Origin of the sequence: Paenibacillus kobensis NBRC 15729, assembly GCF_004000825.1 — a bacterium.
Taxonomy (GTDB): Bacteria; Bacillota; Bacilli; order Paenibacillales; family Paenibacillaceae; genus Paenibacillus_T; species Paenibacillus_T kobensis.
Genome location: NZ_BILZ01000033.1, coordinates 1 through 57,671, shown reverse-complemented (window position 1 = coordinate 57,671; position 57,671 = coordinate 1). Strand labels below are relative to the sequence as shown.

General features: G+C 52.7%; 57 protein-coding genes and 1 other annotated feature (1 of these 58 running past the window's edge). Of the genes, 27 read left to right on the top strand and 30 right to left on the bottom strand.

Features of this window, described 5'->3' with window-relative positions:
* On the bottom strand, positions 1-181 hold the beginning of the coding sequence (locus tag PKO01S_RS18450) for a YhgE/Pip domain-containing protein (RefSeq protein ID WP_127532910.1). It extends 1,007 nt beyond the left edge of the window; 181 of the gene's 1,188 nt are visible here — the first part of the coding sequence; it begins with the start codon at positions 179-181; the stop codon falls past the left edge of the window.
* 179 nt (positions 182-360) lie between these two features.
* Here PKO01S_RS18450 and PKO01S_RS18445 point away from each other — a divergent pair, with 179 nt between their 5' ends.
* Positions 361-993 (top strand): TetR/AcrR family transcriptional regulator, encoded by a 633-nt coding sequence (locus tag PKO01S_RS18445; protein WP_127532909.1) that lies wholly within the window; start codon positions 361-363, stop codon positions 991-993.
* A gap of 98 nt (positions 994-1,091) precedes the next feature.
* Here the strand turns inward: PKO01S_RS18445 and PKO01S_RS29415 are convergent, their stop codons facing one another.
* Both PKO01S_RS29415 and PKO01S_RS29410 read right to left on the bottom strand, forming a co-directional pair.
* On the bottom strand, positions 1,092-1,274 hold the full coding sequence (locus PKO01S_RS29415) for a hypothetical protein (RefSeq protein WP_127532908.1): 183 nt from the start codon (positions 1,272-1,274) through the stop codon (positions 1,092-1,094).
* Positions 1,275-1,307: 33 nt separating this feature from the next.
* Positions 1,308-1,499, bottom strand: a complete 192-nt coding sequence (locus PKO01S_RS29410; RefSeq protein WP_246070630.1) for a hypothetical protein — start codon at positions 1,497-1,499, stop codon at positions 1,308-1,310.
* Positions 1,500-1,730: 231 nt separating this feature from the next.
* On the opposite strand from PKO01S_RS29410, the gene PKO01S_RS18430 reads away from it, so the two are divergent.
* From PKO01S_RS18430 to PKO01S_RS18420, 3 genes are all read left to right on the top strand, one after another.
* Positions 1,731-2,789 carry an LLM class flavin-dependent oxidoreductase gene (locus tag PKO01S_RS18430; protein WP_246070629.1) on the top strand — a complete coding sequence of 353 codons (1,059 nt, stop codon included), beginning with the start codon at positions 1,731-1,733 and terminating at the stop codon, positions 2,787-2,789.
* A gap of 370 nt (positions 2,790-3,159) precedes the next feature.
* Positions 3,160-3,406 (bottom strand) — a binding site (T-box leader).
* A gap of 169 nt (positions 3,407-3,575) precedes the next feature.
* Positions 3,576-4,826, top strand: coding sequence for a sugar efflux transporter (locus PKO01S_RS18425; protein ID WP_164779665.1), 1,251 nt, complete (start codon positions 3,576-3,578; stop codon positions 4,824-4,826).
* A gap of 209 nt (positions 4,827-5,035) precedes the next feature.
* Positions 5,036-6,505, top strand: a complete 1,470-nt coding sequence (locus PKO01S_RS18420) for a methyl-accepting chemotaxis protein (RefSeq protein WP_127532906.1) — start codon at positions 5,036-5,038, stop codon at positions 6,503-6,505.
* A 144-nt stretch (positions 6,506-6,649) separates the two neighbouring features.
* On the opposite strand, the gene PKO01S_RS18415 is transcribed toward PKO01S_RS18420, so the two are convergent.
* The 3 genes from PKO01S_RS18415 to PKO01S_RS18405 all read right to left on the bottom strand — a co-directional run bounded on the left by PKO01S_RS18415 (position 6,650) and on the right by PKO01S_RS18405 (position 9,832).
* Positions 6,650-6,952: a RyR domain-containing protein gene (locus PKO01S_RS18415; RefSeq protein WP_127532905.1), complete on the bottom strand. Its 303-nt coding sequence runs from the start codon at positions 6,950-6,952 to the stop codon at positions 6,650-6,652.
* Between the two features lie 23 nt (positions 6,953-6,975).
* On the bottom strand, positions 6,976-8,853 hold the full coding sequence (locus PKO01S_RS18410) for an NAD-binding protein (RefSeq protein ID WP_127532904.1): 1,878 nt from the start codon (positions 8,851-8,853) through the stop codon (positions 6,976-6,978).
* A 232-nt stretch (positions 8,854-9,085) separates the two neighbouring features.
* Positions 9,086-9,832: a uracil-DNA glycosylase family protein gene (locus tag PKO01S_RS18405; RefSeq protein WP_127532903.1), complete on the bottom strand. Its 747-nt coding sequence runs from the start codon at positions 9,830-9,832 to the stop codon at positions 9,086-9,088.
* Between the two features lie 224 nt (positions 9,833-10,056).
* Here PKO01S_RS18405 and PKO01S_RS18400 point away from each other — a divergent pair, with 224 nt between their 5' ends.
* The 4 genes from PKO01S_RS18400 to fabI all read left to right on the top strand — a co-directional run bounded on the left by PKO01S_RS18400 (position 10,057) and on the right by fabI (position 12,716).
* Complete coding sequence (locus PKO01S_RS18400; RefSeq protein WP_127532902.1) at positions 10,057-10,635, top strand: Hcp family type VI secretion system effector; 579 nt, start codon at positions 10,057-10,059, stop codon at positions 10,633-10,635.
* Between the two features lie 13 nt (positions 10,636-10,648).
* Entirely contained in the window at positions 10,649-10,819 is a 171-nt protein-coding gene (locus PKO01S_RS28880; RefSeq protein ID WP_164779664.1) for a hypothetical protein, read from the top strand.
* A gap of 16 nt (positions 10,820-10,835) precedes the next feature.
* Entirely contained in the window at positions 10,836-11,690 is an 855-nt protein-coding gene (locus PKO01S_RS18395; RefSeq protein ID WP_164779663.1) for a type VI secretion system tube protein Hcp, read from the top strand.
* Positions 11,691-11,936: 246 nt separating this feature from the next.
* Entirely contained in the window at positions 11,937-12,716 is a 780-nt protein-coding gene (fabI, locus tag PKO01S_RS18390; RefSeq protein WP_127532900.1) for an enoyl-ACP reductase FabI, read from the top strand.
* 88 nt (positions 12,717-12,804) lie between these two features.
* Here fabI and PKO01S_RS18385 read toward each other — a convergent pair whose 3' ends face one another.
* Positions 12,805-13,161 carry a GIY-YIG nuclease family protein gene (locus PKO01S_RS18385; protein ID WP_174818591.1) on the bottom strand — a complete coding sequence of 119 codons (357 nt, stop codon included), beginning with the start codon at positions 13,159-13,161 and terminating at the stop codon, positions 12,805-12,807.
* 307 nt (positions 13,162-13,468) lie between these two features.
* The gene (locus tag PKO01S_RS18380; protein WP_127532899.1) at positions 13,469-18,538 is read right to left on the bottom strand and encodes an S-layer homology domain-containing protein; all 5,070 of its coding nucleotides are present in this window, start codon (positions 18,536-18,538) and stop codon (positions 13,469-13,471) included.
* A gap of 216 nt (positions 18,539-18,754) precedes the next feature.
* On the opposite strand from PKO01S_RS18380, the gene PKO01S_RS18375 reads away from it, so the two are divergent.
* The gene (locus tag PKO01S_RS18375; RefSeq protein WP_127532898.1) at positions 18,755-19,594 is read left to right on the top strand and encodes an aminoglycoside phosphotransferase family protein; all 840 of its coding nucleotides are present in this window, start codon (positions 18,755-18,757) and stop codon (positions 19,592-19,594) included.
* 89 nt (positions 19,595-19,683) lie between these two features.
* Here PKO01S_RS18375 and PKO01S_RS18370 read toward each other — a convergent pair whose 3' ends face one another.
* Both PKO01S_RS18370 and PKO01S_RS18365 read right to left on the bottom strand, forming a co-directional pair.
* Positions 19,684-20,541 carry a class II fructose-bisphosphate aldolase gene (locus PKO01S_RS18370; protein ID WP_127532897.1) on the bottom strand — a complete coding sequence of 286 codons (858 nt, stop codon included), beginning with the start codon at positions 20,539-20,541 and terminating at the stop codon, positions 19,684-19,686.
* Between the two features lie 311 nt (positions 20,542-20,852).
* The gene (locus PKO01S_RS18365) at positions 20,853-21,392 is read right to left on the bottom strand and encodes an NADPH-dependent FMN reductase (protein ID WP_127532896.1); all 540 of its coding nucleotides are present in this window, start codon (positions 21,390-21,392) and stop codon (positions 20,853-20,855) included.
* 308 nt (positions 21,393-21,700) lie between these two features.
* On the opposite strand from PKO01S_RS18365, the gene PKO01S_RS18360 reads away from it, so the two are divergent.
* On the top strand, positions 21,701-22,489 hold the full coding sequence (locus tag PKO01S_RS18360) for a class I SAM-dependent methyltransferase (protein WP_127532895.1): 789 nt from the start codon (positions 21,701-21,703) through the stop codon (positions 22,487-22,489).
* A 66-nt stretch (positions 22,490-22,555) separates the two neighbouring features.
* Here PKO01S_RS18360 and PKO01S_RS18355 read toward each other — a convergent pair whose 3' ends face one another.
* Complete coding sequence (locus PKO01S_RS18355; protein WP_127532894.1) at positions 22,556-23,341, bottom strand: inositol monophosphatase family protein; 786 nt, start codon at positions 23,339-23,341, stop codon at positions 22,556-22,558.
* Positions 23,342-23,461: 120 nt separating this feature from the next.
* The gene (locus PKO01S_RS18350) at positions 23,462-23,677 is read right to left on the bottom strand and encodes a YwbE family protein (protein ID WP_127532918.1); all 216 of its coding nucleotides are present in this window, start codon (positions 23,675-23,677) and stop codon (positions 23,462-23,464) included.
* Between the two features lie 238 nt (positions 23,678-23,915).
* Between PKO01S_RS18350 and PKO01S_RS29805 the strand changes: the two genes are divergently transcribed.
* Positions 23,916-24,269, top strand: a complete 354-nt coding sequence (locus PKO01S_RS29805) for an XdhC family protein (protein WP_127532893.1) — start codon at positions 23,916-23,918, stop codon at positions 24,267-24,269.
* 45 nt (positions 24,270-24,314) lie between these two features.
* Here PKO01S_RS29805 and PKO01S_RS18340 read toward each other — a convergent pair whose 3' ends face one another.
* Positions 24,315-25,628 (bottom strand): ABC transporter substrate-binding protein, encoded by a 1,314-nt coding sequence (locus tag PKO01S_RS18340; RefSeq protein ID WP_127532892.1) that lies wholly within the window; start codon positions 25,626-25,628, stop codon positions 24,315-24,317.
* Positions 25,594-26,847: an ABC transporter substrate-binding protein gene (locus PKO01S_RS18335; protein ID WP_127532891.1), complete on the bottom strand. Its 1,254-nt coding sequence runs from the start codon at positions 26,845-26,847 to the stop codon at positions 25,594-25,596. The genes PKO01S_RS18340 and PKO01S_RS18335 overlap by 35 nt, the downstream gene beginning before the upstream one ends.
* A 109-nt stretch (positions 26,848-26,956) precedes the next feature.
* On the opposite strand from PKO01S_RS18335, the gene PKO01S_RS18330 reads away from it, so the two are divergent.
* Together PKO01S_RS18330 and PKO01S_RS18325 are read left to right on the top strand one after the other, a co-directional pair.
* Entirely contained in the window at positions 26,957-27,352 is a 396-nt protein-coding gene (locus PKO01S_RS18330; protein ID WP_127532890.1) for a hypothetical protein, read from the top strand.
* Between the two features lie 81 nt (positions 27,353-27,433).
* Positions 27,434-28,459, top strand: coding sequence for a hypothetical protein (locus PKO01S_RS18325; RefSeq protein ID WP_127532889.1), 1,026 nt, complete (start codon positions 27,434-27,436; stop codon positions 28,457-28,459).
* Between the two features lie 361 nt (positions 28,460-28,820).
* On the opposite strand, the gene PKO01S_RS18320 is transcribed toward PKO01S_RS18325, so the two are convergent.
* Positions 28,821-29,732: a LysR family transcriptional regulator gene (locus tag PKO01S_RS18320; protein ID WP_127532888.1), complete on the bottom strand. Its 912-nt coding sequence runs from the start codon at positions 29,730-29,732 to the stop codon at positions 28,821-28,823.
* 133 nt (positions 29,733-29,865) lie between these two features.
* Here PKO01S_RS18320 and PKO01S_RS18315 point away from each other — a divergent pair, with 133 nt between their 5' ends.
* Positions 29,866-30,912, top strand: coding sequence for a zinc-dependent alcohol dehydrogenase family protein (locus PKO01S_RS18315; protein ID WP_127532887.1), 1,047 nt, complete (start codon positions 29,866-29,868; stop codon positions 30,910-30,912).
* A gap of 25 nt (positions 30,913-30,937) precedes the next feature.
* Positions 30,938-32,392 (top strand): aldehyde dehydrogenase family protein, encoded by a 1,455-nt coding sequence (locus PKO01S_RS18310; RefSeq protein ID WP_127532886.1) that lies wholly within the window; start codon positions 30,938-30,940, stop codon positions 32,390-32,392.
* A 73-nt stretch (positions 32,393-32,465) separates the two neighbouring features.
* Here the strand turns inward: PKO01S_RS18310 and PKO01S_RS18305 are convergent, their stop codons facing one another.
* The 4 genes from PKO01S_RS18305 to PKO01S_RS18290 form a co-directional block, all read right to left on the bottom strand.
* The gene (locus PKO01S_RS18305; protein WP_127532885.1) at positions 32,466-32,705 is read right to left on the bottom strand and encodes a hypothetical protein; all 240 of its coding nucleotides are present in this window, start codon (positions 32,703-32,705) and stop codon (positions 32,466-32,468) included.
* Between the two features lie 5 nt (positions 32,706-32,710).
* On the bottom strand, positions 32,711-33,031 hold the full coding sequence (locus PKO01S_RS18300; RefSeq protein WP_127532884.1) for a heavy metal-binding domain-containing protein: 321 nt from the start codon (positions 33,029-33,031) through the stop codon (positions 32,711-32,713).
* A gap of 72 nt (positions 33,032-33,103) precedes the next feature.
* The gene (locus tag PKO01S_RS18295; RefSeq protein WP_127532883.1) at positions 33,104-33,472 is read right to left on the bottom strand and encodes a DUF4180 domain-containing protein; all 369 of its coding nucleotides are present in this window, start codon (positions 33,470-33,472) and stop codon (positions 33,104-33,106) included.
* Positions 33,473-33,484: 12 nt separating this feature from the next.
* On the bottom strand, positions 33,485-33,940 hold the full coding sequence (locus tag PKO01S_RS18290; protein ID WP_127532917.1) for an SRPBCC family protein: 456 nt from the start codon (positions 33,938-33,940) through the stop codon (positions 33,485-33,487).
* Positions 33,941-34,191: 251 nt separating this feature from the next.
* On the opposite strand from PKO01S_RS18290, the gene PKO01S_RS18285 reads away from it, so the two are divergent.
* From PKO01S_RS18285 to PKO01S_RS18265, 5 genes are all read left to right on the top strand, one after another.
* The gene (locus PKO01S_RS18285) at positions 34,192-34,650 is read left to right on the top strand and encodes a RidA family protein (RefSeq protein ID WP_127532882.1); all 459 of its coding nucleotides are present in this window, start codon (positions 34,192-34,194) and stop codon (positions 34,648-34,650) included.
* 18 nt (positions 34,651-34,668) lie between these two features.
* Positions 34,669-35,289 carry a DJ-1/PfpI family protein gene (locus tag PKO01S_RS18280; RefSeq protein ID WP_127532881.1) on the top strand — a complete coding sequence of 207 codons (621 nt, stop codon included), beginning with the start codon at positions 34,669-34,671 and terminating at the stop codon, positions 35,287-35,289.
* Complete coding sequence (locus PKO01S_RS18275; RefSeq protein ID WP_407669669.1) at positions 35,255-35,935, top strand: Dph6-related ATP pyrophosphatase; 681 nt, start codon at positions 35,255-35,257, stop codon at positions 35,933-35,935. Before PKO01S_RS18280 ends, PKO01S_RS18275 begins: the two co-directional genes overlap by 35 nt.
* 420 nt (positions 35,936-36,355) lie before the next feature.
* On the top strand, positions 36,356-37,369 hold the full coding sequence (locus PKO01S_RS18270) for a LacI family DNA-binding transcriptional regulator (RefSeq protein ID WP_164779662.1): 1,014 nt from the start codon (positions 36,356-36,358) through the stop codon (positions 37,367-37,369).
* Positions 37,370-37,391: 22 nt separating this feature from the next.
* On the top strand, positions 37,392-38,549 hold the full coding sequence (locus PKO01S_RS18265; RefSeq protein WP_127532879.1) for an amidohydrolase family protein: 1,158 nt from the start codon (positions 37,392-37,394) through the stop codon (positions 38,547-38,549).
* Here the strand turns inward: PKO01S_RS18265 and PKO01S_RS18260 are convergent.
* Both PKO01S_RS18260 and PKO01S_RS18255 read right to left on the bottom strand, forming a co-directional pair.
* Positions 38,535-39,089, bottom strand: a complete 555-nt coding sequence (locus PKO01S_RS18260) for an NUDIX hydrolase (protein ID WP_164779661.1) — start codon at positions 39,087-39,089, stop codon at positions 38,535-38,537. The genes PKO01S_RS18265 and PKO01S_RS18260 overlap by 15 nt on opposite strands.
* An 88-nt stretch (positions 39,090-39,177) precedes the next feature.
* A complete protein-coding gene (locus PKO01S_RS18255; protein ID WP_127532877.1) occupies positions 39,178-39,534 on the bottom strand; it encodes a MerR family transcriptional regulator in 357 nt (118 codons plus the stop codon).
* Between the two features lie 235 nt (positions 39,535-39,769).
* Here PKO01S_RS18255 and PKO01S_RS18250 point away from each other — a divergent pair, with 235 nt between their 5' ends.
* The gene (locus PKO01S_RS18250; protein WP_127532876.1) at positions 39,770-40,663 is read left to right on the top strand and encodes an ATP-binding cassette domain-containing protein; all 894 of its coding nucleotides are present in this window, start codon (positions 39,770-39,772) and stop codon (positions 40,661-40,663) included.
* Positions 40,660-41,448, top strand: a complete 789-nt coding sequence (locus tag PKO01S_RS18245; RefSeq protein WP_127532875.1) for an ABC transporter permease — start codon at positions 40,660-40,662, stop codon at positions 41,446-41,448. Before PKO01S_RS18250 ends, PKO01S_RS18245 begins: the two co-directional genes overlap by 4 nt.
* 83 nt (positions 41,449-41,531) lie before the next feature.
* On the opposite strand, the gene PKO01S_RS18240 is transcribed toward PKO01S_RS18245, so the two are convergent.
* From PKO01S_RS18240 to PKO01S_RS18220, 5 genes are all read right to left on the bottom strand, one after another.
* Positions 41,532-42,311 carry a TetR/AcrR family transcriptional regulator gene (locus tag PKO01S_RS18240; RefSeq protein WP_127532874.1) on the bottom strand — a complete coding sequence of 260 codons (780 nt, stop codon included), beginning with the start codon at positions 42,309-42,311 and terminating at the stop codon, positions 41,532-41,534.
* Positions 42,312-42,423: 112 nt separating this feature from the next.
* Positions 42,424-44,235: a LamG domain-containing protein gene (locus tag PKO01S_RS18235; protein WP_127532873.1), complete on the bottom strand. Its 1,812-nt coding sequence runs from the start codon at positions 44,233-44,235 to the stop codon at positions 42,424-42,426.
* 182 nt (positions 44,236-44,417) lie between these two features.
* Positions 44,418-44,864, bottom strand: coding sequence for a GNAT family N-acetyltransferase (locus PKO01S_RS18230; RefSeq protein ID WP_127532872.1), 447 nt, complete (start codon positions 44,862-44,864; stop codon positions 44,418-44,420).
* A gap of 200 nt (positions 44,865-45,064) precedes the next feature.
* Positions 45,065-45,298 carry a hypothetical protein gene (locus PKO01S_RS18225; RefSeq protein WP_127532871.1) on the bottom strand — a complete coding sequence of 78 codons (234 nt, stop codon included), beginning with the start codon at positions 45,296-45,298 and terminating at the stop codon, positions 45,065-45,067.
* Positions 45,299-45,485: 187 nt separating this feature from the next.
* Complete coding sequence (locus PKO01S_RS18220) at positions 45,486-46,088, bottom strand: TetR/AcrR family transcriptional regulator (protein WP_127532870.1); 603 nt, start codon at positions 46,086-46,088, stop codon at positions 45,486-45,488.
* 175 nt (positions 46,089-46,263) lie between these two features.
* Here PKO01S_RS18220 and PKO01S_RS18215 point away from each other — a divergent pair, with 175 nt between their 5' ends.
* The 4 genes from PKO01S_RS18215 (at position 46,264) to PKO01S_RS29395 (ending at position 48,784) form a co-directional block, all read left to right on the top strand.
* Positions 46,264-46,914, top strand: coding sequence for a peroxiredoxin-like family protein (locus tag PKO01S_RS18215; protein WP_127532869.1), 651 nt, complete (start codon positions 46,264-46,266; stop codon positions 46,912-46,914).
* 197 nt (positions 46,915-47,111) lie between these two features.
* Complete coding sequence (locus PKO01S_RS18210) at positions 47,112-47,783, top strand: response regulator transcription factor (protein ID WP_127532868.1); 672 nt, start codon at positions 47,112-47,114, stop codon at positions 47,781-47,783.
* Positions 47,780-48,220: a hypothetical protein gene (locus PKO01S_RS29400; RefSeq protein WP_246070628.1), complete on the top strand. Its 441-nt coding sequence runs from the start codon at positions 47,780-47,782 to the stop codon at positions 48,218-48,220. Before PKO01S_RS18210 ends, PKO01S_RS29400 begins: the two co-directional genes overlap by 4 nt.
* Positions 48,221-48,244: 24 nt before the next feature.
* Positions 48,245-48,784 (top strand): ATP-binding protein, encoded by a 540-nt coding sequence (locus tag PKO01S_RS29395; protein WP_246070627.1) that lies wholly within the window; start codon positions 48,245-48,247, stop codon positions 48,782-48,784.
* A 459-nt stretch (positions 48,785-49,243) separates the two neighbouring features.
* On the opposite strand, the gene PKO01S_RS18200 is transcribed toward PKO01S_RS29395, so the two are convergent.
* The 4 genes from PKO01S_RS18200 to PKO01S_RS18185 all read right to left on the bottom strand — a co-directional run bounded on the left by PKO01S_RS18200 (position 49,244) and on the right by PKO01S_RS18185 (position 53,823).
* Positions 49,244-51,232, bottom strand: a complete 1,989-nt coding sequence (locus PKO01S_RS18200) for an ABC transporter permease (RefSeq protein ID WP_127532867.1) — start codon at positions 51,230-51,232, stop codon at positions 49,244-49,246.
* Positions 51,229-51,990, bottom strand: a complete 762-nt coding sequence (locus PKO01S_RS18195) for an ABC transporter ATP-binding protein (protein WP_407669668.1) — start codon at positions 51,988-51,990, stop codon at positions 51,229-51,231. The genes PKO01S_RS18200 and PKO01S_RS18195 overlap by 4 nt, the downstream gene beginning before the upstream one ends.
* Before the next feature lie 120 nt (positions 51,991-52,110).
* Entirely contained in the window at positions 52,111-53,343 is a 1,233-nt protein-coding gene (locus PKO01S_RS18190; protein ID WP_127532866.1) for an MFS transporter, read from the bottom strand.
* Positions 53,344-53,382: 39 nt separating this feature from the next.
* Positions 53,383-53,823, bottom strand: a complete 441-nt coding sequence (locus tag PKO01S_RS18185) for a MarR family winged helix-turn-helix transcriptional regulator (protein ID WP_127532865.1) — start codon at positions 53,821-53,823, stop codon at positions 53,383-53,385.
* Positions 53,824-54,027: 204 nt separating this feature from the next.
* Between PKO01S_RS18185 and PKO01S_RS29390 the strand changes: the two genes are divergently transcribed.
* Positions 54,028-57,378 (top strand): DUF6359 domain-containing protein, encoded by a 3,351-nt coding sequence (locus tag PKO01S_RS29390; protein WP_407669667.1) that lies wholly within the window; start codon positions 54,028-54,030, stop codon positions 57,376-57,378.
* The last annotated feature ends 293 nt before the right edge of the window (positions 57,379-57,671 follow it).

The window sequence follows — 57,671 nt, the reverse complement described above, 5'->3', positions numbered from 1 at the left end:
CGACCGCGAGCGTGCCGCCCGAAGGCAGCTGCGCCGGCTGGTCCAGTACGACAAGCGCCACCGGCACATCCTTCGGCTTCGTTCCAAGAACCGAGCCCATCATAGCTGCGCCGAACACAACCAGCACGACGAGTACAATTAGCGTGCTGAGCCATACTATTTTTTGCTTAAAGAATATCATCTCTATCCCTCTCCCTCACTATCCATAATAAACACGATGTTGATTAATGATCACAACGTTAATTATAATGGGGAACAGATCAAGTACAATCGTCAGTCCTGGCTCCAGTGTTCATTACTGATCACCGGAGGTGCAGTCTGTTCATTATCGTGATCAATAAAATCATGGGAGCGAGCATCATGTCCGAAAAAATCGACCGCCGGCGGGCGCGCACGAAGCAGCTGCTCTACCAGGCGCTTATGAGTCTCCTCACGGAACAAGGAGTCGAGCATCTTACGGTGACCGACATTACGAACCGCGCGGATGTGAACCGGGGGACGTTTTATTTGCACTACAAGGACGTGCCCGACATGCTGGAGCAGATCAAAGACGAAGTGTTCGAGAGCATCCGCAGCGAAGTCATTCAACTCGACTTCAAGCAGGCGATGGCTTGTGCCGACCGCAATGAGCCGTACCCGATCAGCGTTGCCATTTTCGAGCAGTTTGCCCTTCATGCCGATTTCCTGAAAGCGATGTTCGGAACGAAAGGCGATTTGTCTTATGCGCACCGATTCAGGGCGCTGATGGCGGCGAACATTTATGAGAAAATGCGCTATAACCCGCCGAGCGACCTCGCGGTGCCGTTCGACTATCTGATTGCCTATATGACTTCCGCCAACTTCGGCATGCTGATGCATTGGATCGAATCCGGCATGAAACAGACGCCTGCCCAGATGGGTGCCTTCATGACGAAAATCATTAATTTCGGGCCGCTTGTCGCATTCGGGCTTCGAGAACTGCCGAGCGTCAGCAGCAGCAGTAAACCGCATTAAAGTCCTCTAACAACTTACAGCGGCTGCAAGTCGGTTATGCAGCCTATATAACGAAAAACCCCTTGTCTCGAAATCATCGAAACAAGAGGTCTTTGTGTTCAGCGGGACTGCCTGTTGCGCCCTGCGGCGGTCGATGTTGACGGTTTCTGTGCGGTGGAGAATTGAATTGACGTCCGGCTGATCCGGTTGCGCAGCACTTCACGGAACACGAATGCGGCGACGTTATTATAATTGCCGTACAGATCGGACAGGTTATCGTCGAAAAATTGGACGATCCGCATCTTGTATCGTACCGATTCGTTTCAACGGCACGATCAGATTCGCAAGCGCCTGCGCTTTCTGCTGCCCTTCACATGGAGAGCGACCAAGAATGCGCCGCTTGGCAGCTCGCGCAGCGGATCGACGCGAACGAGCGGGTCGTCGCCAACCGAAAACTTGATTAAGTTGAAATACGTAACCTCCGGCCGAGACAAACTAACCCGGACTTGATTCGGTGCCGCCGCCATTACGTTACCCCTCTCCCGAAAGCCAGACTCACGCACCATACAGCCGAATTCGCCTGCTCCCGCCATGACGAAAGCGTATCCCGCTGCTTGTGCATACTATTGTACGACTCCGCCTGACCGTTTGGTTACGTACATGCACCTATACCATGAGCCTTGCAATTTACTTAATTTAATTGAGAAACTCTAAAAAAATTAGTACACTGGTACTAATCCCAAAGGAGGCGAATCATAATGTTCAATCCGGCAACGGATATGGAGATAGGTATCAGCACTTTTCTAGAGACGGCGACCGACCCGTCGACCGGCAAGGCTATGAGCCATGCGGAGCGTATACGCAACGCGGTTGAGGAAATTCAAATCGCCGACCAGGTCGGCCTGGACGTCTATGCGATCGGAGAGCACCACCGTGCCGATTACGCCGCTTCGGCGCCTGCCGTCATTCTTGCGGCAGCAGCAGCCGTCACGAAGAACATCCGGTTGTCGAGCGCCGTAACGGTGTTGTCGTCGGACGACCCCGTGCGCGTGTACCAGCAGTTCTCTACGCTCGACGGCATCTCGAACGGACGGGCGGAAGTGATGGCAGGCCGCGGCTCATTCATCGAATCGTTCCCGCTGTTCGGCTACAGTCTGGAAGATTACGACGCGCTGTTCGACGAGAAACTGGAGCTGCTGCTCAAAATCCGCCAGTCCGAGAAAGTGTCATGGCAAGGCGGCCACCGTCCGGCCATCAACAACCTCGGCGTCTATCCGCGTCCGGTACAGGAGCCGCTGCCAGTCTGGATAGCGAGCGGAGGCAACCCGGAGTCTGCAGTTCGCGCCGGAATGCTCGGCCTGCCGATCGTGTTCGCTATTATCGGCGGCATGCCGGAGCGGTTCGCTCCGCTCGTCTCGCTCTATAAACAAGCAGCCGAACGGGCCGGCCATGATCCGAGCAAGCTGCAGATTGCGACGCATTCGCACGGCTTCGTCGGCGATACGACCGAAGGAGCGGCTGATCGCTTCTTCCCGGCGCACGAGATCCAAATGAACGCTATCGGACGCGAGCGCGGCTGGCCGCCTTATGACCGAGCAGCTTTCGACGCTGCCCGCAGTCTGCGCGGAGCGTTGTACGTCGGCGATCCCGAATACGTCGCGGAGAAAATCGTCCTGCTGCGCCGCAACCTCGGCTTGACGCGCTTCTTCCTGCACATCGACATCAGCATGCTGCCGCACCGCGAGGTGCTGCACGCCATCGAACTGCTCGGCACGAAGGTGGCGCCGCTCGTCCGCAAAGAGCTGGCGCGCGGGTAGCCTGCGCCTGCCGCCGGCAGTGGCAATCCAAGCCTTAGCTTTCAAGACAGAAGGCCATGAAGCACGCCAGCCCTCGAACAGGGCAAGGCGGTCTTCATGGCCTTTTTGCCATAACAGCATCATGATTGAAAGACGATCTCCGCAATTTCCCCATGTTCAACAAAACCGACGTTCCGGTACACCTTATTGGAATCTCCTCCGATTTGAAGCAGTGCGCACTCGGCACCCCGGTCAAGAGATGAATCAGATTGTACGGTACTTCATCTTGTCTGAATCTCGCTTCACTCAATATCTGATTGTCTTGGTTCCATGGATACAGCATACCACCCCTCCTAAGAATATTTGTGAAACGACAAATAGACTCCGCCCCTATAGGGACGGAGTTGCTCCGCGTTACCACCCTGATTGGCGCACCGTGCTGTACGCCCTCTCTGCCATCATCCAACAATGATGCTCCAGGGTAACGGTTGGATGCCGGGCCCGCCTACTGCTGATTGCTTCATTCGGGAGCCTGCTCGGAGGTGATGTTCGATTCTGGTCACCGACTGCTTCGCACCTAATCAGCAGTTCTCTGTGCGGCTTCCGCAGAATGTACTTGCCCTCGTCTTCGCATGTCTGATCTCATGAACTTCAATATTGTTTATTAATATAGCTAGATTGTTGAGGTCATGCAATACATTTACAATTTTCCAGCCGGGTTTGCCCATATTTTATCGACAGCCCCCTACCTCCGTGCTATAATTCTGGTCTTAAATGGGAATTAGATACCGTACTGGAGTGGTTCTTATGGCACAAATTTGGTTTGATTTAAAAACCCGGTCCGTCAAGCTGTTTCAAGTGGAAGGACTGCCCGCGCTCATCCTGATGAACATGATTCTTGGCATTTCTTACTCTTTCGTCCTGCCGTTCACATCGCTCTTCGGCATCGATGAGGTCGGCATGAGCAATACGGAATTCGGCGTATTTATGACGGTCTCAGCGATTGCGAACGTCGTGATCTCCACCTATATGGGCAAAATGTCCGACGGCCGCTTAAGCCGCCGAACGTCGCTTCTCATCTGCGCAGTCGCCGCGATCGCCGGCTATACCTTCTACGCGTTCTCCCGTGACTTCTACGTCCTCCTGATCGTATCGTCCCTGCTCCTGGGCGTCGCTTCATCGGCCTTCCCGCTGCTGTTCGCGCTCGCCCGGGAAACGTTGTCCCAATCCGACCTGCCGGCACAGGAAACTCCGTTCTACATGAATCTGTTCCGTACTTTTTTCGCCCTGTCATGGACGGTCGGTCCGGCCCTTGCTTCCTACATTCTGATCGGGTTGGGCTTCAAGGGACTGTACCTGCTCGTAGCAGCCAGCTATGCCATCGTCATTATGATGCTGTTCTTTCTGAAAAGCCCGCCTGCTGCGGCCAATCAGACGAAGACAGCTGCGACCGAGCCTCCCGTTGCATTGAACCAGATCATCATGCGTCCGTTCATTCTAGGCAACTTGATCGCCTTCACGCTCGTATCCGCAGCGGGAACGATCGGCTCGATGAACCTCTCTCTGTTTCTAACGAAGGTGCTGCATACCGGACAAGAGCAGGTCGGCGTCGCCTTCAGCATTCCGCCGATCTTTGAAATTCCGTTCATGCTGTTCTTTGGCATATTAGCAATGAGAATCGACAACAAAATTTTGATTCGGCTCGGAGTGCTGTTCGTTCTCCTTTACTGCTCGCTGCTATGGTTCGCGACAAGCGCATGGGAAGTTTATGCGATTCAAATATTGAGCGCGGCAGCCGTATCGATTACGAGCGGCATCGCGATTACGTACTTTCAAGATTTTATTCCGAACATGCCGGGCGTCGCGACTTCGCTCTATATGAACACGTCCCGGATCGGCTCGCTGATCGCGTACCTCGTATTCGGCTTCGCCTCCGAACAATACGGATACCGCGCCGTATTTCTCATCTGCGTGGCGTTCGCTGCCGTCTCGCTGCTGCTCTTGTTCATCGTAGGCAAGCACCAGAAGCAAGAAGCGGCCGCATCCGTTACGACTTAATGCCCGAAGCTATAGGCTCTGCACATCCCATACTGAAGCTCCGAAACCGCGCCATGCAAGTTGCTAAGCGCGATAACGGAGCTTTTTTTCATATTATGGTATACCCGAATTATTGATATATGATGGAGTTTTACAAAAATTATGTAGAATTCTGTCGCTTTGTGTTATTATAATTCCAACAAATTCAAATAAAACAGGGGGCTTTGGTTATGAATTACATCGAGACACTGCACAAGCGGAACAAATTGCTCGTTAATATTATTTGGGGCATGCTCGTGCTTGGCGTAGTTGTCGACCTTCTAACTGGAGCCGGCACCGATTCCATCATCGTGCTGGCTATCGTCGGCACGGTAACTTGTGGCTTAGCAACCGTACTCACGTACAAGCGTTGGCTGACGACCTACATCATGTACCTCATCTCGACTATCGTTACTGCGTTGACATTGCTGCTGCTCCTTACCGGGCCTATTATTTCGACTTATTTGCTTGTGTATGTCAATCTTGCCATTATGACGCTATACTCCAGCTCGCGTGCAATTGCGTATTCCACGCTGGCGGGCACCGTTCTGACAGCCTATCTGATGATTGATCCTGATCTTAAGCAGGACGTATTCACGAACAACAGTCCGATGACGATCTGGCTATTCCTCGCGATGGTCGCCGTGCCGCTGTACGTATCGGCCAAGTTCAGCGAACGGCTGCAGAGGGACGTTAGTCTCCAGCATGATCAAGTGGTCGAAGAGAAGAACAAGTCGATAGAGATGGTAACGCAAATCTCGACGTCGCTGACGTCGCTGAATGAATTCAGCTCGAAGCTGAAACAAAATATTACGTCGACGGGCGCGATCTCCAAAGAAGTCACGACGGCATTCAACGAAATTACATCCAGCATCGAGACGCAAACGTCCAGCATTACCGACATCAGCGACTCCATCGTTCAGATCGAGCAAGCGGTTACATCCTTGGCAGACCGTTCGACCGAGATGAGATCGCTCTCCGCAAGCTCCGCGCAGTTGACGCGAGTCGGCAGAGAAGAGGCCGGAACGCTCGAGACGGAGATGAAGCAAATCAACGACAACATCGACGAATCGGTCCGGCTGATGAACGAGCTGGGCGAGCAGAACAAGCTGATCGGCGATATCGTATCGACGATCAAGCACATTTCGACGCAGACGAATCTGCTTGCCTTGAATGCAGCGATCGAAGCGGCGCGCGCCGGCGAGCACGGGCGAGGCTTCGGCGTCGTCTCGCATGAGATCCGCAAGCTGGCGGAGACGTCGCAGCAATCGACCGAGCAGATCGAGCATATTCTCGAGAGCATCCGGACGAAGACCGAGCTGGCAGCGGAGCAGATCATGCAAGGACAGCAATCAGTCGTCAGCGGAAGCTCCGCCGCTCAGAAGGTCGTACAAGTAATGCGGTCGCTGGCCGAAGACTCGGGACGGCTGGACGGCCATTCCGAGCAGGTCGACCACTCGGCAGAACAGCTGCAACAGCAATATTCGCGCATCACGGATCAGATCGTTACGATCGCCGGCATTACCGAAGAGAACATGGCAGCCACGCAGGAGATGTCGGCCAGCATGTCGACGCAGGACAGCCGGATTCTCGACATTGTCGAAAGCTTCTTGCAGCTCGACAAGCTGACCAACGACTTGCAACGTATGACCGAGAAATAATCGAACAGCGGCTCCGGGGAACCCCGGAGCCGCTGTTTTTTGTTCCATATACACGATGGCCGACTAATTAGTTAACCGGTCTCTTCCAGAAATATCCCCGTCTTCCTTCGCCGTCTTACAGAAAGCCGATCTGCTTCCTGCCGCTCATCGCCCGGTCTCCTTCTCCGGAGCCGTAATCCGGTAGCCCAGCTGCAGAATGACCTTAAGGGTCTCCACCGCCGTCGTTCGGTCATAATCCTTCTCCTGTTCACTCAGTTCGCCGTAAGCGACTAAGCCAGGGTGCTGCTTAAGCTCGTTATTGCGCTGGTCCCCGTACGTCCAGCCTTCCATAAGGCGTCGCGCCGCCCACTGTTCATGCACATTCTCGGCTAACAGCTCGACAAGCTGCTGCAAGTCTTCTCCAAGCTGAATATCCTTCGTCTGAATCGGCCTCGGTGAATAGGTCACGTTACGCTCTCCTTCTCATACGTCTAGCTGCTCGATGATGCTGTGTCCTGCATGCGAACGATGCTGCAGCCCGCCTGCTTCAGAACCTTATGAATATTCCGGATGGTGTCCCGGTCGTATTCTTTGTAATTAATCTTGTCGCCTGCAAGCTGCGATTGCACCTCCGACACTTCATCCAAGCGGTCCCAATCAACCAGCGCGGGATGCTCCTTGCTGCTCTTATTCTTCTTCTGGTTCTTAGCTCCGGCCTTCCAGCTGTGAACGTAATGGAAGGCGTTCCAACGCAGGTGCTCCGAGATGGCCAACTGCTCCAGCAGGGCCTCAGGTACGGCTGCCGTATACTGCTCTTCAGTCAGCGCTGCTTCATCCGTATTCGCCGAGACCTCCAGACCGAGCGCGTACAGCTTCGTTGCAATATGGTCCGCCTGTCTCCGGTTGGAAGACTTCGTGAACATATCGAGATCTTCCCACTTATAATTGTTGTTCGTGAGCTTATTGTACGTTTCGTTCACGGCTCTGGCCATCACGTCCAGCGTCTCATTGATGACGACCGCTTCATCCGCGACCTCCTTGATTCGGCCGAAGCGGCGAAGACGCTCGTACTTGCCCGCCTGCTGATCGATGCGCAATGCCAGGTAAGCGTCGTCGCTCATCTTCACGTGGATCGGCGCATTCGGACAGTATGCCATGAGGCTCATGCCGATCGACAGATTATGGGTGTCGGATGAGGCGCATACGACAATGTAGTGGGGTGCCATCCGTTCGACAAATTGATGAAAATGAATGCCGTTCGCATTATAACGATGAAGCTGATAATCGACGGCTTGCGCTAGATTCGGGTACCTTTGTTTAAAATGGTCGCCCGAGTCATCGGTCTCCGTATCGATGATCGTCACCTTGAGCCTGCGCAAATGCGGGAAATGGGCAACCTGCGCAGCCTGCAGAAGAACGTGCTCGCCCGTCTCGCCGAATCCAATAATCATCAAGTGAGGGACGTCATCGGCATTCTCGGGTTGGAACATGCCGCGGCACTCATACAGGGGATACTTCTGAAAAAGCAGCTTTGCTGTATTGGCGTGGATATTGAAGGCACGAATGTCGAGATGCTTCTCTTGCTTGGCATCGGCGGTATCGGCGGCTTCGGCCGCATCAGCGCTCTGAGCAGTACGGGACTCCGCCCGCTGTCTCAGCCTGTGCTTGATCTCGGCGGTCAACTCATCGACGAAGTCGGCATAACGGCCGTTCGACAGATGGATATGTATACTCATAGCAGGCTCATCATCGTACATTTCGCATAGTTTCAAGAGACTCTCGATATTGGCTGTGTCATCAAGCGAGAACAAGACGAGATGCTTGCACTGGCCAATGCGCGCGATCTTCGCCACCCGGCGGTCGGTGCTCTCCCCAATCAGTACGATCGCCCCAATCTGCTGCACCTTGCTCAGATAAGGGTTATCCGTATCCGGCTCAATGACGACGACTCGCTTGTTCTTCACCAGCAGGTCGGAGACAAGCTCGTACGAGTACTTATTGAGGCCGCATACGACATAGTGGCTGCGGCTCCACGCTAGACTATACACACGAAGCGTCTGCTGAAGAGAAATAAAAATAGCGAATAGTACTGATAGCAGCAAGGTAATCGGAGCCGTCCATCTCGCTATATCGAGAAGCATCGGATAGTGATGGTCTTCCGGCGGCAAATCAAAATCGAAGGAAAACAGGCGGAATGCGGAGTACCAAGCCTGCTTCGCCGTGAAGCCTTCTACGTGAAGATAGCCGATAGCCCCAATTACAGCTGAGAATGTAATACAGATTGCGGTCGCTATCAGCCATATCATAAATAATCGCGACCGGGACAGATGATGCAGGTGACGCGGCTGCTGCTGTTCAAATATAGACATTCGAGTGCCAGTCTCCTTCCCGCCTAATTAATAATTAGGTATATTTTTCTATATATTTGATTCCCGAGTTCTATTGTACAGGAAGTAGAGTCGGGTTTGAACATGGGATTATCAATATTTAAATAAACTGAACATAACGTACGGCCCATACGGTTGAGGTTCGATCCATCCCCCCTGACAGAGCGATACGTAGATACATAAAAAGCCCAAGCAAAGCTGCCTGGGCCTTTCATTATAGAGATATAAAGTAAGCATTTAGCCGTTCTTTCATCGTCTCATAGTGTTCGGCGAATTGACGGTGCCGATGACCGTTCGCTCCGGAAGGATGCGGGAATCCCCACAAACAACGCTCCTCTTCCAGCTTCTCCTCCTGCGCGAACTGCCGCAGCACATTCTCCACGCTTACGCCGAGCGGTATGATCAGCGCTTCTCTCATATAGTCCAGCTGTTCCTCCACCGTCAAGCGGGCCTCCCGCTTCAGGAGCGGATGAGCCAACAGCGATGGCTGCGTTCCGTTATAGTTCCGTTGATTGACGAACACCGGATACCTCAGCACCGACGTCGTATGAAGCAGTGTCTGCCCGGAGTCGAACAGCTCGCCGCATGAAGCCAGCTGCAGCTTGCGGTTCAACCCCAGCTCGTCTAGCATGCCGGTCAAATGGCTTCGCATCGGGCCAGCGAACCTTGCCGCCTCCTTCGCCCGCCGGCACACCTCCTCATCGCCCAGTCCCTCCGCAAGACATGTGCGCGCTTCTCCAATCGCGATCTCCATCTGCGACCAGCCGGGCGTCAGACCGACGATCACGACCTTCGCGCCGGGATTCGCATATTCATTGTGCGGGGCATAGTACATCTCCACCTTCCCGCTGCGCTCCATCAACAGCGGTTCAACCAGCAGCTCTTCCTTCGTCAGCGGACGATGAAGAGGAAGCGCAAGAATCGCCTCTCTGAACCGGTCCAAGTTATTCGTAATGAGCATGTCCGCTCCTCCGATGCTATGGCATACTTTTGTTCAATCCGCCTCAAGCGCTCCATTATAAACGATGATAGCGATACGCCGTACCGTTTGCAAACCTGCAGTCATCAATTGCACGCCATGCCCTTTGGATCAATATTTCGTACGGCACTACTAGCGGATCCAACTTAAATATGATAGATTTGATACGAAATGTATCATAACCATTATCCAAGGAGCTGATTTTCTTGTTCAATCGCAGCAAGATGAAGTTCATGTTCGTCATGGTTTCCCTCTTCACTCTTCTTTGTGCATGGCCGTTAGCCGCGTCTGCAGCTTCTGGAGCAAGTCACCCTCCGATTCTATTGAAACTCGATGGGATCAAAGGCGAATCACAGGACGCTCAATATCGGGATGCAATTGAAATTAACAGCTTTTCATTCGGTGTCACCAACCCGGCGCAGATTACGAAAGGCGGCGGCAGCAGCAGCGGCAAGGCGACGTATTCCGATATCCAGCTGACGAAATTTTTGGACAGCGCATCTCTTGATTTATTAAAGAATGCCGCAACAGGAAAGTCTATCAAGAACGGTACGCTCTACTTCTTCAAGAACGGCCAAGACAAGCCTTATCTGACGATTCAACTGAGTGGTATCCTTGTCACTTCCCAGCAGCAATCCGTCGCCGCAGATGGAGAACGGATGCAAGAGTCGGTCAGTTTGACGGCTTCCAAAATGACATTGATCTATACGCTAATCGGACCAGATGGAAAAGAAACGTCGCAGACGATTGAAATCGACCTCGTCAAAAATACGGTTACCGGATAAAGGAGGAGCCTTCATGAAAGATGGGGCAATGAAGCTCCGATTGAAGACTGCTGGCAAGAAGACATGGACAGCGCCGCACCTCGCCATGCTCGAGATTAGAGCTACAGCAGCGGACGAGCCGCTCTGGGAATTTGCTTCCGAGGGAGAGTTCTGGAAGAGGCAGCTGCTGCTGGCAGAAAGCTGAGAAGGAGTCGATCGGATTGTCGAGATTTGGTTACCGGAACCTGCTGGCAGCCTTGGTTGCAGCCTTGCTGCTGCTAATTATTCAGCCCGTTTCCTCCCATGCCGCTCCCAGCGGCGAAGCCGCAACGTTCCTGAAATTATCCGGAATAACGGGAAGTTATTCGGACGAGCCATATAAAGGCGCCATCGAGGTGTTATCTTACTCGTTCAGCTCCGTGAGCAGTTCTAGCGTTATCAAAGGCGGGTATAGTCCATCCAAGCCCGACTACTCCGACATCACGATAACGAAGCAAGTGGACAATGCTTCCCTTGCCCTGCTGTCAGCCGCCGCGAAGGGCAAGGTTATACCGCACGGCTATCTCTATTTCGTTAGTCCGAATAACGACCGTAACGAGCCGTATATGATCGTTCACTTCACCAATTTACTCGTTACTGGCTATCAGGTCAGTACAGATCAACACGATGCTGCGGAAGTCGTCACCCTTCACGCCGATACCATTTTGTTCAAGTACATGCTGTACGACTCGAAGGGTAATCCGAAGACCGATTCATTCGCCATCGGCCATTCAGCCGACACGAATGTCACAACCCAATACCATTTTGATCCTCTGTACGCCACAACAGTGAAAGGCGACCGTTATATCGAAGGATTTCGCGTATCCCTTCAATCAGCCGCAACGGGCAGCTCGATCGATTCGACCCGGTACCGGATTAATGGCGGCAACTGGACGACTTACAGCGGTCCCTTCGACATCTATGCCGCAACAACGCACAAGGTCGAATATTACAGCACCGATAAGAATGGCAACATCGAAACCGTGAATGTCATGAACTTCGACAAAGGGACATTCATTGGCAACGGCAATTACTGACTGCCGAATCTCCGCCTACTCTCCTCCTTACGCCAAAACCATAATAAGCGTCCTGCAGGACGCTTATTTCTCATTCTCCCCTTTCGCGTCTCTCACGTATGTATACCGTCAGCTTCAAGTTGTCATCCTATCTCTCATAGAAGGCGGACTCGCATAGGATCTGATTTTAAATTAGTACCTGGTATTAAGATCTTGTGCTATACTTACCCCATGAACTTGAATTGAACGACTGGAGGTCAACACGCTATGACCGGATTATTAGCTGGACAGAACATGGTCGTCATGGGCGTCGCGAATGAACGAAGCATTGCCTGGGGAATCGCGAAGTCGCTGCACAAGGCGGGCGCCAACCTCATTTTCACTTACCGCAAAGAACGTTCCTATCAGAAGCTGACGCAGCTGCTTGCTGCTAACGAGATCAAGCCGCTGTTGTGCGTATCATGCGACGTGGCCGACGATGCGAGCATTGAAGCGGCTTTCGCGGAAATCAAGTCCCATGTGCCTGTGATTCACGGACTGGCGCACTCGGTTGCTTTCGCCGAGAAAGACGATCTGCAAGGCGATTACGTCGATACAACCCGCGAAGGCTTCCGTCTCGCACACGATATTAGCGCCTATTCGCTCGTGTCCGTAGCAAGAGCATGCAAACCGCTGATGACAGATGGCGGAAGCATTGTTACGCAGTCCTATCTCGGCGCAGAGCGCGTCGTGAACAACTACAACGTGATGGGGGTCGCCAAGGCGGCGCTGGAAGCGAGCGTCCGGTACCTGGCCGACGATCTCGGGCCGCACCGGATCCGGGTCAACGCGATCTCGTCCGGACCGATCCGCACGCTGTCGGCCAAAGGCGGCGTGTCCGGCTTCACCGACCTGTTCTCTACGATTCAGAACAAAGCTCCGCTCCGCAAAAATGTCGATCAAGATGAGGTCGGCGATGCAACGATGTTCCTGCTGAGTCCGCTATCTCGCGGTATTACCGGCGAAGTGCTGCACGTCGACTCCGGCTATCACATTTTGGGGTACTAAGCTGCCTCGGATCTGGTCCGCTAAGCACAAAAAGGCTGTCCCGCCGCCATACGGCGCGGAACAGCCTTTTCAAGTTTCGAAGGTGGGGTTATTTGAAGAACGCCTTGTCCACGTTGTACTTCGCCCTATACTTGTTCACGATATAGGTTTCGTAGATGTCGCGCTCTACTGCATCCTCGTTAATATAAATCTCGATTGTCGCCACTTCTTCGCGGTGGTTCTTCATTTCCGATACGTTGTCCTCAAAATGCTTCTTAATCCGCGGCCGCAGCTTTCTAGCCTTACCGACGAACAGCAGCTCGTTCCGGTCGTTGTAGAACATGAAGAAACCGCCCTTATCCCGTGCAATCAAATGAAAATCGGTAAAACCATAAATATGGCTCATCTGCGGGTTATCCTGTTTCGTAATGGTTACGTCCGGAGACGGCATCGTGATCTGAATCACGAGCGTTCACTTCCTTTATCGTTGAATGGTTGTCATTCTCTATATCCTAACATAACATGCCGGCCACGAATATCATTCTTCCTGTTCAAGTCGATATTCATTCCATTAAAAGGGATTTATATTCAAGCAACCGGAACCAAATCAAACAGGACCAGCATACGCCGGCCCTGTTCATCGTAACTATAACTGTTGTTCTATAAAGTCGTGTATATACGGTAGATCAGTGCGGCAGCCTCCGCTTTGGTCGTTTACTGCTTGGGCTTGAAGGTGCCGTCTGCATACCCGTTAATTAGGGTTTGCTGCTTCATCAGAGCGACGCCATCCTGTGCCATGCGGCAATATCGGTACCGTCCTTGAAGATGCTGATCAACTGCTTGCTGTCGCCCGCCGGATGCAATCCGTTGAAGGCGAGCAGCGTACGCGACAGAATCGTTGCGATCTCTTGCCGCGTAATCGGCGCCTTAGGCGCGAACGAGTCCGCGGACTTGCCCTGAATAATGCCGTATTGGTAGGCTGCCGCAATCTCGTCATAGTACGGGTTATCGGCCGCCACGTCCTTGAAGTCGGCCTTCAGTCCTGTACCGTCCAGTCCGTAAGCGCGAACGATCCATGCGGCGAACTGCTCACGGGTTACCTTCGCACTCGGGTTGAATGAGCTTTCCGCATCCAGGATACCCTTGTTCAGCAGCCTATTCACGGGTCCCGCCGCCCAGTTGTTCGCAGGAATATCTGTGAACTGGAGACTCGGCTTCATCACCGTATATTTGCTGAAGTGACCCCGGTTCACTCGAATGGTCTTGGATACGGGATCGTAAACACCGCCGACAGGCTCCCATGACACCGTCTTCTCATTCAGGATGTACACCGTTAAGTTCGCCAGGTCCTCTTCTGTATATTTCGAAGTATCGATCGACGAGACATCGAAGGTGACCTGAATCGGTTGGCTGAATGATTCGATCTTCTTGCCGCCGATGCTTGCGCTCAAATCCATAACCGGAACCTTAGCCAACTTCTCTGCCGATGCAGGAGCAGCGGCCGTCATCTGGTCCGCCATCTCTGCTGCGAGATGGATCGTCTGTCCGCCGGCTGCTTGGCCGAACGTGTTCGGCCCGATCGTGAAGCCGACATCGTTGAACGACAGCTTCAGTCCGGACAACCCGCTGTCTTGAATCGCCTTAATAATGTCCGAAGGCATATCGACAGACAGCTTCGCCGCTTGATTGTCCTTCTTCGGAATATGGATCGTGACGACGGTATTGATAGATGCTGCCTTATCCTCCCCGACAACCGCTGTTATCTCCTTCACTATGCCGTCCAATGCCGTTCTCGCCAAACCTAGTTGCCTTTCTACAAAGGAAGCATCGAGTACCGCTGCTAACACGTTGCCCTCAACCTTCACGCCGGCCGCATCCAATGTAATTGTTGCTGCTTTCTCTGCCGCTTTCTTGCCGAGGCCGACGAGTGCATCCTGCAAGCTGCCGATGAGAGTTGGATCAGCGCCTTTCAGTTGCTGGAGCACCAAGCCCGTATCCTTCATAATTGACTTGATGAGCGCTGCCGCTGTGATACTGCTTGCCATATGCTCAAACGCATATTGCGTATCGTTTACGAGTTGGACGAGCGCCTTAGCAACTTTCTCCTTCTCCCGCTCATCCTTCATTGATCCTAATAGCTTGGCCGTCATTCCAATTGATGCGGACACGTCTTCGATGGACTGTTCTGCCGCTTCGCTATCCTTCGTATCCTTCAATGCAGAGCTTGCCGTGCCGAGCAGCTTGGCCGCTTTATCGGCGGATTCGTTGTCGAGCACATTGCCTGATAAGAGATCGTTCAACCCCTTGGTCACATCGCTTATCGATGGGGAACCCTTCTGGCCTGCCGGGACTATCCCGCCAATCGGCATCGCCGGCGGATTAGGGTTAATTGGCGCACTGCCGCCTTCCCCGCTGCCCGGGTCAGTTGTTCCTGGCGTTTCTTCGCTCTTCACAACCGTAAAAGTCCGATTCAGCGTATACGTCTTGCCGTCAAACGTTAAGCTTGCCTCAACGGTATACTCTCCGGCTTCAGCATAAAGGAAGCCTGACATCCCTCCATAGAAACTGCCGCTTTGAATCTCTTCGCCTTTGCTGTTCTTCAAGACGTAGCTTCCTGCCGAATTGGAGTCAAGTATCTCGCCAGCAACGATATTGAATACATACTTCCGAAACCGGTAGATGCTCACTTCGTCTCCTTCGCTATTGATCATTCCCCATCTGACCGTTGAATTCGACGGGGACACCGTCACTTCCCCGCTCTCGTTCATACCGATAATGCCGAGCCCCTGTGCAGGCGACGGATTAATCATCGTAACCTGGCCTGCTGAGAGCTCGTCCTTGCCTAAGCTCACTTGATATTGATACACCATGTTGCCGTCTCGCCCTGTCACCGATACAATAATGTTGCCCGGGGTAACATAAGCCCGTTGTCTGTCTCCGTCGTTATAAATACCGAAATCGGCATTATGGCCGGTATAATAATTAATATAATTAATGACATTATTCCCGTTCGTTTTCAGCTCGGCGAGCGTGCCGGTACCGCTTGGGATATTCAACGTATAAGTATCCGCGTCAATGTTAACATCCTCTAGATAGTAGGCCCCTCCCCCATTCGGACGGATAACCATCATATCGTAACGGCCCGAAGCCGCGTAAAAGCGGTTCGTGCCATCCGGATTATAGCTCATCAAATTCGGCATGTAGTACGGAGATTCCAGACCTGCACGCTGAGCATAAATCTGAGAAATTTCCCCGGGAGCCTCCACGCTCGAAACATGCTGTCTGGCATCGAGCGTAACGCTATAATCACCTCCTGCTTCTGTCGTCACAGAACCCACCAAATAATAACCGAGCCCATATCTGGAATCGCTGCCGTAATAGCCCGGAGGGCGTAAATAATCGAGGTCGACGACCGACGGAGCCGGTACGACCATATAATCGACTGTCTCGGAAGCAATTAAGTTATCCGACTGAATCGACACCGTCCCGTCGGCACTCTTAACCGTTGCATGGATAGAAGCGTTCTGCATCGGCGCACCGCCTGGCCACTGCAGGCCGGGTTTGTCTTCCGCCCGGTCAAGTCCGGAGATGCGAATTACAGCTTGGCGAGCAGGATCGATAATGGGCAGCCGCATCGTTTGACTGCTATATCCCTCTTTCGTAAACGATAATTCGGTATTCCATTCCAAAGGCGATTCAAATGCGGCTACACCGCTGGCATCGGACACTACCGAGCCAATCATCGAACCATTCACCGTTGATACTTGCACTCCCTCTATCGGGTTGCCGATCTGCCCGGCGCCATGCTCGCGAACCGTGAACGAAAGCTGTTTCGCCTGCTCGATCGTCAAGTAAGGCTTATTCGCCAAGTCTACCCGTTGTCCCGATGCGTCTCGAATTTCGATGTCCATCTGATGCTGAGGCAGTACCGTAAACGAAGTAGCAGCGACGGTTACAGGTTGATTTTTGCTCGGATCTTGTTTGAACGTAATCGTATATGCACCTGGCTCATCCGGCGAATAATCGAAGCTAAACATCTGTTTCAGTTTGCCTGTCAGTTCAGCTAAATCCGAATACACATACAGGTTGTCCATCACGACCTGGCCATCCTTCTCTACAGTTGCCAATACTGGCGAGCCCATATCGACTGAATTGGACAATCCGTCTGTGAAGTCCAAAGAAACCTTAAGGGTATCACCCAGCGTGAACGAAGACTGCGGTGTCGTAACACCGCTGTACTTCGATGAGCGAGACATCACCGTAACCTCCGCATCAACAGCCCGTCCAGAATGGAACGTGTAGCGGTCCTCACTCGGCGTAAGCTGGTCTGCGATAATCGCCTCATTATCAGCGTTGTCAATAATCGCGTTCACCTTATAGACCGGCTTGTTCTTCTCTACGAACAGCTGCTGGCCTGAATCCAATTGAGCGCTCGACTCGAAATAATTATTATTCCGTTCATCCATATAGCCAACCTTGACTACAGATTGATAATTACGATGATAATCGGTCGTTATGTCTAGTGCAGAGAATGCACCGTCTTCCAAAGCCCCGCCAAATGTCCGGCTGTCGTCTGCTGCTGTTAAAGTTTGATGAACAATCGCTTTATCGCCTGTCGGCAGCGCCAGCGTCACTATAACATCGCAGCTTTGGCCTGCGGGCATATAAATGGTTTGAACCCCATCGAGCATCCAATCCATTGTAGTGTTCGATCGAATCGTATGGTTCGAGACTGCTGCGTCTGCCGCGAACGCGCGAACAACGCTGACCGGCTGGCCGTTCCAAGTATACTCCGGTTTCAACTGGCTATAATTCGACGCATTCAGCATGACGGTCGAATGCTTCAGTCCTGCGGCAGCCGTCAATTCCTCCGCGGAGGCACTGTACATGTACAAATCTCCGGTTCCGCTTGCCCGCAGCGTCTTGCGCAAGTTGCCCCAACCATAATTCGTAGTCCAAATGTCTACGCCGCTTACGCTATAGACCTCCGAAATGCCAATGCCATCATACTCGATCTGCGAATAGCTTCCTGCAGACAGCACCCTTCCGTTCTTGTCCAAGTACCGCATCTCCGCATAATGTGCTCCAGGAGCAATCAGATCCTCATAATAAATCGTCCCCACCGCGTAAGTCGGCGAATCCTCATCAACCGACAAGATCACAACTTCATCATGAGAATACCCAAGCGGATTGCTGCTGTTGCTGTTCAGCTCAAGCTGACCGTTAGAGTCCGTTACGGCATGCCCTTCATCCCCCCGCCGATTCCATCGAATTCGGATGTCCTTATTCTTCACGGGCATGTTATATTCGTTAAGGACCGTTACTTTAATGGATGCATCGTCCGAACGAACCGTACCGTCCATAGCGACAACGGCTGTCGTCTCGTCTTTCTTGATATGCTCTACTTTGAACGTGTAGCTTGGCGCCACGATTTGAACGGGCTGCACCTGCTCGCGCAGACTGCCGTCCGCTCCCTGGTAAGCCGCCTTCAGGGTATACGCTGCCCCGGGCACCAAATGACCGAAGCTAAGGGCATCCACCGCAACCGCATACACCGAATCGGTTACCGTGTGGCCGGCGGCAGCCACATTACGAACGATCGGTTGCCCCACTGCTTGTTGAGCGGCATCTGCCAGCGTAAATGTAATCCCGCTGCCGATCATCGAATCGAAGTCATTCTGAGCGACATCGATCACCGCATTCAATTCTACGTTCATCGTCGTACCGTCATCCGAGACCGACACGATGCTGACGGAGCTTGCCGTCGCTGTGAAAGCGCTTCCCGAAGCAAGCAACAACGTGAACAGCCAAACGATACTGCGTTTCATTAGTCGATTACGCAAATTTTGCACACTCCATTATGGACAGAATAGTCACAACGGGATTATTATACATTAATATCCAAATATATTCCCCTAAATTTCACGTAAAATCCATTTAAGTTTATCCCTCATTGCCGCTCGGCTGAGTACCGCTATTTCAAGTGAATTCAATCCAGTACAATATAGTCGATCAATGATAGGTTTACAGAGCATAGAACGCGGGGGGATAAAAATAACATGAACTCGTTATCGATTCTCGATCTCGTCAACCGGCAGCAGCATGCACACTATCGAATGATATCCAAGTTTGAGAATGGCGTACAAGGCGCCTTCACGATACAAGACGATACGGGGAAGGAGTTCGTGCTCAAGTGGGCAGACAAGCCAGAGCTAACAGCAAGAATCGGCGAGGCGCTTCGATATACGGAACTTCTTCACTCCCAAGGATACCCGCTGCCCCGCTACGTCCATATCGGCAGCGCACTGAACGGCAGGTACTCGGTGCAGGAGAAGCTGCCAGGTTCGCTATGCGACCCCAAGGAACTTCCGAAGCTGCTGCCGCGCATATTGGAGCTTAATGAATTGCAGAGAGGAAAGGCTGTGCCCGGCGGCAGTTGGCCAGAGCCGATCGTGCAGGCGGTGCTGCAGGGCGGGACGGAATTTTGCCGGCATGAGCCCCTCCTTCAGCATTCCTCTGCCACGGCCGAGTTGCTAGACCTGCTGAAGCGGACCGCTTCTGCTTACGAGCAATACGAGTACGCGGCGAATGACATCGTCCATTTCGACTTTCATCACCAGAACCTGCTCGTTCAGGAGGGAGAACTAAGCGGAGTCGTCGACTGGCAGTTCCCCCTCGCGGGCGACCGCACATTCGATCTGCTGACGCTGATGCTGTACACCGAGCCCGATTCAGAAGTATGGAACCGGTTATGGGAGGTGTCGCGGCAGCGGATTGGGCGAGGGACCGCCTCGATCTATCTCAGCTACCTGCTGCTTCGGCAAGCGAACTGGTGCATCGACCATTGGCCGGCTTGGCTGGATCATTGGTATAAGGTGGCGAAGAAGGTACTGACGTAACCCCTCCTCCCATTCGCGGTTCCAACATAAAAAGGGTTAGACCCTGCTGCCGGAAGCAGCGTGGTCTAACCCTTCTCTATAGAAGCTTATTAAGCTTTGTTCGACGAACCGAACTCGCGCATTTTGCCAGCAACCGTAGCTTTGATTGCGTCGCGGCCTGGAGCCAGGAATTTACGCGGATCGTAAACTTCCAGGTCTTTCGTCAGGATTTCGCGAGCGATTTTCGTGAATGCGATTTGGTTCTCCGTGTTTACGTTGATTTTAGCCGTGCCACGAGCAATCGCCTTCTGGATGTGCTCCGTAGGGATACCCGTGCCGCCGTGCAATACGAGTGGAAGGCTGATCGTCTGGCAGATCTCTTCCATTTCTTTGAAGCCCAGTTTAGGCTCGCCTTTGTAAGGACCGTGAACCGAACCGAGTGCTGGTGCGAGGCAGTCGATACCCGTACGATCTACGAGTTCTTTGCACTCTTTAGGGTCAGCATAGATAACGCCGTCAGCAACAACGTCGTCCTCTTGGCCGCCAACCGTGCCGAGCTCTGCTTCTACCGAAATGCCGCGAGCGTGAGCGTATTCAACGACTTTCTTCGTCGTCTCAACGTTCTCTTCGAACGGGTGGTGCGAAGCGTCGATCATTACGGACGTGAAGCCAGCGTCGATCGCAGCTTTACATTTCTCGAAGCTCGAACCGTGATCGAGGTGGATTGCAACTGGAACCGTGATTTTCATTTCTTCGATCAGCGATTTAACGATAGACGTTACGACCGTGAAGCCGCCCATATAACGAGCTGCGCCTTCAGAAACGCCCAGGATAACCGGCGATTTCTCTTCTTCAGCTGCAGCAAGAATTGCTTGCGTCCATTCCAGGTTGTTGATGTTGAATTGACCAACAGCGTAACCTTCTTTGAGACCTTTGTTAAGCATGTCCTTCATTGATTCCAATGCCATTGTTGTAAATCCTCCTTCAAAATAATTACGGTTTAATGACTAGACTTTTCTAATCATACCCAATTCGGCCGCAGTTTAAAATTGCGTTCTTAAATGCAGCATCCTTGGCACGAACGGAATGGGGATTGCCTCGACCTCGTTCACGTTCTTCTTATATTTCTACATGTTATCACAATTTGTGTGATAAAACTACCAATAGACAAAGTCGCAGCGCTTACATTTGCGCTGTTTCAGCAGACATTTTCAGACAAGAAGAAAAGACGCCTATTCGGCGTCCTTCCTCATTTCCTCTATCCTTGCCAGACTATTGTCTATTGTCTCAGCGTCTTCAAAGCGCCGCTCCAAGCGATCACTTGGTCGAGCATGCCGTTCACGTTCGTCAGATGCAGATCAGCCGGCTTGAACACGCCGTTGTCGAAATCAGTGAACAGAGACAGCGCCGGATGTACGCGAACGTCCGCAACGGACAGCTCGCCGAGAATGCCGCGCAGATGCTCAGCCGCACGCGCGCCGCCAACGGAGCCGTAGCTGACGATGCCCGCTGCTTTATCGTTCCAAGCTTCGCGAGCGAAGTCGAGCGCATTCTTCAGTGCTGCCGTGATGCTGTGGTTGTACTCTTGCACGATGAAGACGAAGCCGTCGAGGCCCGCCAGCTTCGTGTTCCAAGCCGTTGCCTGAGCCGTTGCATCCTCTTCGCCGAACATTGGGAGCTTATATTCCGCAATATCCACGATCTCATAGTTTGCGTCGCCGCGTTGGTCAGCTACACTTTTAACCCACTCGCCTACTTGAGGGCTTACGCGGCCTTGACGAGTGCTTCCGAGAATAATACCGATGTTCAATTTGGACATGACTGTCCCTCCTTATGGGATTGAGTTTATAATAATTATCTTACCTGTCTGTCTGCCAAAATATTCATGCCGTGCTTCTCTATCGTATCGGCTTCTTTCACTAAAATCAATAGCTACTTACAAAATGTTATTAATTTTTGATTAAATGCATCTGCCCTCCCAGTCTCGCCTCTTCTGCTATTGCGCAATTGGAAATATTTTGATATGTTCTAAGAGCTGAATCTAGTACTTTAGTACTAAAGTCACAGAAATTCCGTCATCAAGGAGGGACGATTTATGTTCTCAACGAAGGTCCGGAGCATCCGCTTATGCTGAATTCGATGATCCGATCGGCGAAGGAATCTTTGAAAGCCCGTCAGGCTTCCGGAGGCCCAATCGTCAAGCTTGCCGTCACCGCCTTAGTTCTGCCCTGGAAAACGGCTCTTGCCGTGAAAAATATCATCTTCAACTCCAACTATCGTTCGATTGTGCGCCTCCTGTTGTTCAGCTCCCGCAAGGTGCACCAGACGTCGTCCTTCACTTCCATGGACCGTTACCCGGTCATCTTCTCAGCTAGCCGCGACTACTTCCAAGACAAGCAAGAGCTCAACATTCTGTCCTACGGATGCTCAACTGGCGAAGAGGTTCTGACGCTTCGACAATATTTCCCTAATGCGCGAATCATAGGGACCGACATTAATAAACACAGCTTAGCCCAGTGCCGCAGGCTTCCGGTCGACGGCCGCATGGACTTCATCTACTCTTCTCCCGACGAAATACGCAAGCATGGTCCGTTCGACGCCATATTCTGCATGGCTGTCCTCCAGCGCAGACCTCACCGCGTCGCCGCCAACAAGACAGCAAGCCTCGCCGCCATTTATCCATTCGAACGGTTCGAGGAGACGGTCGCCATGCTCGATTCGCTGATGAATCCGAATGGCCTGCTCATCATTCACTTTACGCAGTATTCCCTGATGGACACGAAGGTCGCTTCCGGGTACGACATTTTGGGCGACTACGACCAGTACGATTATCTGTCTCCGACATTCGATGTGAACAGCCAGGTCATACCGGGCCGCAAACCGTTGAACTCCATTTTCATCAAAAAATCGCCCTGACAAAAGGGAGCAGCAGGCAGTCGATAGCATGCCCGTTGCTCCCTTTTTTCATCCTTAGAAAATGCGCTATTCGCTGTACGGAATAACAGGAATCTCGGCGGATACGATTGCCTTGAGATAGTCGTAGTTTTCCTTCGTATTGGTGCAAATAATCGGAATCGGCCGATGGAATACGGTCCGTTCATACTCGATCGTACCCACGAAACCGCCAGCTTCGCGGATAATGATCTCTGCTCCTGCGAAGTCCCATGCGAACAGGCGCATTTCGAAATAAAGCTCGGCTCTGCCGCAAGCAAGATAGACAAGCTCCAGCGCTGCCGTACCGAGACGGCGAATATCATCGCAGCGCTCGTACACTTTCTCGATAATATTCAAGCAAGGCTTCGCAAAGTCTTTGTTATACAAGCTTAACGCCGTGCAGAAGACGGAGTGCTCCACATCGCGGTCCGATACCCGAATCGGTTCGCCGTTTAGGAACGCCCCCTTGCCCTTCTCCGCATAGAACATTTCGTCGCGGTATGGATTATAGACGACGCCAAGAATGGCTTCGCCGCCATGAACGAGCCCGACCGAGATGGCGCTAAGGCCCATATCGCGGATAAAATTCGCCGTGCCGTCGACCGGATCGACGATCCACAAGTAAGGACGCTCGTAATCGCTGTCCTCGCTCTCTTCCCCGATGAAGCCGCAGCCGTCGATAAGCGGAATAAGCCTCTGCTTCAAGAACGCTTCCACCGCCAGATCGACGGACGTCACGTTGTTCGACGCCGTTCCTTTGTTCTGCACCTCGAAATTTTTATCCCCGAATAATCGGCCCGCTTCACGTACGATGTCAATAACTTGATTAATCATCGCCTGCCCCGCCCTCTTTATCGATATACGATTCCCGACCTCATTATAGGTCAAGTCGGCCCGATTCGTCTGTTTTTATTTTCCAAATGCGGTGCCATACCGTTAAGCGCGGCCAGCAGTTCAGTCGTCTTCGCCCGTGCCGATAATCCGGCTTACCCGGCCGACCTGACCGTCCTGCAGCCGCACTTTAATGCCATGCGGATGCTGCGGCGAATTCGTCAGCAAATCCTTCACGATGCCCCGCGTCGTTTTGCCCGTCCGCTGATCCTGCTTCAGTATGATGTCGACCTCAAGACCCGGCTTGACGTCGCTTCTTAATTTCCCGTTGCCTGCCATACCCATCCGCTCCTGTTCTGTTACATGGACTTGCAAGTCGATTGCCATCCCTATCCTTCACGTATTCTAAATCATCCGGTCTGATAAATCCAAACGTGCGGCACTCATTGGACAAGTGCGTTCCCGATGCGATGGTTTAGAATATATACCTTCTGTATAAAGCGGTCCGCCAGAGCCCAGACGTTTTATGCCGCGTATGCGATACATGCCATTCTGTCCGAAAGGAAGTGGGCAGCGATTGGATACTGTCGGAAAAGCCGCGGACCGCCTGGAGATGGTGCATCACGCATCCTGCCTGTACACCAACGCATTTCCTTCGGGCGCGAACGTGTTCGTCATGACGCACCGGTTCCGGCTTCTTCAGCCCGATCCGGTCCCCGCCCGAATCCATTCTCCTGTCGGGCTCGGTATTGGTGCTGAAGGCCCGGACGAAATCAGCGTCAGCATCGTGTCGGAGCTCATCCGGGTCCGAAGCAGCAAGCAATGGCCGCCAACTGTATGCAATTCGCCTCCCTATCGAATAAGCCGGTACGATTCAGGCAGCAATCACTGCTTTATCGCACCGGCTTATTTTGCCGCAACCGAGATTTAAGTTTCCATTCTGAAGCCGCCATTCACATGCAGCATTGAACAGGTATTATTTCGCCTTTAGCGCTTGTAGAAGTGTATTGCCGTAACTCTCAACCTCCATCAATCCGCTTCGAGAGTCAATCTCCCCCCTTATGATATCCCCCATTCTGCTGGTTAGTTCGGGGAAGAAACTTTGAATAAAATCTTCCGGCATACTTTGCAGACGATCATGCTGCTCATTAATATTTATATTCGCACTAAGCGTATACATGAAATTTAGCGGGTTCGAAGACTCTCTGTAGTCAGTTGATGTTGCTACGGCTGTTGGGAGAAGTGAGGTTGATGCTCTGCTATTCGCTGCGATCGCAGGATCACTCATTATAAATTCAATGATGCTGGCTGCTGCTTCTCCGTTAACGCTATTCTTGTTAACCGCAATTAACTTGGCCAAGTCGATCGGTATTTTCGAGTGGTCACTCGCCGGCAACGGCACCACCCCCCATTCGAATGGAACCTTCATACTTACCAACTGTTCATACAGACCCACTTGAGCAATTGTCATCGCTGCCGATCCGCTAATAAAATCGTTGTCAGAGGCTGAAGCAGCCTTATTAACGACTCCATCCATATACATAGATTTAACCGTCTCGGCTAGCTTAGTCCAACCGTCGGTATTCATTGTAAGGTGAGTCTTGTCTTTATTTAAATAGGATAGTCCATCGGATAACCCCATTTTGACAAACAACACAGAAGGGTCCATGCTTGCCGTATATAATCCCAACACATCCGTATTGGTAAAACGCCGCGCAGTATTAGAAAAATCCGCCCAACTCATAGAACCGTCAGGTACCGGGATACTAAATTGCTCAAATAGCTTTTTATTGTAAAACAACGCCTCTGAACTAAATACTTCCGCAACGCTGTTAAAATCCCCATCCCCATAATAGCCTAATAAGTCCCGGACACCCTGCGGCATATTCTCAAGGACAGAAGAGTCAAGAAGAGCCTTGAGCGGCATAAGAGCGTTAGTTTCTTGCAAGATCTGTTGTTGATATTGCGTTAGAAACAATAGGTCCGGCTGCTCTTTCTCGACTAAATCCGTTAACGATTCTTTTACGGGTCGGTCGCTGTTGTATATTGGATCGGAAGAGATAACTTTGAACTTAATATTGGGATACTGCATGTTGATATAATTTCCATAATCCTGATAAAAGCTCCGCGAATCATCGTATAATACAGAAAGGCTGATTGTATCATCCTCGATTTTTGGGTCTTTCCGTGCAAAGCTGCATCCTGACAGCCATATACCCGATACGAATAAAATCAGAATGACTCCCAATATCCTTTTATTTATTAGTCTGATTATTGCCGAACTCCTCAATTAATTGCAGCCCCTCTCTCAATCCGACCTCATCCAGCACCATCCTCTTCATCGTTTCTGCCATGTATTTCTGAAAGTCCCCCGACATAGAGAAAATACGTTCTTCATTCTCTGTTATAAATGTATCTGCATCTCGGGTATACAAGAAGTGCAGCGGATGATTGGCATCCGTATTGTAAGAAAAAGACAACGCCGAAGGCAGTAAGTTGGTTGTATGGTTAATAATATCCGCCATCTGATCACTTAACAAAAACCGAATAAATCTCACCGCTTCTGCTTCGTGCTGACTCTTGGAATTGATGGCGACCAAACCTTCCGGTTGAATTTCAATTTTAGTCTGATCCGCGCCTGGAAGAGGAAGCACTCCCCATTCGAATGGTAAGTTAGCCGCTTCCAATTGTGTATAATATGAACTATCGCCAACCATTATCGCGGCTTTCCCTTGTAAGAATAAATCTGAGGAATCAGCGGAGTCCCAGTCATTGATGACTCCCTCTCTATATAATTCTTTAACCATGCCCGCAATGTTCGCCCAACTGTCCGTATTAAGCGTAACCTTATGGCTTTGTGGACTTATATACGCAAGACCTTCAGACTGCCCAATCTGAGTTAATAGTGCGCTTGGATCCGAATAACTCAAATAAAGCCCTAAGGAATCAGTATTGACAAACCGACGAATTAGTTGTAAGAACTCCTGCCAGTTTGTCGATTCAATAGGCAATGTGATCCCCTGCTCGGCAAACACCCTTTTATTGTAAAACAACACCTGTGAGATGAAGGATGTTGGAATACTATATATCTCCCCCTCTCCCAAATGCTCCATTAGCTGCTTGACGCCTGGATGTATCTCGGAAAGCGTATCTTTCCCAATCACATTGCTAAGAGAGACAAGCCCATTGCTATCCTGCAGCATTCGAATCATAAAAAACGGCATACCTACAAACACATCAGGCTGCTCCGCGGCAACAAGCTGCAAGAGGCTCTCTTGCAAATCCTCATCCCCAAAAATCTGATTGATAGGAATAACCTGAAATTCTACATTAGGAAACCTCGCTTTCACATAATTTCCGTAGTTCGTCATAAATGATTGCTCATCAGCAGCCATAACTTTTAACTTATAACTCTTATCTTTCTCAAAGTCGTCCCCTCCGTCTCTACTGCTGCAGCTAATCAGTATGAGGCAAACTATCAGAGCAAGCATCACCAACTTCAACTTCAATTTTACCACCCCTTAACTTTTATAGTAATTTCTTTACAATTTAATCTTCTTTTGTATATAATACGTTATGGCAGGCTCAATTGTAAATAATATAGAGATGAGGGAAATAATGAAAATTAAATCTTTGATTTCGGCTGGCTTAATTTTAACTCTTTTTGCTGCACCTGCATTCGCGTTGCCAACCAATGGTGGATGGACCACTAGCGGTCAGAGTCAATACTGGGTCAGCGGTAATATAACGACAACGAATGGCGACAAAGATAAGGTCACAGCATCTACGCACTCCGATGTATCTGGATACATTACACTGAACACCGTTCTCCACTATACGTTAGCAGTCGGTGGCTCAGATACGATAAGCGAATACAAATACCTTAATATGTCAAAAGACATATCAGGTACCTTGACTGCGCCTAACGCTTATGGTAGCTCCGCCAATGGCGGCCACGGGTTTACGAGTTCGGTCTATGGCTCTTGGTTCGGTGGAACTGACGCAAGCTTCTAAACTTTGAGCATAAGTCGGTAGTTTACCGAAGCTTCAACATACAACTTGAGCCTGCTCCCTCTTTAAGGAGCGAATTATCCCATGCCACTTTATCTGAGAAAGGTTATTAGTTATTCAATTGTGATCTTATTTATCGTTCTTATCTATGTGCTGTATAACGAGTTCTTTGCCCCGAAACCTGTAGATGAAAAAAAAGATCACAAAGTCATACACTTATCCAACGATAGCGATTACAGCAAAAAAATAAAAACACCTTCCGATATCAAATTACCTTCAAATACTAGCAGCGTGAGTTATGGCTTACAGATTTACGACTCCAAAGGAGACTTTATTAATAGAGATTATATTAATATTGAAAAAGACAACCCGCTTCACCTATTTGCCTCTATAATTAATGTTTCTTCACAAGATGATCATGTGGGTCTATTAGTTGCACTAGATGGAGAATTTCAGAAATTTAAAGTTGATGGTCAGAAGAATCAATACATATATCATACGGAATTAAAGAAGTTGTCTAATAAAAATATACCAATTACTTTGGATGCGAATGGATTATCGCGATACAAAAGACTGGATATCGTAATGATATTCTACTTTAATGAGCTTCCCGGAATTAAGAAAGAATATATTGATTTTTATACCAACTCTATATTCTTTCATATCAATCCCGACCGTACCGCCGACCAGCAATTGCGCGCAAGTGAATTGCAATCAGGCTCGTCAAATATTATAAGTCTTCCTGATCGATTCTCCGGCAAGATTAGAGGTCAAGGGGTTAGAGCTTTAATTGATGCAGAAGATATCCAACAAACCAACTTATCGCAACAAAACAACGTTAACTTCACAGATGGTCACCCATTATTTTTTTATAGTGCAGGCGGTAAAGGAAAATATGCTTCGACTATATTCTTAAACAATGAGCCAATAGCTATAGACGGTAAAATGACTGCATATTACGAGTTAAAAGACAAAGAATTGTATGCCCAAAAATTTAATTTAAGCAGTCAACTGTCAAAGGGCTCCTATCCCTTGTACTGTATAACCGTTCCACTTGATGATTCGCCATTTGTATTCAGTTCACAAAAATCAGTGCTTGTAATCCAATGAATAATACTCACATAAATTACAGTTAACGCTAAAAGTACAGTATCAATTCATATTTTACATTTATCAAACTTCAAAAACGATATGCCAGAAGGCCAGATGTAGAAATTGAAAGACAAATAGAAATAAGCCGGTAAGACCCAATCAGCCCTGCTGTATGGATCAACCGGCTTATTTATTGTATGGTTTCCATCATGACGCCGCCATTTACATGCAGTACCTAACCTATTAGGAACAAGGAATTGTCGGGAGCCAAATAGATACGTCAGCGCAAGCCCGAGCAGTTGTCCAGACCGCTTCATCGGCGTCTCCAGACCGATCGTCTTCACGTAATCGCTCCCGTCTCAAGCTCGATGAACTCCCTTCAATATTCCATCACCGTGGCTGTCTCAGCCCTATCTCTCTTATAGAACTCAATAATAAACTGTCGGAACCGCTGCGCGGCGATCGATAAGTAATGCTTCTTGGACCAGACCAAGCCCGTCGAAACCTTGAATCCGGGGTGATCCGTAACCCGCAGCCGATTCGGCATGAGATACGCTCTCTTCTGCCAAGCCGTCTCCGGGCAGAACATGATGCCTAAGTTGCGGCGGAGCAGCAGCACGAGCGCATCCGACTCGTTCACCTCGATCATCGTATTGGGCGTAAACCCGGCCTGCTGGCACAGACCGTCCGACAACGTGCGGAACCAGTAGCCCTGTTGCAGCCCGAGGAACGGTTCGTCCTTGATTTCCTCCAGCGTGACCGCGTCCCTTCCGGCCAGCGGATGTTTATCGTGCACAATGACATAGATCGGCTCCGTCCGAAGAGGAAGCCACTCCATATCCGGTCCTTCGAATGGCGCAGCCTGAATGCACAAATCGATCTCTCCGTCCTCCAGCATGCGCTTGATGACAGCCGCCGGCTCCATCACTTGGCGGAAATGGACATTCGGATACAAGGTCAGAAACTCTCCAATCAAATCCGGCAGCGTGCTGACGATCGAAGCGGACAGCGTAATGCTGCCCCGGTTCAGCCCGGCCATATCCCTCACTTCCTGCATGCCTTCCGCAAGCTCTAGGAACATGCGGTCCACCCGCTCCAAAAATACTTTGCCGAACGGATTGAGCCGAATGTTGCGGCCCTGCCGGTCAAACAGCGGGGCACCGATATGCGACTCCAGCCGCGATATCGTCTTGCTGAGAGACGGCTGCGCGATCTGAAGCTCCTCGGCTGCCTTAGTAATATGCTCCAGCCTTGCGACGGTCTGGAAATATTTCAACTGCAGAAGCTCCATAACGGCCGATTCCCCTTTTATATAGACTGGTAGCTATCGTTTCATAGTTTATTATGTATTATACATCAATAATGGGCGTCCCTATAATTGAAAGCGAGTTCACAAACTTTTCACAGGGAGATGACCCTTTACGATGAAAGCAGCTGTATTGGAACAATTCAACCAACCGTTGGTCGTAAGAGAAGTCGCCGATCCGACGCTTACGCCTGATGGCATTATTCTTAAACTCGAAGCGACCGGCGTCTGCCGCAGCGACTGGCACGGCTGGGCCGGCCATATGAAGAGCTCGATCCCGGCGCTGCCTCACATTCTCGGCCACGAGATGAGCGGCGTCATCGAAGAAGTCGGCTCGAACATCCGCAACTTCAAGAAAGGCGACCGTGTTATCGTGCCTTTCAGCCAAGGCGACGGCACGTGCCCGCACTGCCAGGCTGGCCATCACAACGTATGCGATAACATGAAAATGGTCGGCTTCAACTTCGAAGGCGGCTTCGCGCAATACGTTCATATTCCGAATGCCGATCTGAACCTGCTCCATCTGGCTGACGAGATCGACTTCCTGACGGCAAGCGCGATGGGCTGCCGCTTCATGACGGCATTCCACGGCGTTATCTCGCGCGGCGGCGTTCGTCCTGGCGAATGGGTTGCCGTATATGGTTCGGGCGGCGTCGGTCTGTCCGCGATCCAGATCGCATCTGCTGCAGGCGCGAACGTTATTGCGGTCGATATCGCGGATGACAAGCTCGATTTTGCGAAGAAATTCGGTGCAGTCGCGACCGTGAACAGCAAGAACGAGAACGCTCCGCAAGCGATCAAAGAGCTGACGAAGGGCGGCGCTAACATCTCCATCGATGCGCTCGGCATTCAAGATACCGTTCTCAGCTCGATCATGAGCTTGAACAAACGCGGACGCCATGTCCAAATCGGCATTAGCCCGAACCCGAACGGCGGCATGACGCCAGTACCGGTCAACCTCATTATGATGAACGAAATTTCCGTGCTCGGCTCCGTATCGATGCCGATTCCGGAATACCGCAACATGCTGAACATGGTCGGTACCGGCAAGCTGAAGCCAGGCGCGCTCGTGACGAAGCAAATCGCGCTGGACGACATCAACACAGCATTCGACGACATGACGAACTTCGCTGGCTTCGGCTTGACGGTCGTCACGAAATTCTAAGCTAACCGATTGGAGGCCTTCCCCCGTGTCTGACAAATACAACAAGCAATACATTAACGGCGTATGGCGCGACGGTTCCAGCGTGCAAGTATACGATAACGTCAATCCGTTCAATGGCGAAGTGCTATGCTGCATCAAACTGGCCAATCGAGCCGATATCGACGAAGCTTATACAGCGGCGAAGATTGCACAGAAAGAATGGGCGAGATCTTCCGCCGAAGATCGCAAGCAGGTGCTGCAGCGTGCTGCGCAGCTGCTCATGGGCCGCAAAGATGAAATCGTCAGCCTGATGATACAAGAAACCGGCGCATCCTACGTGAAGACGGTGTCCGAGTTTATGGCGGCTGCCGGCTCGATCATGGCCGCGGTTGAATACGTCGATGCAATGTTCTCGCCACACGTATTCCCAGGTCAAATTCCGGGCAAAGAAAACCATGTGTACCGCTGCCCGCTCGGCGTCATCGGCGTCATCAACGCCTTCAACTTCCCGCTGTACATGGCCATGCGCGTCGTCGCTCCGGCCATCGCCGCAGGCGACGCGATCGTTATTAAACCGGATACGCAGACGTTCATGTCCGGCGGACCGATCGTTGCAGAGATTTTCGAGCAGGCAGGTCTGCCCAAAGGCGTCGTAAACGTCGTCGGTTACGACATCTCCGAAGTTGGCGATTACATGATCGAGCATCCGGTGCCGCGCATTATCTCGTTCACCGGCTCGACCGGCGTCGGCCGCCATATCGCAGAGCTGTGCGGCAAGAACTTGAAGCGCACCTCGCTGGAGCTTGGCGGCAACAACCCGTTCGTCGTGCTGGAAGACGCGGATCTGGACCAAGCCGTTAACGCAGCCGTATTCAGCAAATATATGAATTCAGGCCAAGTGTGCATCTGTACGAACCGGTTCCTCGTACACCGCAAGCATTACGACGCATTCGTCGAGCGGTTCGCGGAGCGTTCGAAGCAGGTCGCTTACGGCGACCCGTCGAATCCGCAAGTTGTGATCGGACCGCTCATTAACGAGCGCCAGATTCAGAAGGTGCTTGGCATTGCGGAAGCGGCGAAGCAGGAAGGCGCCCGCCTCGTGCTCGAAGGGCAGCGCATCGGCAACGTCGTGACGCCGTTCATCTTCGCCGATGTCGATCCGAAGTCGAAGCTGGCCGGCACCGAAATTTTCGGACCGATCGCAACGATCATTCCATTCGACTCCGACGAAGAGGCTCTTGCGATTGCGAACGATACCGAATATGGCCTGTCCAGCGCCGTGTTCTCAACCGATCTTGACAAAGCGATGGCATTCGCATCCGCGATTGAGAGCGGCATGACGCACGTGAACGATACGACGATCAACATGGACATGAACGCGCCGTTCGGCGGCGAGAAAATGTCCGGCATCGGCCGCTATCACGGCGAGATCGGCTTCGAGGAATTTACGACGACCAAATGGATTTCCGTTCAGAAGGAAGAGCGCAAATTCCCGTTCTAATACGGTTAGTCCCAAGCCCGATATAAAAAATAAGCTAGATCCGTGCGGCCCCGACTGGCTGCGCGGATCTAGCTTATTTGCGGTTCAGCGGCACGGTCTCGTACAACCGTTCCCCGCTTTGTTCGTTATACCAGACCTGCTGAATGACGCCTGTCGTCGGATCGACGAATATTTCATCCGTTCGGTGAAAGCCCGGCGGAGCCTGGAACTTCCGGGAACGGCGGCGTCTGCGGCGGTATATCATCGTACCGGCAACCGAAATGCCGATAATTAGAAACTGGCTAATAAGATAAACAATGAATATCGTTGACATCGCCCTTACGACTTCTCGATAACGACAGCCGTTCCGTACGCTACAATCTCCGACATCGTCTGGCCGATCTCACCGGAGTCGAACCGCATCATAATGATCGCATTAGCTCCCATCCCATGGGCATTCTGAACCATCCGGTCGATCGCCGTCTTGCGCGCGTCCTCGATCATCTCAGTATATTCCTTGATCTCTCCGCCGAACAAGCTTCGCACGCCCGCCGTAATATTGCCGCCAAGCCCGCGGCTTCTGACAACAACGCCGAACGTATGGCCGACGACACGGTCGATACGGTAGCCGGGAATGTTCTCTGTCGTCACAACGATCATGTCGATTCCTCCCATATTATGTTACATACCGAAATGAACATAGCACGCTTGTGTAACCATCGTCAAATAGCGTTATCCAACCTGATGAAGTTTATCCAGCGCCTCTGCTTCGTCCCCAAGGAAGAACACCTGCGTACCATGATTGCTTTCATAGATAAAATCCCGAAGGCTCTTGCTCGCGTAGCCGTCGTAGCTGCCGACGATCGCCAGCTTCACTTGGTAGTTCGTATATTTCTGCAAAATATCGCCGGCAATCCGCGTGCTCAGATCAAAAAACGCCTCGGTGACGTTCGATTTGCGGATCAGCATTTTGTCACAGTCGTGGCTGTACCTGATCGATGCCATTAAGTCGAGCGCATCCTGCACATCATGGATGAGCACCTCACTGCTGTCGATCACAGCGACTTTCGAGTTCCCTCTCGTATCAACTGTTACGTTCATTCTTAAACCCTCCTACTCTGCTTTAATATGGGCATGCGGCGCTTTGTCCGCGACAAGATTCAGCTCGATGCCATGCTCCAGATATGCCTTCAATCCGCACAGCACGATCGTGAACCCTTCCTTCGCATCGATGGCCTGGTTGACGATCTCATCCTCACCGCCCTGGAACCCCGAGTTCGTAATCGTCACGAAGGTCATGCTCTCAGACTGGGGAGTAAACGTCCACTCGACTTTCGTTCCCCAATCGATAACGATTCGTTCGTTCGGCACCGCATCGACCACTTCGACTTCGGCTGCCGCACCGTACATATCCCAGTGCCACTCTACGGTCCGCCCCTTCTCCAGCTTGCCGCTGCCTCTTGTGAACCAGAACTTCGATGTAACCGCCGGATCGATAAAAGCGTCGTATACCTGCTGCACCGGCTTTCGAATCAGCATCTCCGCCCGTATGATCAGCTCGTCTCGCATCATGCTCACTCCCTTGTCCATAGTGAGAGCCCTGCGCTGCCGCTTTCAGGTCATCCCATCAGATCATCTTGTCCCTATTATAGCGGAGGCCAGCTGCATTATCCTGCGTATTTGGTCAGGGAATTCCATAAGACCATCTGACCCTCTATTTCTGGCCGCATCTGAGTCTTCTAATCGCGGCCGTTCCCCTATAGCCTATGGATAGAGTCATTAGGGTTTATTACTCCATAAACGATTCAGGGGGTATCAACATGTCAACGATTGAAGACAGACTGGCCCAGCTGGGCATCATACTTCCGGCGGAGAGCGCTCCGGCTGCGAACTATGCGAACTTCGTGCTCGCAGGCAGCTTATTATTCATTTCGGGCAAAGGTCCTGCAGGGGACTCACGCGGCAAGCTTGGCGCGGACTATACGACCGAGGAAGGCTATCAGTTCGCGAGGGCGGCAGGCATCGAAGTGCTTGCCGTCGTCAAGGCCGCAGCCGGAAGCCTCGATAACGTGAAACGGGTTGTCAAAGCGCAAGGCTTCATCAACTCGAGTCCCAGCTTCGCCGAACATCATCTCGTATTGAACGGTTTCTCCGATCTGATGGCCGAAGTATTCGGGGAGAAAGGCCTTCATGCGCGGTCAGTATTCGGAGCGAATTCGCTGCGCAATCAATTGCCGGTTATCATTGACAGCATCTTCGAAATTCATTCTGCCGATTAGAAGGAGGAATATATACCGATGCACATGGCGTTTATTCTATTCGACGATATGACGACGCTTGATTTGGCCGGATTCCATAACGCGGTCACTTGGCTTAACAAACGAGGATACCGGGACGACTTAACGTGGCACTATTGTGCGGATAAGCCGGAAATAACCGATGACCGAGGGATGACCATAAAGGCCGACTGCGTACTTCCCGACCTGGCTGCATACGATCTCGTGTTCATTCCCGGCGGCATCGGCACGAGACGTTGGATTCACGACAAGCCATTCATGCAATGGATACAAAGCGCAATGGCGGTACCGTACAAAGTATCCGTTTGCACAGGCGCTCTAATTTACGGGGCCGCGGGATTCTTGAGGGACCGCACGGTGACAACCAATCCGCTCGCTCTCGAACTGCTGAAGCCTTACTGCCGGGAGGTCGTACGGAGCCGCGCCGTACAAGACGGCGGCATCTTCACGGGCGGCGGCATTACTGCCTCGGTCGATCTTGGACTGTACTTCATCGAATCAACGATGAACGGGGAAATCGCTAGCGACATTGCCATGCTAATGGATTATCCTTATTACAGTCCAAGCAATAGGAGTGATAGTAATCATGGCGGATTGGAAAACAGGCGCACAGGGGCGTAAGTTCGTCGCCTCTTACAGCGGCGGCAAGGACAGCACCTTGGCGCTCTATACCGCAATGCAGACGGGAGAAGCGTTAGGACTCATCGTCATGCTCGAGGAGGAAGGAAAGCGGTCCCGGTCGCACGGCTTGCCCCCGGAGATCATTCGCGCGCAAGCGGATTCGATTGGGCTTCCCGTCTATACGGCAGCGGCAAGCTGGGACGATTACGAGGCCGCCTTCACCGGTCTGCTCATCGAAGCGCGCAGCCAAGGAGCAGAGGTGCTTGTAACAGGAGATCTGGACATGCCCGCACATGGCTGCTGGCATGACAAGGTGACCGCTGGCGTCGGGCTGCAGCTCGGCATGCCGCTCTGGGAAATGGACCATCGCAAGGTGATCGAACAGTTCATCGACCTTGGATTCATCACGGTGGTCGTTACGGTCAATCTATCGTTAGGAATGCGGGAGGACGATCTCGGGCGGACGATTACACATGATTATGTGCGCGAGCTGATCGAGCGCGGCATCGATCCATGCGGCGAAGGCGGCGAGTTCCATACGACCGTAGTCGACGGTCCGCTTTTCAAACACCCGATAAGCGTCCGCAAGTGTGCCATCGTTAGGCATGGCGAATATGCTTTTCTGCCGTTGGAGCTTGCCGTTTAACAGGCAGATTCCCTCGTTGGATCAATGCAGCTTGGCCAGTCGCTATCCCCGTTCGAGCAGTCGAACGGGGGCGTCTCCCTTCCCTGCACTTTGTGCAGTAACCTCAGCCCGCAACGCCATTCTCGCGTATCAAGGCTGCACTTTATGCAGGCTTTGCCGCCGCTATCCTCTCTCATGCGCTCGAATAGGGGCATTTCCCTGCACTTAATGCAGTAGCATCAGTCTACAAAGCCACGTTCGCGCATTAAGCCTGCACTTTATGCAGGCTTGATGCGCTCGAACGGGGGCGTTTCCCTGCATTTTGTGCAGGCGCCCCTCCTATTTCGGGAACGTTCCCAAAAATATATTGATTATTTTCCATTTTTATTTTATATTCTCTTTATAAATTGGGAACGTTCCCGAAACGGAGGTGCCCGCATCATGAAAATATCCATCAAAGATATAGCCAAGCATTGTGGAATGTCAGTCAGCACCGTATCCCGGGCGCTCAATGACGATTATGGCGTGAAGCCGAAGACGAGGACGCTCGTGTTGGATGCAGCCAAAGAGCTTGGCTACGTGCCGAACCTAGCGGCCAAAGAGCTCGTAAGTCAGAAGAGCAAACTGGTCGGCATTCTTATTACCGACAACGTTTATGAAGCTAGGCCCGCATTCTTCGAACTGCTTCAACACATCAACAAAGCATTGGCGCTCCATCATTACCGGTCGATTATTTGTACGGTGAACGACGTCAACTACGTCAAGGGCGAGCTGTCTGAGACCATTGCCTCGCGCAACCTGAATGGATGCATCATCATGAACCCATTCCCGTCCCATCACCCGATCTACGAAGAAATTGAGGGAATGGACAGCCCCACTGTCGTACTCGAACAATCGATTGTTACCCGTACCTGCTCTAATCTGAACACTGACGAGGTATTAGGTGCGTATATGGCGACCCGATGGTTGATCGAGCATGGACACCGGAGAATTGCGCTGGTGAACGGAACGGAAGCCTACGAGATTAGCCGGCAACGGCTAGAAGGCTTCCTGCAAGCGGCCGATGAGGCCGGTCTGCCGCCGGATGACCGGCCCGTCGTGTGGAGCGATTACACAGGCAGCGGCGGCCAAGAAGCTGTTCATCGCCTGCTCCGTCTTCATCCGGAAACGACGGCCGTCTTCTTCGCGAACGATCTGATGGCGATGGGCGCCATCTCGAGTCTCGCCGAAGCCGGCATCCATGTGCCCGGCCAGCTCTCGGTCATTGGCTATGACGGCTTATATGTCGGTAAGTACTATAATCCGCCGCTGGCATCCATCGTCATCGACAACCCGGCTATCGGGACGAAAGCAGCCGAGCTGCTGCTAGAGCTCATTCATGGAGGTACCGGACGATCGGTCCGGATCAAACCGCACTTGTTCCAAGGCAAGAGCACCGCCGCACGAACATACTGACACCAGAAGAGGAGAAATGATGATGCCCCACCAATTTCTACGCATTACCGTAAGTGCACTGTCGGCTGCTTCCTTAGTGCTGGCAGGCTGCAGCGCATCCTCCAGTACCGGCTCCAAGACCGAAACAGTAGCCGCAATTACCGAAACCGCTGGACGAGAAGTCATCGTCGAGCCGATGACCGACTATGCGCCGGATCAGGATGCAGCCACGCAAGTCGAAGCGATGAGGGCGAACAAGAAGCCCGGCCAGGAGCTCTATGAGGCGTATCGCGATCTTACCGTCATCGACATCCATAATCATGCCGCGGCTAACCCGAACGCGTTGTCCGAATGGGGTGCTTACGGCATCGACCGCATCGTTCTGTTCGGCGATATTTCCGAGCCTAGCGCTCAGACGACCGATCGAATGGCATGGGAGCAATATCAAAAGGAGCCGTCCCATGTCTACCCTTCCTTCGCCGGCTTCCCGCTCTATGAAGACGAAGGCATTGCCGTGGTCGAGAAAAACTTAGAGAAAGGCTATTTAAACATCGGAGAAGTGGCCGCCGCTTCGACCTACTCGCCGATCGTATCCAAGGTGAAATGGAAGTCGAAGCATCCGAACGACGGCAACTGGCCGGCCATCTACGATCTTGCCGCCAAATACAAGGTGCCGGTGCTGCTTCATATCGATCCGCCGAACGGCGAGCCGATCGTCCATTTGGAGGAAGCGCTGGATGAGCATCCGGACACCGTTATTATTTTCGGACATGCCAATGCCTATAATCCTCCCTCGAATATCGAAGCGCTGCTGGAGAAGCATCCGAATCTGTACATCGACTTCTTCGCAGGCTTCACGGCCTACAGCAACGACAGTACCAATAAGCTGGAAGATTTCGTGCCGCTCATCGAGAAATATCCGGACCGGTTCATGCTGTCCACCGATTCGGGCTACGGCCTGACGACGGATACGGCGGCGAAAGGATTGTATGACATCATCGATCTGCTCAAGCCGGAGACGGCGGCGAAGGTCGCTTATCAGAACTATGAGAGACTAGTCGAGCTTCAGCCGCCCACCGGCACCCAGATTCAGACGATCAAGACTTTATCCGCGCAAGCCGGCAAATACGAGACGTACCGGTTGAACAAAAGGATGGCGAACGAGCTCATATTCGAGCTCACGGCATTAACGGACAAGTAACAGCCCGTCCATATGGCGAAACAGAACCGCGAACCCTTCTTCATGAATCCAATATTGCTCATCGCGGTTCTGTACAGCCTGTTTGAACGCCTCGTATGTACACCACTTCACTTCCTGCACTTCATCCTCCTGCAAAATCAGCTCTTCGATATTCACATTCATCCGCAGCATATGAACATCGTAGAAGGCGTCGTCGATGAAGGTGCCTTCATTCGCTTCGATTAGCTCCCGGAACGTATACAAATAACGAACATCGTGCAGACATCCCGATACGTCCAACCCGAGCTCTTCCATAAACTCTCGGACGATCGTCTGCTCATTCGTCTCGCCGCTCTCGATGTGTCCGCCGAGCGATACGTACCATTGATCCGGATGAAGATCTTTCACTTTGCTTCTCTTCTGCAGCAGCAGCTCGCCCGCCGCGTTGATCAGCCATACATGAACGACTTTGTGCAGAATCCCCTTCGCATGCGCCTCGCCCCGCTCTACGACTGCCCCCGTCTTCATCCCATCCGCATCAAGTACGTCGAAATACTCCATCCTGTCCCTCTCCCCGTATCCATTCGATTTGTGGATCCTATATGGAATGAACGAATGGACAGGACAAAAAGCTTGCGCGCCGCCGCCGTTAATGCCGGCCCGTCTCATAAAATTTGATCTTTAGATCGATGATGTTCAAGTTTTTCCTCATTTCGTCCATCTGCCGGGCGACTTCCCGCCGGTGGGCTATCATCATTTGCTTGCGCTCCTCGGCGGTACCGCTGCCTTCAACGACCATATCCATATACTTTTTGATCTCTTTGATCGGCATGCCGGTATTCTTCAAGCAGCAGATCAGCTTCACGAGCTCCAGATCGGTATCCGAGAACGTCCGGTTGCCGGACTTGGTTCTGGCAACGAATGGGAGAAGTCCTTCTTTATCGTAATAACGGATCGTATGAGGCGACAGATCGCATATTTGCGCAACTTCTTGAATCGAATACATGGCAGAACACCCTCTCGAGCATGATTTAGTTCGACCTCGCTCGAAGTCGAACGATGGCTATGGCCCATAGTATACGCCGCCGCGCAGCCTTCCACAATGGAACGACGACATACTTTCCAGGCCAGAAGATCCTCTTCCAAGCGGACCTCGAATCCGTCTCCAGATGGAGTCTATTTAAATGTGTACGTCATATACTGTTTATGTAATCAACAATTACTGAAACGGAGGAACTCCCGTGACAATCCACTCCATCGAAATAGCGGGCATCCGCAAAAAGTTCGGCGAACAAACGGTGCTGGACGGCATTCATCTTAACGTGGCCAAAGGATCGGTCTTGGCGCTGCTCGGACCGAACGGAGCCGGCAAAACGACACTCATTCATATTCTATCGACCTTGTTCCCGCCTGATGAGGGGAACGCACGAATCGAGGGGCATGATGTCGTCACCGCCCGGGATGAGGTGCGCCGCTTAATCAGTCTGACCGGCCAGTTCGCCGCAGTCGACGAGGTGCTCACCGGCTATGAGAACTTGATCATGATGTGCCGGCTGTCCGGCTTATCCGCTGCGCAAGCCCGGGCCCAAACCGCCGAACTGCTGAAGCGGTTCGACCTCGAAGGCGCGGCGCACAAACGGGTGAAGGCTTACTCCGGCGGCATGCGCCGCCGACTCGATCTAGCTGTCAGCCTCGTCGTCAGGCGCCCGGTCCTGTTTCTTGACGAACCGACAACGGGACTCGACACGGTCAGCCGCCGCACGCTCTGGGACATGATTCTGCAGCTCAAGCAGCAAGGAATGACGATTCTGCTCACCACGCAGTATTTGGAAGAAGCTGAGCTTCTCGCCGACGAGATTGCCGTCTTGAACGGCGGGCACATCGTCGCCTCAGGTACGGCTGCAGCGCTCAAAGCGCGGGTCGGCAGCGAAGTTATTGAGCTGCGCAGCAGCAGCGATGAAGTCATTCGCACGATCCCGACAGACGGAAGCGTTCAGCATGTCCGGCATACGTTGAACGAAATCGCCGCTTTATATCCGGCAGACTCGACTATAACGCTGCGCAAGCCGAGCATGGATGATGTGTTCGTCGCGCTGACCGCGCCGCAGCAATCGAAGGAGGCTTCACTAGCATGAACCAAGCTCAGCCTGTACCTAAACCCGCTTCACTCGCCGTGACGAACGCCGTATTCATTGGCCGCAGCATCCGCCATAGTCTACGTAATGTCGAGTCGTTAATGATGGCCATCATGCTGCCGGTCATGTTGATGCTGCTGTTCACTTATGTATTCGGCGGAGCGATCGATCCGGGCGGCGATTATGTGAATTATGTCGTTCCAGGCATCATTCTGCTGTGCGCCGGATTCGGTTCTTCCAGTACGGCCGTCGACGTCGCCACCGACATGACGAACGGCATTATCGACCGGTTCCGGACGATGCCGATCCGCAGTCTAAGTATCGTGACCGGACACGTCGCCGCCAGCCTCGTGCGCAATCTGCTCGCGACGGCCATTGTCATCGGCGTTGCATGGCTCGTCGGCTTCCGGCCTAATGCTTCGTTGGCCGAATGGCTAGGCGCGCTTGGCCTCATTGTCTTGTTCATCCTTGCCTTCACTTGGCTGTTCGCTGCAATCGGACTCGTTACTGGCAGTCCGTCCGCCGCCAGCGGATACGGATTTATGCTGTTGTTCCTGCCCTACCTGTCAAGCGCGTTCGTCCCTACGAGCTCGATGCCGTCTTGGCTCCAAGGGTTCGCAAACCATCAGCCGATTACGCCGGTCATCGAAACGATCCGGGGACTGTTGACCGGCACGCCGATCGGGGATTATGGCTGGCAGGCGATCGGTTGGAGCGCCGCCATCCTAGTGCTCGCACTCGCCTGGAGCGCTTTCTCCTTCCGGCGGAGGGGCGGGCGGCGGTAGGAACGGACATACCAAGAAAATGGGGCTCTGCCGAAGTCATTATGATGATGACTTCGGCAGAGCCCCTTTTGGTCGTTGTATGCTTAGCCGTTCGTCCTCTGCTGCAAGTAATGTTCGATCCCGTCCAATATCCGTTCGAGCCCGAATTCGAGATCGTTGCCGATCGGATTGTCGGCCTCATCCGTGTAAGACCCGGACATAATAAGCGGGTGAAGGAACGGGAATCGGTCCGGCTTCACAAGCTCCCGCAGCGCATCGCCGTAGCCGGCACCGCCGAATTGCTCCGGACTGCCCCCCTCCGCTAAGCTCCGGTCCATATCGCGCATAATTAAGCCGCAGGCGCGCGAATAGCTGCTGAGCAACAGCAAGAGCGACATTTTCTCAAAGTCGTTCAACGGGAAGTTCCGCATAATGCGAAGCACCCAATCGATCGCCTGAAGATTGCCCGGCGTGAGCGGAATGCCCGTAATCGGGATATCGCCGAACCACGGATGCGCCCGGAATAAATCGACACAGGCCCATACGTATTCCCGCATTTCCTGGCGCCAATCTTTGTCCGGATCGAGCGGCGGAATCGTGATTTCGCATACTGCATTCTGCATCAACACCAGCAAGTCTTCCTTGCCCGTAATGTAACGATACAGCGACATCGACGTAAATCCGAGCGACTGGGCGACTTTGCTCATCGATACGGCCGCCAGCCCGTCCCGGTCGGCGATTTCGATCGCTGCGCCGACGATTTTCTGAATGCTAAGCTCGCCCTTCGGCCCTCTTCGCGACTGCTTGACGATCCCCCAGCTAAGCGCAACACCTGGCGGCAGCTTATGGATCGCTTTTCCCTCCTGATCATCGCTGCGGTTCACGCTGCTACACCCTCCATTAACAGCCCGTATTCCAATAAATGTTTATTGTATATACAGTATAGCACAACCAGCCGTTTTGCCGCTTCGCGCAACAAGAGCTGCCCCGGATCGTTTAAACGAATTGCGCAACTCCGGCCGACAAATGCTCGATTATGCTGCGCAGCACGGCAAGCCCTGCCTCCTCGGCCTCGCGTGCATCGTTCAATAGCCGAATCGCCTCCGAACGAAGCTGCGGATCGGTCGTATCCGCCCCGTGCGGGAACGGGAACAACTTGCGCAGACGGAGCCATGACCGATAGCTCGACAAGTAAGCCTCGGCGGCATCGAGCATGAGCCGCTGCAAAGTATGATCCTGTATCGCCATGCAATGCGTAATGGCGGACTGCGAGAAGAACGGTATCAAATATTGCCGTGTCGATGTGACCCATAGCAGATTGTAGCTCGTGAAGAATGAGGAAGCGGAGCCCGTCTCGAAGGCGGTCTTCCAAGCCTCGATCGCGGCGATGCCATTCCGGCGTCCATCCCCCGCCTCTTCCGAGCCATCGATATGCGAGATTGCAAGCGAGAGCGCTTGCCGTAACGTTTCCTTGTAGCTTCGGTCCTGCAGCTCTCCGTACCGGGTGACGCTGAGGTGCGGCTGCGGATACTCGGCCTCATCCCGCTCCCGAAGCGCCAGAATGAACATCTCCGGCTCGATCGGACGCCCATTCAACGGTCGCCGCCCGAACTCGTCATAAGACAGCTCCCCGCCGCCCTTCGTATTAATATCTTGGATGTTCAGAACGCGCTTCTTGTCATCGTAGCCGTAGATCAATCCATGCTCATAATTGTTCAAATTCCATCCCATCACGGGCAGGCCGCGCTGAATGCTGTCCCGCATCATATACAAAGCACGGTCGACGGTGTCCTCTTCCCAATCCCCGCCGTACAGGTTAGCTGCCAGTATGTCCATTTCGAAGCCCAGTACGCCGAGCGCGGACCGGAGCAGGCTGCCGTCGCGAAGCATATTCATCGGAGCTACGGTCGTATCCGTATTAATGGCGAACCCGAGTCCCGTATAGACGAGGACCTGCGGCCATTCGACCGGACGGTTCGAATACTGCATAATGCCGTATAAGGACAAAGCGAACGCGTTATAGCAGTCGTTCCATTCGAGCGGCCGGTGATCCAGCGTCTTGCGGACGCGAATCGGCTTGTTCAGCCATTTATTCTTGGATGCCGGTTTGCGCGGGGCTGCTTGAGGCGGCGGCGCAGGCGACCACAGCGGATCGCCCGTATAGCCGTGCTCCGTATACAGCTCCGCAGCCTCGCCGTCCGAGAGCGCCCGGTTATACAGCCGAATATCGTCCAGTGCGCCGTGGAACCAGAACCGCTGCTCATCGGAATTTTTCTTGCCGATATAGATGGGCTCGTCCGCATTTAACCCGAATTCGCCCGCCTTCGTGTCCTGCAATTCGCCGTTCAAATAAAGCTTATGCTGCCCCTCTCCATAAACGGCGACCAGATGAAACCATACACCGGGCTGAATCGGCTGCTTGGATATCGCATCCTGTGTTCTCCTCATCCGATGCCATGTCACGAACGGGCCCTTCGTGCTCAATTGGAACACGCGTCTGGATTGGTCCTGCTCACGCCCATGATCGTCCTGCGAGACGATCGCGCTGTTCCAGCCTTTGAGTGCCGCAGACTCATCGTACTTCACCCACACCGACAGCGAGAAAGCGTCCGCGTTCAGGTTCGAGTGAGGCGCAAGCACGATATGACCGCCCTCGCCTAAGAAGGCATAGGCACGGTCCGGTTCTCCGAGCCGGTTAGCCGTAAGGACAGCCCCCGACACCGTGCCGTGATGGCCCGACCCGCTCGTATCCTCTGCGTTTCCGTTAAACAAATATTCGGCTACAAGACCTTCCCGCAAGCTGCTCATCTCTATTCCCCCCGAATGGAATTGACTATCGTCCTAAAATGATTCGATATTCTAGATGCCACAGCTTCTTGGAATCTAACAGAAATTATATAAAATAACCTATTTCTAAATTAGCGTTGCTATAAACTGAAGTTTTAATCGTAATAAGACTGCCGGCGGGTGCCGACAGTCCGTGTAGATTGCTAACCTATTTTCAGCAGACGTACGATTTCGCCATCTATTAGGTCTTCACTAATTTTTGTAAACCCTAAAGATTCATACAACTTCCCCGCACTGTGATTGTCGGGCCGATGTCCGATCATTATTCTTGTACATTTGGAGTCAATAATAGACTGAATCAACACTTTCAAGGCCGCCCTGCCATAACCTTTACCTTGATGCTTGTCATCAATCATTACGGCAGGAATCCAATAGTTATCGTCCTGGTCTGGTTTCGTACAAAAGACGATAAACCCCACTAGAACCTCTTCCGAATAAACAGCGCGCAATTCAAAGTCATCCATATACTTAGATTCTGCAATCCAATAAACGACAGGGGCAGGAAAGACACTAAGCTGTTCTGGCTTAACTTTGAGATGAGTACATTCATACCAATTTTCAATAGAAACGGGCTTCAATATAATTGCCATACGATAATTCCTCCCAAGTTAACGTTGCAGAGGAATTCATCCTCTGCGGTTATTTCATAACCTTTCTTTTAGCCGTTGTCATATTTCTCATACCACATCACACCTCTCGGGAATAAGTACATCGTTATTGTAATAAGTTCATTTCCTTATTTAATATTTCCTTCTTTCAATATTGAAATAAAAAAGCACCGCTACCTCGCTTAGGCAGCAATGCTTCTCTCGTTCTTATTCTTATATCCGTTCATCCGCTCCGCCGCCTCGCGAAGCTCTGCCAGCAGTTGGTCCAGCTCGGTGCGCAGTTCCTGCAGTTCTTTCTTGCACTGGAGTTGCAACCGGTCCAACTCCATCCCTTGTATGCTGCCTGTTCTAATCTGATAAGTCAGCTTGTTGCACATCGTCTCGCTGTCGCTAATCCGGTACTCTGTCATATTCATTATCGTTTTTTCTCCCCTTTATCGTTTGATCCCATGATAAAGGCGCATTATTATCGACAAATTAAAACAATATTAGCGGAATGTAAGAAAAATGCATGATGCATTCCCGTTCGGATAAAACTTCTAACGAACTCAGCAGCTCTTATTTTACCGAAATCAGCCAAAGTTTGACCGTAACGAACCCCTTTTACCGGCTGTTGCCCGCGCACATCCCCTGCAAATAAGCCGACAAACTTTCGATGTTCATCCGGACATGCCGGTTATTGCCCTCCAGCTTGCTGAGCATAATGCCGCCTTCCATAACGGACAGCGTAAAAGTCGCAAGCGCATCGGCATCAAGCCCCGCTTTGAATTCGCCTGACTGGATCCCGTCCGCAATAATCCGCTTCATCCGCTTAAGCGTGGCGTCCATCCCCTGATAGGCTCTGGCCCGCAGCACGGGATGGCTGTCGTCGCTCTCGGTCGCCAAGTTCAGCAGCGGGCACCCGCCTATGAACGGAGGGTCCTCCACGACATTCGCGTAGACGCGAAGAAACGCGAGCAGCCGGTCCATCGCCGTCTCCTCCCGGTCGAGCGCCGCTTGAATCGTTTCGTTCACGATATGGCCTGCATATTGATACGCCTCAATGGCTATTTCGTCCTTGCTCGCGAAGTAACGGTAGATGCCGCCCTTCTTAATGCCCGTCGTCTCCGTAATGTCGGACAAGGACGAACCTGCGTACCCTTTCTGGTTAAACAGTTCGGCAGACTTGGCAATAATGTGCCTGCGCGTATTCTCGCCCTTCGTCAACGCCGTTTCCCCCTCTGCCTGCTAATGCTCCGAATCGTTCTCATCTCTCCCATTATACCAAATGAAAATGTGCTTTTCACAAAGCTTTCCATCTGGTATAGTAAAAAATACCGATCGGTATCTTTTTACTATACCAGGTCATTTTCCACGAAGCATTAAGGAGGAGAGAGAACGTATGGAGTTGAATTTGAAACCGCAATTAGACGAGACGAAGCAGCTGTTTATGATTAGACAACCCGAAGAGGTTCAATCCGCATTATTCCGGTTAATCCGCGAGCAGCAGCAGTCGGGCGAGGTGTATGGCTTACAGGAGGGACAACAAGCCCCGGACTTTACCTTAACGAGCGCAACCGGCGCCGAAGTCCGCCTGTTCGATCAGCTGTCGAGCGGCCCGGTCGTGTTGGTGTTCTATCGCGGAGCCTGGTGTCCATACTGCAATATCCAACTGCGGGCTTATGAGCGCATTCTGCCTGAAATCCAGGCTCTCGGCGGACAGCTTATCGCCCTATGCCCGCAGAAGCCCGACCACACCCTCACTCAGCAAGAGAAAGAACAGCTGACTTTCCACGTCCTAAGCGATACGGACGGAACGGCTGCTTCTTCGTTCGAGGTCTTGTTCGAAGTTCCGCCGTATGTTCAGGACATCATGCTGAATAAGTTCAAAATTGACCTGACCGACTACAATGCCACAGACCGCTGGATACTGCCAATCCCCTCGACCTTCATCATCGACCAGTCGGGCGTCACTCGTTCCGCTTACGTCAATCCCGACTTCATGCAGCGCCAAGAGCCGCAAGACATTCTCGAACGGTTAAAAAATCTGTAAGCTTATCATCTTCAAAATGGCATGAGCATTCCTCTGCTTCCATGACACCCTGACATCTCTGACTCTGACTTCGACTCTAACTCTGACTCTGAGCGAGCGCTCCGACTGCCGTTCTATGCTATAATATGGCTGTTTGCAGCATGCTGAAGCAGCAGCCGACAGACTCAGAATCAGAATCGGAATCGGAGGAATCCCGCTTGTTTCGAATCTTGATCGTAGAAGACGATGAGAAAATAAGTACAATCGTAGCGAATGCGCTTCGCAAATGGCAGTTCGAGGTGAAGGAGACGTCCGCATTCGAGCATGTCATGGACGATTTCCGAACGTTCGAGCCGCAGCTGGTGCTGCTCGACATTAACCTGCCGGTGTTCGACGGATTCTACTGGTGCCAGCAAATCCGCGTCGTCTCGAAAGTGCCGATCATCTTCCTCTCCTCGCGCAATCATAATATGGATATCATCATGGCCATCAACATGGGCGGAGACGACTTCGTGCAGAAGCCGTTCGACCTCGACATTCTCGTCGCCAAGGTCAATGCCATGCTGCGCCGCAATTACACCTATCAGGACGAGAGCCTGCAGCTCGCGCACCGCGGGCTGGTCTGCCGTCTGTCCAGTTCGTCTGTGGAATACAAGGAGCAATCGACGGAGCTGTCGCGGAACGAATTTATTATTCTGCAGACGATGATGCGCAATATCGGGAAGATCGTCTCCCGGGACGCGCTCATGCAAGTGCTATGGAACGACGAGCAATTCGTCGATGACAATACGCTGACCGTTAACGTGAACCGGCTAAGGCGCAAAATCGCTCTGCTCGGGCTGGATGAATTCATCTCCACGCGCAAAGGAATGGGGTATATCGTCGAATGAGCTTCTGGCGGTTTCTGAAGTACGAGCGCCCTTACCTGCTGCTGTGCGCCGCCGTCTTCTTGCTGACGGCCGCCGTGTTCGCAACCGATGCCCAAGCCTCGTGGAGCTGGCAGACTTTCTTCTATGCGGCCAGTCTCGCCGCTCTCGTGCTAGCCGCCTTCCTCGCTCACCGGTACCTGAAGAGCATTCAAGCCTCCCGTCTCAGCCGTTTGGACGAAACGGAGCCTCTGTCGCTGGAGGCCGAAGCTTACCGCGAGGCGCTCGAGACGATGCGCATCGAGCATATCCGGGGCTTGAATGAGGTGCAGGCGAAGCAGAAGGAATATTACGACTTCATCCTTTCGTGGTTCCATGAGATCAAGACGCCGATCTCCGTCATCCGGCTCATGCAGCAGACCGAGATCGAACCGCGCAGCCTGGAAGAGGAAGTATCCTGAATCGAGCACTATGTGGACCAAGCCTTGTATTATGCTAAGCTGGACAATTTTAATCAGGATTATGAGATCGTGAACTGCGAGCTGGAGCAAGTCGCGAAGGAAGCGGTCAAGGCGCATGCCAAGTCGTTTATCTCCCGCAAGGTTCGAGTCCAGCTCGACATTCCGCCTGCGGTCACCGTGCAGAGCGATAAGAAATGGCTGTCGTTCATCGTCAGCCAGCTCGTTTCGAACAGCTTGAAATATTCGGGCGCGAGCGGCGAGATCACGATATCGGCGCTCGCGACGCAGGAGGAGAAACGGCTCATCATCCGGGACAATGGCATCGGTATCGAGGCCAAAGACTTGCCGCGCATATTCAATCGCGGCTTCACAGGCGCGAATGGCCGCTCGCATGCGACGTCGACCGGCATGGGGCTGTATTTGGCCCAAGAGTTGTCCAAGAAGCTGGGGCACTACTTGACCTGCGAATCGGCTGTCGGGAACTACACGGAGTTTACGATTCATTTCCCGAGAAATGCGGACCCCCATCTTCAGACGGTACGGCGCCATGATTTCGCGGATTAACAAACCGACTAAATACGAGAAAGGCTGTCCCGCAAGTCATGTCATGACGGGGACAGCCTTCTTTGTGCAATTATGCTCGGATCAGCCCCTCTGCTGGAGCCAGCCATGCAGCCCCTTACCTTCATTGCACTTCATACAATGAGATTAGGCTGGTTAGCGCGAAAATGTAGGGTTCATTGCATTCCATACAATGAGCAAACACGAATGCAAGCGGAAGCGACACCTTCCGCCGGTCGATCCGCTTCGGGCGTTGTATAGAATACAATGAGTCGCTCCACACGAGAGTTACGGATTGTTTTCATTGTACGGAATGCAACGAGGGCGAAGGAAACGCGGCGGAGAAACTTCCGCTAGGAAGGGAATTCATTCTATTTTGATATCCAGAAAGGGCTCTCCCAAAGCAGTCGTTACCGACCACTGCTTGGCGTGAGAGCCCTTTGCTGCGTCCGCGCTATTGTGTTAATTCCGCTGGCTTACGATCCGGTAGTACAGATTGACCGATGACATATAAAACATCACATACACGAGGAAGTAGACGCCGATGATTCCCCACGTGATGCCCGGTAATTCGGGGAAATCGCTGACGGAGTCCAGTATATACGCCTTAATGATCGACCAGCTGTACAGAATGCCGAGCGCGAGCGGCGGCAGGAAGACGAACAGCAGTTGCTTGCGGATGACGCTCTTGATCTGCCGTTCATCGATGCCAAGCTTGCGCAGAACCGCATACTGCTGCCGTCCGTCCGTCGCTTCCCGCAGTTGCTTGAAGTAGATGACGCTGGCCAGCGCGAACGTCGCCAACAGCGCAAGGAAGCCGCTGGAGAACAGCATAAGCGACGAGCCTTCGATCTGCTTGGAATAGACGTCCGCGAACGAAGAATAGTAAGCGCCACTGGACGTCTGCTTAACGATTCCATGCACTTGGACGGACAGCTCCTCGGCGGTCTTCGCGTTCTCGATGCCATACATTTCGAACATCCGCTTGCTGGCATCCGGCCGCAGCCTCTCATAGGCTTCGTTGGAGACGACCAGCACCGCCGGCTTCTTATCCATCGAGTTAACCGGGTCCGATGCCCAGCCTAAGTATGCGTAATCTTTCTTCTCCGCAAGCACGAACGTGAATGACGTTTCTTGGCCGGAGTCCGCAGGCAGCAGGCTCACCGTAAATTCCCGCCGCTCCTCTGAACGATAGGCTTCAGGGAAATCGGTTCCTTGCGACAAGGCGACCGCCTCGTTCCCCTGCAGCGATACGTGCCGGTCGTCACCGCGAATATCGACGATCTCGTTATATTCATGTTCCGGCACAAGGAGCATATCCGTCGAATACAGTTCCGGACTATCGAAGGCGAGGCCTCTATCCGACGAAGGATGGGCGACCAGCGTTTCATGCGTCAAGTGGAACCTAGCCGGGTGCCCGGAGCTGCTGATGATGCCGTCGATTCGTTCGTTCGCTGCCTTGTCCAACGATTCGAATGCGATATCGTTCGGCAGGTTGCGTCCTACTGCTTCGAATTGCACCTTATAATTGATTGTCATGAAGCACATCAGCATCATAATGACAGCGCCGAACAACGTGATGAACGTCAGGTTCAGCGTGTTGCCCCGAATCTGGAAGCGCAGCGCGGACGTCCACAGCACCGTATGTCCCTCATGGTACTTCCGCCCACGGCTCATGGCGCGCAGCACCCAGCCTGCGAATTGCCGGAAGAACAAGTACGTGCCCGCTATAATGCCAACGGTTACCGCAATCAAACCAGCCGCTGAATAATCCGTCCAAATCACCGATTGCTTGCTGGTATAGATGAGTGCGAAGGCAATACCGATCAAAAGAACAGCCGCAATCGCCCGCCATGCAGACACCGGAACCGGCTTCTCCGCCTTGGCCTTGGCGCGGAACAATTCGGTCAGTTGCAGCCGGTTCACCATCACATAGCTCTGCACGCTAATAATGACCGCCAGCAGAAGGAATAAAGCAGCCGTGCCTGCAATGGCCGGAGCCGGGAACGACAAGGAAATCGTCTGATCGTACTGCATCAAATTCATCAGCAGCATGCCGAACAGCTTGGACAGCAGCCCGCCGAGCAGCACACCTGCCAGAAGCGCAACCGCTCCGAGCGCCAGCGTCTCGTAGAACACCATCCGCACAACTTGCCTTTCGCTTAATCCATACAGCAGGTACATGCCGAATTCCTTGATGCGCTGGCGCATGAAGAATGAATTGGCGTACAAAATGAAGCAAACAATAAACAAATACACGACGACCGAAGCGATATTGCCTCCCGTCCGGAACGTGTCCCGATTCTGCAGCGCGTTCATGACGTCTTCGTTATACATCAGCGAAGAGAAGGTGTACTGAATGATGACGCCTGCGATCATAGAGAACAGGTAAATCCAATACAGACGAAAGTTGCGCTTCACGTTACGGACCGTAAGCTGGAGCAAACTCATTGGCGTTTGCCCCCTATTAGACTCTGCGTATCGAGAATCCGGTCGTAGAACGTTTGCTGGCTCTGCTCGCCAGCGTAGAGCTCGCTTACGATGCCGCCGTCGCGCAGGAAGATGACCCTTTTGCAATAGCTGGCGGCGTAGCTGTCGTGGGTAACCATCAGAATCGTTGTCCCGAACGTCTCGTTCAGTCCGACGAGCTGCTCCAGCAGCTGCGTCGCGGACCGCGAGTCGAGCGCGCCGGTCGGCTCGTCGGCGAACACGATGGCCGGCTTCGTAATGATCGCGCGCGCCGACGCCACCCGCTGCTTCTGGCCACCTGAAATTTCACTCGGATACTTCGCCAGAATCGCTTCGATGTTCAGCGATTGCACGATCGGTCCGAGGCGGCTCTCCATCTCTTCCGTCTTGAACTTGCGAAGCGACAGCGGCAGAAGAATGTTCTCCTTCACCGTGAGCGTATCGAGCAGATTATAATCTTGAAAAATGAAGCCCATCCGCTCCTGCCGGAATTGCCGCATAGCCGCCTTCTTCATATCGAGCAGCGACTTGCCTTCCAGCCAAGCCTCGCCGCCGGACAGCCGGTCGATCGTGGACAGCACGTTCATTAATGTCGACTTGCCCGAGCCCGAAGGCCCCATAATCGCCGTCAATTCACCCGCTTGAACCGTCAGGTCGATATTGCGCAGCACGGGCGTCGTACCGTAGCTCTTCGATAAATTTCTGGTCTGTATAATGCTGCTTTCCATCATGGTTTCCATCCGATTACCCCTCTCGCCTTCTATATCTTTACTATAGTGAGGCTGCGGGTTCATAACCATCGATGTAAAATGCTCACAGGTGACGAAAATGTCACTTTGCCGGCATCCGGCGTTCGCAGGTCAGGCTGCGGCCGGCGCCGCCTTTTTACGATAAAGCGCATAGTACAGAACAGCGGTGAACGCGGTAACGATTGCCGATATGAGATACATCTCGCCGTAACCGGCTCCCGATGCGATGACGCCGAGCACATACGAGCCGATGCCATAGCCGAGGTCGAACAGGACGAAGAACGTCGCCATCGCCAACGGCTGGCGGTGACGAGCCGACTTCTTGACCGCAATCGTCTGGAAGCTTGGAAGCAGCGCGCCGTAGCCAAGCCCGCACACCGCCCCGGCCGACAGGAACAGCGCCTGCGACTGCGCCTGGCTCAGCAGATATAACCCGGCGGCGAACGCCGCAATACTCGGATAAATAATAAATTTCTCGTTATACCGGTCCAATATACGTCCGATTAACGGCCGTGGAAGGACAATCATAATGCCGAAGCAGACGAAAAAATAACTCGCCATCGATTCCATCGACATGCTGGAGGCATAGACGGAGATGAATGACGTAAGCCCGCTATAAGCGAATGCCGCGACGAATCCGGCCAGTCCGATCGGAATCGCGGACACTTCGAACAGGTCACGCCAACGGAACGGTGTTCTTTCTTGTCCGTTTGCCGGAACGGATTCGGATTCGGGGGCCGAGTCCAGAGCCGAAACAGACGCTTTGGCACCACGGGTACGCGTCATCATGCCGAGCACGAGAGCGAGCAGCGCGAAACCGCCGCACATCACGAACATCACCCGGTATCCGAAGTGAGAATTGATCGTCAGCCCGATGAATGGCCCGACAACCATGGCGAGACTCATAAACATACTGAAATAACCGATGCCCTCGCCTTTGCGGCTCTCGGGAATGATCTTCAACGCTACCCCGTTCGTCGACGTCGTCGCGACGGCGAAGCTGCCGCCGTTCACGAAGCGAAGCAGCAGAAGCATCGTAAAGCTGTAAATATTCAAATAATAGACAGCTGCCAGAAAGAACAGCAGCAGCGACAAGAAGACGATGCGCGAGTCGCCGAACCGCTCCATCCACTTGCCTGCGAACGGACGAATGAGGACGGCCGCGACGATGAACAGCGTCATCGAAAGCCCGATCTGCTGCTCGGATCCGTGCAGCGTCTCCTTCACATACACCGGAAGCGTCGTCGCCGAGGTGTAGAACGTTAAGAAGACGAAAAAGCTGCTTAAACTAATCGTAATAAAATGGGCATTCCACAACCTGTCGTTGCTCTCAGTAGTTCTCATGATGTTGGTTTCCCTCCCGTTGGTGCCGCGCCGGTCCATTTATTTGTCTAGTTGGCGGCGCCGTTCAATATTGCGGTTTAACTTGCCCATGAAAGCCCGGAACGCTTCGATCTCCGTGTCCGGGATGCCCGACAGCATATCCGCTACGAACTGATTCTCGACCGGAATCAAATCGACGGCTGCCGCTCTTCCAGCAGGCGTGATATGCATGAAGTAGGAACGCCTGTCTTCCGGATTCGGCTGCCGGCTGACTAACCCCTTGCGCTCCAACTGGTCCACTATTCGTGTGACATTGGCCGGGTCCTTCTCCGTCCGGTCAGCCAGCTCTTTCTGGCTGATCTTATCCTCATTATGCAGCGTCAACAGCAGCGACCACTGCTCGGATGTCAAATGATGCGATTGAAACAGCTGCGTGAGATTGTGCGACATTTTTCGGCCGGTATTAACGATCAAATAGCCGATGGAATCTTCCGGTTTCAACTTGAAACACCTCTTCGAGCAATTAGTTGTTATGACAATTATATTTATATCAATAATTCGCTCCCTTGTAAAGCTTGCAACGAATCATGAAAACGCTCAATTCCTATGCCAAATCTTAACTTCTGCTTGATGGTCAGCTAATATAGTCCGGTTATGCTCGTCCTGTATGCCTAATTCTATGCATTAATGGAGGAGAATGAGGAGATGAGGAAACGAATTGCAGCACGATTGCGGTGGTGGTGGATTACGGCTGCCGCGATGCTCATGATTTCGAATGCATTCGGGAGCGTTCCGTCTGCATCGGCAGCGAATGCGGATGGTTCATTAACCGTTGCGGAAGCTATCGCAGCCAACAGCGGAACAGCAACGGTGGAAGGGTATATCGTTGGCCATGCGACCGGTTCGTTGACGGCTAAATTCCAAGCGCCGTTCGCGAATGATTTTAATGTCTTGATCGCAGACTCGGCTGGCGAGACGAGCAATGCCAAGCTGCTGGACGTCCAATTGACGGCGTCTTACCGTGCAGAGTTCGGGCTGCAGACGAATCCAAGCCTGATCGGACGTAAAGTGAAAGTAACAGGTACGCTTGACGCCTATAACAACTACACGGGCTTGAAGTCGCCGACATCGGTGGCTTGGGTTACGGGCGGCACCACCGATCCAACTGATCCTACAGATCCTACAGATCCGGTCGATCCGGTTGACCCTACGGTTCCTGAGCTGCCGAATGGGACGGGCAAAAAAGTATTGTTCGACCAAACGCACGCTCAAACTGCCGGTGCAGCCGACTGGGTCATCGATGGCGCATTCTCTGACTTCGCCGACGGCCTGAAGGCTGACGGCTTCACTGTCGAATCGCTCGACCGCGCCGTTCCGTTCACGTTCGGCGAGCAGGCGATCACTTACGATAAGCTGAAAGACTACGACGTGTTCATTATTGGAGAAGCCGATAGTCCGTTCAAGGCGTCCGAGCAAGCCGCGATGCTGCAGTACGTGAACGGCGGCGGAAGCATCTTCTTCATATCCGATCACTACAATTCGGACCGCAACAAAAACCGCTGGGACTCCTCGGAGTCCATGAACGGCTACCGCCGCGGAGCATGGGACAACCCTGCCAAGGGCATGTCCGCTGAGGAAGCGGCCTCCCCGGCTATGCAAGGCGTGCAAAGTTCGGACTGGTTGGCGGATAACTTCGGCGTCCGATTCCGTTACAATGCCCTCGGCGATGTCGATAACATGACCGATGTCGTTGCTCCTAACCAAGCGTTCGGCATTACGGCTAACGTTGCGTCGGTCGCAATGCATGCCGGCTCAACGCTCGCCATTATCGATCCGACGAAAGCCAAAGGTCTCGTCTATCCGCCGTCCAACGTGCCGGCATGGGCGAACGCGGTCGACCAAGGCGTCTATAACGGCGGCGGTCGTGCGGAAGGCCCGTTCGCAGCGGTCTCCAAGGTCGGAGCAGGCAAAGCGGCTTTCATCGGCGATTCCTCGCCGGTCGAGGATGCGACGCCGAAATATTTGCGCGAAGAGAACGGCTCGAAGAAGACGACGTACGACGGCTTCAAGGGGGAGGCGAACGATGCAACGTTCCTCGTGCAGACAGTCGAATGGCTCGCTCTCAAGGAAAGCTACACGAGCCTGAATCAAGTAGCCGGCCTGCAGCTTGATCCTAAGACGCAGCTGCTCGCCAGCGAGACCCCGGCATTATCGACGGAACCGCAACCGGAGCCATGGGCCGCTCCTGAGGCGGGTTACAAGTGGTACGATCCGACGACGTTCAAGCCGGGCTCATACGGCGCAACTTCTCAGCCTGTTTCCAATCCGCAGTTCGCATTCGTTCACCAGAGCACGCTGCCGAACGCGAGCACGTTCCAAGTTCGGGTAACAGCGGACAACCTGCTGCCGGGGCAGACGATCTCAAATTTATCGGCCGGTATTTACCTGACGGGCGGCTCGCAAGTCGCGAAGGTGCAAAATGCCGACGGCACTTGGCCTTCCGGCTATGGCTACAGCTCGGCATTCTCCCTGACTGCCGATGCGACCGGCCACGCTTACCGGGATTTGAACGTACAGATTAATCCTTCGGCTTCCAGTGCGGCGAATCTCCGTCTACGGCTGAACGGCAGCAACCAGATTACAGAGCCCGTTACGATCGGCAATGTGCCGGCGGAGCCGCTGCCTGAGGACCACCCTCCTGTATCAGCTCAAATCTCTATAGCTGCAGCGCGGCAAGCGGCCGACAGTACGCTCGTGACAGTGGAAGGCGTCATTACGTCGGAGCCCGGCTTGTTCGGCGGCCAAGGCTTCTACTTGCAGGATGACACAGCGGCGATCTATGTCTATCAAACAGCCGCAGGCTATCATACAGGCGACAAAATTTCGATCAGCGCTAACAAAACAACGTATAACACGGAGCTTGAGTTGACGGACCCTGTCATTCTCAAGGTGACCGGAACGGCAAGTGTGCCTGCACCTATTGTTCAGCCTTCGCTTAGCGAGAGCAATCAAGGACAGCTGGTCACGCTTGAAAATGTTACGATCACGAACTACATCACGGCGTCGCCTGCGGGCTCCTTCGAGTTCGATGCTGTTAATGCCGCGGGTTCTACGCATGTACGCATGGATGCGCGTACCGGGATCAACATGGCCGGCTTCCAAGCGGAATATCCGGTGGGCAGCGTTGTGAACGTGAGCGGCATTTCGGCTATCTTCAAAGGCGTCTACCAGCTTAAGCCGCTGTCGGCCAGCCATGTCGTGCACGCTGTTCCAGCCGATACGACAGCACCTGCGGCAACGGTTGCCTACAGCACGCTGGCTCCGACGAACGGCGCCGTTACGGCGACGATTACGCCAAGCGAGCCCGTAACGGTGACGAACAACGGCGGTTCGCTCAGTTATACGTTCACGGCTAACGGCAGCTTTACGTTCGAATTCGCGGATGCTGCGGGCAACACGGGCAGCGCTACGGCCGTTGTCAGCAATATTGATACGACCACTCCTACGGCAACGGTTGCCTACAGCACGCTGGCTCCGACGAACGGTGCCGTCACGGCGACGATTACGCCAAGCGAGCCCGTAACGGTGATAAACAACGGCGGTTCGCTCAGTTATACGTTCACGGCGAACGGCAGCTTTACGTTCGAATTCGCCGATGCTGCGGGCAACACGGGCAGCGCTACAGCCGTTGTCAGCAATATCGATACGACTGCTCCTTCGTTCAATCTGACGGTCGACCGTCCTGTCATTGCATCGAACAATCACGTAATGGTGACGGTTCATGTTACCGTCGACACAGACGGCGGCTCCGATATTGCCTCCATCGTGCTCGCGTCGATAACGTCGAATGAGCCGGACAACGGACCAGGCGACGGCAATACGACCGAGGACATCCAAGATGCCGAGTTCGGCACGTTGGATACGACATTCAGCCTCCGTGCGGAACGTTCCGGCGGCGGCAGCGGACGGATCTATACCATTACCTACACCGCAACCGATTTGGCCGGCAACACAGCTTCCCAGTCGGTGCAGGTGCTCGTTCCGAAAGGCAATTAACGAACGGTACCGGCGTAGTCATTGGCGTAGACATTTGCCATAGGCACGGGTATAAACAAAGGCAAGCCGCAGACATAGACACAGGCTTAGACACAGGTATAGTCGCAGGCATAGTCGCAGGCATAGTCGCAGGCATAGTTGCAGGCATAGTTGCAGGCATAGTTGCAGGCATAGTTGCAGGCCATCCCTACGGGATGGCCCTGTCTGTGGAAAGCCTCAGTCGGCATTCCTGAACTTGTTTAAGTCCCCATCGGTTGGCCGATCATGCTTTCGTTGCACTTTGTACAACGAAA

Coding starts and splice junctions, on each gene's coding strand:
- PKO01S_RS18445 (WP_127532909.1), top strand. CDS start 361: ATGTCCGAAAAAATCGACCGCCGGCGGGCGCGCACGAAGCAGCTGCTC.
- PKO01S_RS29415 (WP_127532908.1), bottom strand. CDS start 1,274: ATGCGGATCGTCCAATTTTTCGACGATAACCTGTCCGATCTGTACGGC.
- PKO01S_RS29410 (WP_246070630.1), bottom strand. CDS start 1,499: ATGGCGGCGGCACCGAATCAAGTCCGGGTTAGTTTGTCTCGGCCGGAG.
- PKO01S_RS18430 (WP_246070629.1), top strand. CDS start 1,731: ATGTTCAATCCGGCAACGGATATGGAGATAGGTATCAGCACTTTTCTA.
- PKO01S_RS18425 (WP_164779665.1), top strand. CDS start 3,576: ATGGCACAAATTTGGTTTGATTTAAAAACCCGGTCCGTCAAGCTGTTT.
- PKO01S_RS18420 (WP_127532906.1), top strand. CDS start 5,036: ATGAATTACATCGAGACACTGCACAAGCGGAACAAATTGCTCGTTAAT.
- PKO01S_RS18410 (WP_127532904.1), bottom strand. CDS start 8,853: ATGTCTATATTTGAACAGCAGCAGCCGCGTCACCTGCATCATCTGTCC.
- PKO01S_RS18405 (WP_127532903.1), bottom strand. CDS start 9,832: ATGCTCATTACGAATAACTTGGACCGGTTCAGAGAGGCGATTCTTGCG.
- PKO01S_RS28880 (WP_164779664.1), top strand. CDS start 10,649: ATGAAAGATGGGGCAATGAAGCTCCGATTGAAGACTGCTGGCAAGAAG.
- fabI (WP_127532900.1), top strand. CDS start 11,937: ATGACCGGATTATTAGCTGGACAGAACATGGTCGTCATGGGCGTCGCG.
- PKO01S_RS18375 (WP_127532898.1), top strand. CDS start 18,755: ATGAACTCGTTATCGATTCTCGATCTCGTCAACCGGCAGCAGCATGCA.
- PKO01S_RS18370 (WP_127532897.1), bottom strand. CDS start 20,541: ATGGCATTGGAATCAATGAAGGACATGCTTAACAAAGGTCTCAAAGAA.
- PKO01S_RS18365 (WP_127532896.1), bottom strand. CDS start 21,392: ATGTCCAAATTGAACATCGGTATTATTCTCGGAAGCACTCGTCAAGGC.
- PKO01S_RS18360 (WP_127532895.1), top strand. CDS start 21,701: ATGCTGAATTCGATGATCCGATCGGCGAAGGAATCTTTGAAAGCCCGT.
- PKO01S_RS18355 (WP_127532894.1), bottom strand. CDS start 23,341: ATGATTAATCAAGTTATTGACATCGTACGTGAAGCGGGCCGATTATTC.
- PKO01S_RS18350 (WP_127532918.1), bottom strand. CDS start 23,677: ATGGCAGGCAACGGGAAATTAAGAAGCGACGTCAAGCCGGGTCTTGAG.
- PKO01S_RS18330 (WP_127532890.1), top strand. CDS start 26,957: ATGAAAATTAAATCTTTGATTTCGGCTGGCTTAATTTTAACTCTTTTT.
- PKO01S_RS18325 (WP_127532889.1), top strand. CDS start 27,434: ATGCCACTTTATCTGAGAAAGGTTATTAGTTATTCAATTGTGATCTTA.
- PKO01S_RS18320 (WP_127532888.1), bottom strand. CDS start 29,732: ATGGAGCTTCTGCAGTTGAAATATTTCCAGACCGTCGCAAGGCTGGAG.
- PKO01S_RS18315 (WP_127532887.1), top strand. CDS start 29,866: ATGAAAGCAGCTGTATTGGAACAATTCAACCAACCGTTGGTCGTAAGA.
- PKO01S_RS18305 (WP_127532885.1), bottom strand. CDS start 32,705: ATGTCAACGATATTCATTGTTTATCTTATTAGCCAGTTTCTAATTATC.
- PKO01S_RS18300 (WP_127532884.1), bottom strand. CDS start 33,031: ATGATCGTTGTGACGACAGAGAACATTCCCGGCTACCGTATCGACCGT.
- PKO01S_RS18295 (WP_127532883.1), bottom strand. CDS start 33,472: ATGAACGTAACAGTTGATACGAGAGGGAACTCGAAAGTCGCTGTGATC.
- PKO01S_RS18290 (WP_127532917.1), bottom strand. CDS start 33,940: ATGCGAGACGAGCTGATCATACGGGCGGAGATGCTGATTCGAAAGCCG.
- PKO01S_RS18285 (WP_127532882.1), top strand. CDS start 34,192: ATGTCAACGATTGAAGACAGACTGGCCCAGCTGGGCATCATACTTCCG.
- PKO01S_RS18280 (WP_127532881.1), top strand. CDS start 34,669: ATGCACATGGCGTTTATTCTATTCGACGATATGACGACGCTTGATTTG.
- PKO01S_RS18275 (WP_407669669.1), top strand. CDS start 35,255: ATGGCGGATTGGAAAACAGGCGCACAGGGGCGTAAGTTCGTCGCCTCT.
- PKO01S_RS18270 (WP_164779662.1), top strand. CDS start 36,356: ATGAAAATATCCATCAAAGATATAGCCAAGCATTGTGGAATGTCAGTC.
- PKO01S_RS18265 (WP_127532879.1), top strand. CDS start 37,392: ATGCCCCACCAATTTCTACGCATTACCGTAAGTGCACTGTCGGCTGCT.
- PKO01S_RS18260 (WP_164779661.1), bottom strand. CDS start 39,089: ATGGAGTATTTCGACGTACTTGATGCGGATGGGATGAAGACGGGGGCA.
- PKO01S_RS18255 (WP_127532877.1), bottom strand. CDS start 39,534: ATGTATTCGATTCAAGAAGTTGCGCAAATATGCGATCTGTCGCCTCAT.
- PKO01S_RS18245 (WP_127532875.1), top strand. CDS start 40,660: ATGAACCAAGCTCAGCCTGTACCTAAACCCGCTTCACTCGCCGTGACG.
- PKO01S_RS18235 (WP_127532873.1), bottom strand. CDS start 44,235: ATGAGCAGCTTGCGGGAAGGTCTTGTAGCCGAATATTTGTTTAACGGA.
- PKO01S_RS18230 (WP_127532872.1), bottom strand. CDS start 44,864: ATGGCAATTATATTGAAGCCCGTTTCTATTGAAAATTGGTATGAATGT.
- PKO01S_RS18225 (WP_127532871.1), bottom strand. CDS start 45,298: ATGAATATGACAGAGTACCGGATTAGCGACAGCGAGACGATGTGCAAC.
- PKO01S_RS18215 (WP_127532869.1), top strand. CDS start 46,264: ATGGAGTTGAATTTGAAACCGCAATTAGACGAGACGAAGCAGCTGTTT.
- PKO01S_RS29400 (WP_246070628.1), top strand. CDS start 47,780: ATGAGCTTCTGGCGGTTTCTGAAGTACGAGCGCCCTTACCTGCTGCTG.
- PKO01S_RS18200 (WP_127532867.1), bottom strand. CDS start 51,232: ATGAGTTTGCTCCAGCTTACGGTCCGTAACGTGAAGCGCAACTTTCGT.
- PKO01S_RS18195 (WP_407669668.1), bottom strand. CDS start 51,990: ATGGAAACCATGATGGAAAGCAGCATTATACAGACCAGAAATTTATCG.
- PKO01S_RS18190 (WP_127532866.1), bottom strand. CDS start 53,343: ATGAGAACTACTGAGAGCAACGACAGGTTGTGGAATGCCCATTTTATT.
- PKO01S_RS29390 (WP_407669667.1), top strand. CDS start 54,028: ATGAGGAAACGAATTGCAGCACGATTGCGGTGGTGGTGGATTACGGCT.